The sequence below is a fragment of the Streptomyces mutabilis genome (assembly GCF_046628145.1).
GTDB lineage: Bacteria > Actinomycetota > Actinomycetes > Streptomycetales > Streptomycetaceae > Streptomyces > Streptomyces mutabilis.
Genome location: NZ_CP176874.1, coordinates 5592486 through 5649792, shown reverse-complemented (window position 1 = coordinate 5649792; position 57307 = coordinate 5592486). Strand labels below are relative to the sequence as shown.

51 protein-coding genes, 1 pseudogene and 1 riboswitch (2 of these 53 only partly in view) are annotated in these 57307 nt (G+C 71.8%); of the genes and pseudogenes, 13 read left to right on the top strand and 39 right to left on the bottom strand.

The features are described from left to right. Positions 1–366 carry the 5' end (the start) of a gamma-aminobutyraldehyde dehydrogenase gene (locus ACLIN4_RS25655; protein WP_411576267.1) on the bottom strand. Its footprint begins 1074 nt before the window's first position, so 366 of the gene's 1440 nt are visible here — the first part of the coding sequence; it begins with the start codon at positions 364–366; its stop codon lies off the left edge, out of view. Positions 367–576: 210 nt separating this feature from the next. Here ACLIN4_RS25655 and ACLIN4_RS25650 point away from each other — a divergent pair, with 210 nt between their 5' ends. The 7 genes from ACLIN4_RS25650 to ACLIN4_RS25620 all read left to right on the top strand — a co-directional run bounded on the left by ACLIN4_RS25650 (position 577) and on the right by ACLIN4_RS25620 (position 7465). Then, entirely contained in the window at positions 577–1092 is a 516-nt protein-coding gene (locus tag ACLIN4_RS25650) for an Lrp/AsnC family transcriptional regulator (protein ID WP_100044578.1), read from the top strand. Positions 1093–1094: 2 nt separating this feature from the next. Further along, positions 1095–2465 (top strand): aspartate aminotransferase family protein, encoded by a 1371-nt coding sequence (locus tag ACLIN4_RS25645; RefSeq protein WP_107476595.1) that lies wholly within the window; start codon positions 1095–1097, stop codon positions 2463–2465. 216 nt (positions 2466–2681) lie between these two features. Then, positions 2682–3464, top strand: coding sequence for an ABC transporter ATP-binding protein (locus ACLIN4_RS25640; protein ID WP_107476594.1), 783 nt, complete (start codon positions 2682–2684; stop codon positions 3462–3464). Further along, positions 3446–4864 (top strand): hypothetical protein, encoded by a 1419-nt coding sequence (locus ACLIN4_RS25635; RefSeq protein WP_411576266.1) that lies wholly within the window; start codon positions 3446–3448, stop codon positions 4862–4864. The genes ACLIN4_RS25640 and ACLIN4_RS25635 overlap by 19 nt, the downstream gene beginning before the upstream one ends. Before the next feature lie 148 nt (positions 4865–5012). Then, positions 5013–5420, top strand: a complete 408-nt coding sequence (locus tag ACLIN4_RS25630) for a VOC family protein (RefSeq protein ID WP_107476592.1) — start codon at positions 5013–5015, stop codon at positions 5418–5420. Between the two features lie 26 nt (positions 5421–5446). Further along, positions 5447–6586 carry an LOG family protein gene (locus ACLIN4_RS25625; protein WP_107476591.1) on the top strand — a complete coding sequence of 380 codons (1140 nt, stop codon included), beginning with the start codon at positions 5447–5449 and terminating at the stop codon, positions 6584–6586. 156 nt (positions 6587–6742) lie between these two features. Beyond that, positions 6743–7465: an LAETG motif-containing sortase-dependent surface protein gene (locus ACLIN4_RS25620; RefSeq protein ID WP_107476590.1), complete on the top strand. Its 723-nt coding sequence runs from the start codon at positions 6743–6745 to the stop codon at positions 7463–7465. A 94-nt stretch (positions 7466–7559) separates the two neighbouring features. On the opposite strand, the gene ACLIN4_RS25615 is transcribed toward ACLIN4_RS25620, so the two are convergent. From ACLIN4_RS25615 to rpsB, 10 genes are all read right to left on the bottom strand, one after another. After that, the gene (locus ACLIN4_RS25615; protein ID WP_107476589.1) at positions 7560–8360 is read right to left on the bottom strand and encodes a maleylpyruvate isomerase family mycothiol-dependent enzyme; all 801 of its coding nucleotides are present in this window, start codon (positions 8358–8360) and stop codon (positions 7560–7562) included. Between the two features lie 25 nt (positions 8361–8385). Beyond that, on the bottom strand, positions 8386–9414 hold the full coding sequence (locus ACLIN4_RS25610) for an ABC transporter ATP-binding protein (RefSeq protein WP_107476607.1): 1029 nt from the start codon (positions 9412–9414) through the stop codon (positions 8386–8388). Between the two features lie 26 nt (positions 9415–9440). After that, complete coding sequence (locus ACLIN4_RS25605; protein ID WP_179342289.1) at positions 9441–11120, bottom strand: ABC transporter permease; 1680 nt, start codon at positions 11118–11120, stop codon at positions 9441–9443. Next, the gene (locus tag ACLIN4_RS25600) at positions 11096–12181 is read right to left on the bottom strand and encodes a thiamine ABC transporter substrate-binding protein (RefSeq protein ID WP_411576265.1); all 1086 of its coding nucleotides are present in this window, start codon (positions 12179–12181) and stop codon (positions 11096–11098) included. The genes ACLIN4_RS25605 and ACLIN4_RS25600 overlap by 25 nt, the downstream gene beginning before the upstream one ends. 79 nt (positions 12182–12260) lie before the next feature. Beyond that, positions 12261–12366, bottom strand: a riboswitch (TPP riboswitch). 49 nt (positions 12367–12415) lie between these two features. Continuing rightward, positions 12416–13522 (bottom strand): 23S rRNA (adenine(2503)-C(2))-methyltransferase RlmN, encoded by a 1107-nt coding sequence (gene rlmN / locus ACLIN4_RS25595; protein WP_107476586.1) that lies wholly within the window; start codon positions 13520–13522, stop codon positions 12416–12418. A gap of 97 nt (positions 13523–13619) precedes the next feature. Further along, positions 13620–14750: a phosphatidate cytidylyltransferase gene (locus ACLIN4_RS25590; RefSeq protein ID WP_107476585.1), complete on the bottom strand. Its 1131-nt coding sequence runs from the start codon at positions 14748–14750 to the stop codon at positions 13620–13622. Then, positions 14750–15307 carry a ribosome recycling factor gene (frr, locus tag ACLIN4_RS25585; RefSeq protein WP_043383156.1) on the bottom strand — a complete coding sequence of 186 codons (558 nt, stop codon included), beginning with the start codon at positions 15305–15307 and terminating at the stop codon, positions 14750–14752. The genes ACLIN4_RS25590 and frr overlap by 1 nt, the downstream gene beginning before the upstream one ends. 181 nt (positions 15308–15488) lie before the next feature. After that, positions 15489–16247: a UMP kinase gene (pyrH, locus tag ACLIN4_RS25580; protein ID WP_043379389.1), complete on the bottom strand. Its 759-nt coding sequence runs from the start codon at positions 16245–16247 to the stop codon at positions 15489–15491. Between the two features lie 204 nt (positions 16248–16451). Further along, the gene (gene tsf / locus ACLIN4_RS25575; RefSeq protein WP_100044569.1) at positions 16452–17288 is read right to left on the bottom strand and encodes a translation elongation factor Ts; all 837 of its coding nucleotides are present in this window, start codon (positions 17286–17288) and stop codon (positions 16452–16454) included. Positions 17289–17385: 97 nt separating this feature from the next. After that, a complete protein-coding gene (gene rpsB, locus ACLIN4_RS25570; RefSeq protein WP_289910217.1) occupies positions 17386–18297 on the bottom strand; it encodes a 30S ribosomal protein S2 in 912 nt (303 codons plus the stop codon). A gap of 271 nt (positions 18298–18568) precedes the next feature. Here rpsB and ACLIN4_RS25565 point away from each other — a divergent pair, with 271 nt between their 5' ends. Beyond that, positions 18569–19258: a murein hydrolase activator EnvC family protein gene (locus tag ACLIN4_RS25565; RefSeq protein WP_411576264.1), complete on the top strand. Its 690-nt coding sequence runs from the start codon at positions 18569–18571 to the stop codon at positions 19256–19258. A gap of 167 nt (positions 19259–19425) precedes the next feature. Here the strand turns inward: ACLIN4_RS25565 and ACLIN4_RS25560 are convergent, their stop codons facing one another. The 17 genes and pseudogenes from ACLIN4_RS25560 to ACLIN4_RS25480 form a co-directional block, all read right to left on the bottom strand. Then, positions 19426–19983: a TetR/AcrR family transcriptional regulator gene (locus ACLIN4_RS25560; RefSeq protein ID WP_100044568.1), complete on the bottom strand. Its 558-nt coding sequence runs from the start codon at positions 19981–19983 to the stop codon at positions 19426–19428. 128 nt (positions 19984–20111) lie between these two features. Further along, a complete protein-coding gene (whiG, locus tag ACLIN4_RS25555; RefSeq protein WP_219184789.1) occupies positions 20112–20954 on the bottom strand; it encodes an RNA polymerase sigma factor WhiG in 843 nt (280 codons plus the stop codon). A 282-nt stretch (positions 20955–21236) separates the two neighbouring features. Then, a complete protein-coding gene (dprA, locus tag ACLIN4_RS25550; protein ID WP_411576783.1) occupies positions 21237–22367 on the bottom strand; it encodes a DNA-processing protein DprA in 1131 nt (376 codons plus the stop codon). Between the two features lie 314 nt (positions 22368–22681). After that, on the bottom strand, positions 22682–24307 hold the full coding sequence (locus ACLIN4_RS25545; RefSeq protein ID WP_289910220.1) for a YifB family Mg chelatase-like AAA ATPase: 1626 nt from the start codon (positions 24305–24307) through the stop codon (positions 22682–22684). Continuing rightward, the gene (locus tag ACLIN4_RS25540; RefSeq protein ID WP_107476583.1) at positions 24307–24669 is read right to left on the bottom strand and encodes a YraN family protein; all 363 of its coding nucleotides are present in this window, start codon (positions 24667–24669) and stop codon (positions 24307–24309) included. Before ACLIN4_RS25540 ends, ACLIN4_RS25545 begins: the two co-directional genes overlap by 1 nt. A 116-nt stretch (positions 24670–24785) precedes the next feature. Beyond that, positions 24786–25094, bottom strand: coding sequence for a DUF2469 domain-containing protein (locus tag ACLIN4_RS25535; RefSeq protein WP_003965949.1), 309 nt, complete (start codon positions 25092–25094; stop codon positions 24786–24788). Positions 25095–25150: 56 nt separating this feature from the next. Next, complete coding sequence (locus ACLIN4_RS25530; protein ID WP_107476582.1) at positions 25151–25675, bottom strand: NUDIX hydrolase; 525 nt, start codon at positions 25673–25675, stop codon at positions 25151–25153. After that, on the bottom strand, positions 25665–26441 hold the full coding sequence (lepB, locus tag ACLIN4_RS25525) for a signal peptidase I (RefSeq protein ID WP_107476581.1): 777 nt from the start codon (positions 26439–26441) through the stop codon (positions 25665–25667). Before lepB (ACLIN4_RS25525) ends, ACLIN4_RS25530 begins: the two co-directional genes overlap by 11 nt. Positions 26442–26564: 123 nt before the next feature. After that, positions 26565–27569 (bottom strand): signal peptidase I, encoded by a 1005-nt coding sequence (gene lepB / locus ACLIN4_RS25520; RefSeq protein ID WP_257101463.1) that lies wholly within the window; start codon positions 27567–27569, stop codon positions 26565–26567. Further along, positions 27463–28542 (bottom strand): annotated as a pseudogene (lepB, locus tag ACLIN4_RS25515) (signal peptidase I); the annotation flags it as partial. The pseudogene lepB (ACLIN4_RS25515) and the gene lepB (ACLIN4_RS25520), both read right to left, overlap by 107 nt. Then, positions 28535–29317, bottom strand: coding sequence for a signal peptidase I (gene lepB / locus ACLIN4_RS25510; RefSeq protein ID WP_289910228.1), 783 nt, complete (start codon positions 29315–29317; stop codon positions 28535–28537). The gene lepB (ACLIN4_RS25510) and the pseudogene lepB (ACLIN4_RS25515), both read right to left, overlap by 8 nt. Positions 29318–29362: 45 nt before the next feature. Next, positions 29363–29713: a 50S ribosomal protein L19 gene (rplS, locus tag ACLIN4_RS25505; protein ID WP_018531094.1), complete on the bottom strand. Its 351-nt coding sequence runs from the start codon at positions 29711–29713 to the stop codon at positions 29363–29365. Positions 29714–29849: 136 nt separating this feature from the next. After that, entirely contained in the window at positions 29850–30683 is an 834-nt protein-coding gene (gene trmD, locus ACLIN4_RS25500) for a tRNA (guanosine(37)-N1)-methyltransferase TrmD (RefSeq protein ID WP_100044560.1), read from the bottom strand. Then, positions 30684–31247, bottom strand: a complete 564-nt coding sequence (rimM, locus tag ACLIN4_RS25495) for a ribosome maturation factor RimM (RefSeq protein WP_411576263.1) — start codon at positions 31245–31247, stop codon at positions 30684–30686. A 127-nt stretch (positions 31248–31374) separates the two neighbouring features. Beyond that, positions 31375–31614 (bottom strand): RNA-binding protein, encoded by a 240-nt coding sequence (locus ACLIN4_RS25490; RefSeq protein WP_003973401.1) that lies wholly within the window; start codon positions 31612–31614, stop codon positions 31375–31377. A gap of 2 nt (positions 31615–31616) precedes the next feature. Then, positions 31617–32036: a 30S ribosomal protein S16 gene (gene rpsP, locus ACLIN4_RS25485; protein ID WP_073731582.1), complete on the bottom strand. Its 420-nt coding sequence runs from the start codon at positions 32034–32036 to the stop codon at positions 31617–31619. A 222-nt stretch (positions 32037–32258) separates the two neighbouring features. Beyond that, on the bottom strand, positions 32259–32855 hold the full coding sequence (locus tag ACLIN4_RS25480; RefSeq protein WP_043379434.1) for a hypothetical protein: 597 nt from the start codon (positions 32853–32855) through the stop codon (positions 32259–32261). Positions 32856–33538: 683 nt separating this feature from the next. Here ACLIN4_RS25480 and ACLIN4_RS25475 point away from each other — a divergent pair. After that, positions 33539–34441, top strand: coding sequence for a class I SAM-dependent methyltransferase (locus ACLIN4_RS25475; protein ID WP_289910428.1), 903 nt, complete (start codon positions 33539–33541; stop codon positions 34439–34441). 181 nt (positions 34442–34622) lie between these two features. After that, the gene (locus ACLIN4_RS25470) at positions 34623–35225 is read left to right on the top strand and encodes a hypothetical protein (protein ID WP_107476578.1); all 603 of its coding nucleotides are present in this window, start codon (positions 34623–34625) and stop codon (positions 35223–35225) included. Positions 35226–35294: 69 nt separating this feature from the next. Here ACLIN4_RS25470 and ftsH read toward each other — a convergent pair whose 3' ends face one another. From ftsH to ACLIN4_RS25440, 6 genes are all read right to left on the bottom strand, one after another. Beyond that, positions 35295–37241 (bottom strand): ATP-dependent zinc metalloprotease FtsH, encoded by a 1947-nt coding sequence (gene ftsH, locus ACLIN4_RS25465; protein WP_307652047.1) that lies wholly within the window; start codon positions 37239–37241, stop codon positions 35295–35297. A 103-nt stretch (positions 37242–37344) separates the two neighbouring features. Further along, positions 37345–38895, bottom strand: a complete 1551-nt coding sequence (gene ffh, locus ACLIN4_RS25460) for a signal recognition particle protein (protein WP_289910433.1) — start codon at positions 38893–38895, stop codon at positions 37345–37347. A gap of 126 nt (positions 38896–39021) precedes the next feature. Next, entirely contained in the window at positions 39022–41469 is a 2448-nt protein-coding gene (locus tag ACLIN4_RS25455) for a [protein-PII] uridylyltransferase (protein WP_411576262.1), read from the bottom strand. Positions 41470–41508: 39 nt separating this feature from the next. Next, complete coding sequence (locus tag ACLIN4_RS25450) at positions 41509–41847, bottom strand: P-II family nitrogen regulator (protein WP_019328769.1); 339 nt, start codon at positions 41845–41847, stop codon at positions 41509–41511. Beyond that, a complete protein-coding gene (locus ACLIN4_RS25445; protein ID WP_100044554.1) occupies positions 41844–43193 on the bottom strand; it encodes an ammonium transporter in 1350 nt (449 codons plus the stop codon). Before ACLIN4_RS25445 ends, ACLIN4_RS25450 begins: the two co-directional genes overlap by 4 nt. Positions 43194–43516: 323 nt before the next feature. After that, positions 43517–45010, bottom strand: coding sequence for a hypothetical protein (locus tag ACLIN4_RS25440; protein ID WP_100044553.1), 1494 nt, complete (start codon positions 45008–45010; stop codon positions 43517–43519). 444 nt (positions 45011–45454) lie between these two features. Between ACLIN4_RS25440 and ACLIN4_RS25435 the strand changes: the two genes are divergently transcribed. Continuing rightward, entirely contained in the window at positions 45455–46126 is a 672-nt protein-coding gene (locus tag ACLIN4_RS25435; RefSeq protein WP_307652049.1) for a bifunctional DNA primase/polymerase, read from the top strand. Positions 46127–46481: 355 nt separating this feature from the next. On the opposite strand, the gene ftsY is transcribed toward ACLIN4_RS25435, so the two are convergent. Beyond that, on the bottom strand, positions 46482–47690 hold the full coding sequence (gene ftsY / locus ACLIN4_RS25430; RefSeq protein WP_100044551.1) for a signal recognition particle-docking protein FtsY: 1209 nt from the start codon (positions 47688–47690) through the stop codon (positions 46482–46484). A gap of 176 nt (positions 47691–47866) precedes the next feature. On the opposite strand from ftsY, the gene ACLIN4_RS25425 reads away from it, so the two are divergent. Continuing rightward, on the top strand, positions 47867–49321 hold the full coding sequence (locus ACLIN4_RS25425) for a cytosine permease (protein ID WP_107480483.1): 1455 nt from the start codon (positions 47867–47869) through the stop codon (positions 49319–49321). 502 nt (positions 49322–49823) lie between these two features. Here the strand turns inward: ACLIN4_RS25425 and ACLIN4_RS25420 are convergent. The 4 genes from ACLIN4_RS25420 to ACLIN4_RS25405 form a co-directional block, all read right to left on the bottom strand. After that, complete coding sequence (locus tag ACLIN4_RS25420; RefSeq protein WP_100044549.1) at positions 49824–51242, bottom strand: sugar porter family MFS transporter; 1419 nt, start codon at positions 51240–51242, stop codon at positions 49824–49826. A 205-nt stretch (positions 51243–51447) separates the two neighbouring features. After that, a complete protein-coding gene (smc, locus tag ACLIN4_RS25415) occupies positions 51448–55002 on the bottom strand; it encodes a chromosome segregation protein SMC (protein ID WP_307652051.1) in 3555 nt (1184 codons plus the stop codon). A gap of 272 nt (positions 55003–55274) precedes the next feature. Continuing rightward, positions 55275–55487 (bottom strand): hypothetical protein, encoded by a 213-nt coding sequence (locus ACLIN4_RS25410; RefSeq protein ID WP_030188592.1) that lies wholly within the window; start codon positions 55485–55487, stop codon positions 55275–55277. Positions 55488–55866: 379 nt separating this feature from the next. Further along, positions 55867–56148: an acylphosphatase gene (locus ACLIN4_RS25405; RefSeq protein ID WP_019328759.1), complete on the bottom strand. Its 282-nt coding sequence runs from the start codon at positions 56146–56148 to the stop codon at positions 55867–55869. Positions 56149–56335: 187 nt separating this feature from the next. Between ACLIN4_RS25405 and ACLIN4_RS25400 the strand changes: the two genes are divergently transcribed. Next, positions 56336–57307, top strand: the 5' portion of a protein-coding gene (locus ACLIN4_RS25400) for a CAP domain-containing protein (RefSeq protein ID WP_411576261.1). It continues 219 nt past the right edge of the window; only the first 972 of its 1191 coding nucleotides appear in the window; its start codon is at positions 56336–56338; its stop codon lies beyond the right edge, outside the window.

Sequence of the window (57307 nt, the reverse complement as noted above, 5' to 3'; positions counted from 1 at the left end):
CCGGGCCGCACCCGCGAAGAAGCGGATCTGGTCGACCATCGGCGGGATCTCCTCGGAGCGGGTGAGCCCGATGGGCTTGCCCGTGTTCTCCACCTCGGCCGCGATCAGCTCCTCGGCCCGCTCCTCGAACGCGTCCGCGATCTTCAGCAGGGCCTTCTGCCGCTCGGCCGGGACCAGGTCCCGCCAGGCGGGGAAGGCCGCGGCGGCGGCCGCCATGGCGGCGCCCACGTCCGCCTGCCCGGAGAGGGGGGCGGTCGCGTAGGCCTCGCCCGTGGCGGGGTTGACCACCTCCGTGGTCCGTCCGTCGGCGGCGTCCCGGAACTCACCGTCGATGTAGTTGCGCAGACGACGCAGCTCGGTGCTCACTGCCGGCCCTCCAAGTTCGGTGTCTACTTCGGATCTCTCGGGTTCGGACCTCGGCGCTGTCGCGCGTGTCCAAACACTGAGACACCCACCCTAGACGGAGACCCCACGTTTTCAACACCCCCGGTCGCCTCCATGTTGCGAAATCCGTCGACTCTGACGTCTCAGACAACGAATTTCATCGATTCGGGCTTGCGAAACTGTCGATACGTCGTGCACAGTGAAGCCGTGGCCAGTCGAAGCGCAGACCAGAGGGACTCCCGCGAGTCCAGGAACGGCGGTCCCCAGTTGGACGCCGTCTCCCTCGCCATCATCGAGCAGCTCCAGGAGGACGGCCGCAGGCCGTACGCCGCCATCGGCAAGGCCGTGGGCCTGTCGGAGGCGGCCGTGCGCCAGCGCGTCCAGAAGCTGCTCGACCAGGGCGTGATGCAGATCGTCGCCGTCACGGACCCGCTCACCGTGGGCTTCCGCCGGCAGGCGATGGTCGGTGTCAACGTCGAGGGCGACGTGGAGTCCGTCGCCGACGCGCTGACGGCCATGTCCGAATGCGAGTACGTGGTGATGACAGCGGGCTCCTTCGACCTGATGGTGGAAGTCGTCTGCGAGGACGACGACCACCTGCTGGACGTCATCAACAAACGCATCCGGGCCGTCCCCGGAGTGCGCTCCACCGAGAGCTTCGTCTACCTCAAGCTCAAGAAGCAGACCTATATGTGGGGAACCCGATAATCGTGAGCACCGACACCAAGGACCTCAGCAGGACCGCCTACGACCACCTGTGGATGCACTTCACCCGCATGTCGTCGTACGAGAACGCCCCCGTCCCCACCATCGTCCGCGGTGAGGGCACCCACATCTACGACGACAAGGGCAAGCGCTACCTCGACGGTCTCGCCGGCCTCTTCGTGGTCCAGGCCGGTCACGGCCGCCAGGAGCTGGCCGAGACCGCCTCGAAGCAGGCGCAGGAGCTCGCCTTCTTCCCGGTGTGGTCCTACGCCCACCCGAAGGCCGTCGAGCTGGCCGAGCGCCTCGCGAACGAGGCCCCCGGCGACCTCAACAAGGTCTTCTTCACCACCGGCGGCGGCGAGGCGGTCGAGACCGCCTGGAAGCTGGCCAAGCAGTACTTCAAGCTGACCGGCAAGCCGACCAAGTACAAGGTCATCTCCCGCGCGGTGGCCTACCACGGCACCCCGCAGGGCGCCCTGTCCATCACCGGCCTGCCCGCCCTGAAGGCGCCGTTCGAGCCGCTCGTCCCGGGCGCGCACAAGGTGCCGAACACCAACATCTACCGCGCCCCGCTCCACGGCGACGACCCCGAGGCCTTCGGCCGCTGGGCCGCCGACCAGATCGAGCAGCAGATCCTCTTCGAGGGCCCGGAGACGGTCGCGGCCGTCTTCCTGGAGCCGGTGCAGAACGCCGGCGGCTGCTTCCCGCCCCCGCCCGGCTACTTCCAGCGGGTGCGCGAGATCTGCGACCAGTACGACGTGCTGCTCGTCTCGGACGAGGTCATCTGCGCCTTCGGCCGCCTGGGCACGACCTTCGCCTGCGACAAGTTCGGCTACGTCCCGGACATGATCACCTGCGCCAAGGGCATGACCTCGGGCTACTCCCCGATCGGCGCCTGCATCATCTCCGACCGTCTGGCCGAGCCGTTCTACCAGGGTGACAACACCTTCCTGCACGGCTACACCTTCGGCGGCCACCCGGTCTCCGCCGCGGTCGGCATCGCCAACCTCGACCTGTTCGAGCGCGAGGGCCTCAACCAGCACGTCCTCGACAACGAGGGCAACTTCCGCGCGACGCTGGAGAAGCTCCTCGACCTGCCGATCGTCGGCGACGTCCGCGGCAACGGCTTCTTCTACGGCATCGAGCTGGTCAAGGACAAGAACACCAAGGAGTCCTTCACCGACGAGGAGACCGAGCGCGTCCTGTACGGCTTCCTCTCCAAGAAGCTCTTCGAGAACGGTCTGTACTGCCGTGCCGACGACCGCGGTGACCCGGTCATCCAGCTCGCCCCGCCGCTGATCTCCAACCAGGAGACCTTCGACGAGATCGAGCAGATCCTTCGCGCGACGCTGACGGAGGCGTGGACGAAGCTCTGACCCCAGGCCGTCACGGCCTCGAGGTCTTCCTTTCGGATGATCGTCCCGGCCCCGGTGCCGCCCGTTCGAGTGAGAAACGGCGGCCCGGGGCCGCGTGCTGTCCGGCCTCCCTCCGGCGGCTGCCTACGGTGCCCAGTGACCGATCGGCCCCGCCTTCCCTCGCCCGTACGGGGGACGCGAACGGGGAAACACGGATCAGAACCGAGGTGTACGCCCATGGAGGCTCCGCCGGACAACCACGTGCTCTGGGCCCGTGCCCTGCACTTCCAGCACCGGGACGGCTCCCCCGCGCTGCAAGGAGTGTCGGTCGGCGTCCGCGAGGGCGAGATCCTCGCCGTGAGCGGCCCGCGCGGCAGCGGGAAGACCACGCTGCTGCGGTGCCTGTCCGGCATGGTCCGGCCCCAGGAGGGCGAGGTCTGGTTCAACGGTGCGCCGGTGCACGGCATGGGCCCGCTCAAGCGGGAGCGACTGCGCCGTGACCGCTTCGGCTGGATCGACCCCGCCCCGGTGCTCGTCCCGGAGCTCAGCGCATGGGAGAACGCCGCCCTGCCCCTCATGCTGCGCGGCACCGGGCGGCGCCGGGCCAAGACCGCCGCCATGGAGTGGCTGGACCGTCTCGACGTCGGCGGCGCGACGGCCCGTCGGCGACCGCACGAACTCCAGCACGCCGAACGGCAGCGCGTGTGCATCGCCCGCGCGCTCGCCGTCGCCCCCGCGGTGCTGTTCGCCGACGAGCCCACCGCGCCGCTGCACCGCGCCGACCGCGCGCACGTCCTGCGCACGCTGACCACGGCGGCCCGCTCGCACGGCATCACCGTCCTGCTCGCCACGCACGACGCGCGGACCGCGGCCCTCGCGGACCGCACGGTGGCGCTGCTGGACGGACGGCGGGTGCGGACCGTGCATCTGCCGCCGGTCGCGGAGGCCGCGGTGGCCGCCGGCGGAACGTCCGGCACCTCCGGAACGGAAGGCCGGGCGGCGTGCTCGCTCTCCGCCTGACCCGCGCCGCCCGCCTCGCCGTCCAACTGCGCCGCCTGCTGGTCGCGGTGGCGTCGGCGGGCACGGGCTTCCTGCTGCTGTGCGCCCTCGGCCACGCGCTGACCCACCCGGAGGCGCCCGGCGCCTCCGCCCTCCGCCTGGCCTGGTGCGCGGCGCCGCTGGCCGCCACGGTGTACCTCGCCGTCGCCGTGGCCCGCACCGACCCCGGCACCCGGCCGCGCCCGGGGCTGTCCGCCATCGGCCTGGGCCCCGGCCGGCTGATGGCGGTCTCGGCGACGACCACGGCCCTGTCCGCGGCGCTCGGCTCGGTGGCGGCGCTGCTCGTCTTCCTCCAGCTGCGCGGCGACCTGACGGGCGCGCCCGCCGACGGCGCCATGACCGAGGCCCTGGCTCTCGGCCAGCGCCTTCCCGCCCCCGCGGTGGTGACCCTGCTGACGCTGGTACCGGCCGCCGCCTCGGCCGCCGTGGCCCTGAACCTCCGGCCCCGCGCCCCCCGCCCCGCTCCCTCCGCCGGCTCGCGCCGCTACGGCCGCTTCGGGGCGTACGGCTGGGGCGCGGCCCGCGAGACCTTCGGCACGTACGGCCGCTACGGCGCCCGGCTGGCGCCGGCATCATCGGCCTCCGCATCGGCCTCCGCATCGGCATCGGCATCGGCATCGGCATCGGCCCAGCTTGCGGACGGTCGTGCCGCCGGGGCGGCACCGGTGGGCGGGGGCGGCACCCTGCTCACGCAGGCCAGTGACACCCCACCCCCAGCCACTGCGGACGGCACCCCGGCGACGCCCGACGCCGTGCCCGACCCCACGGCCACCCCCCGCCCCCACACCACCACCCTCCCCTGGGGCATCGCCGTACTCACCGCCGGCCTCGCCGTGGAGACCTACGCCGGAGACACGGCCACCCCCTCGACCACCCCCTCCGCGGCCGTCCTCGCCGGCTGGGCCCTCACCGCCCTGGGCCTCGCCCTCGCCGGCCCCGGCCTCACCCACCTCTGCGGCCGTCTGCTCCAGGCGGTCCGCCCCGGCGCCCTGCGCCTGCTCGCCGGCCGGGTCCTCATGGAGGAGTCGCACCGTATCGGCCGCCCCCTCGGCGTCGTCTGCTCCGTGGCCTCCGCCGCCTACGCGGCCGCCGCGCTGTACGACGCGGACGGACCGGACTTCGGCCCGCTGAGCACCCTCGGCGCCCTCGTCGTGGCCGGCTGCGCGGTGGCCACCCTCCTCACCGCCGCCGTAGAGGCCAAACACGACCGCACCGACACGACCGACGCCCTGCTCCGGCTGGGCGCGCCCCCGGCGACCCTGCGCGCCGCGGCGGCCGTACGCGCCGGCGCCCTGCTGGCCCTGTTCGGCCCGCTGACCCTGATCGTCGCCCAGTTGGCGTCGCTGCCGCTGGCCCGCTGACGGCCGGCGGCGGCACGCCGCCCGGGCTCCTGACCGGCACGGAAATTCTTCGAAGAAATCTCCGATCCGGCGATGAGTTCGGCGCGCTCCCCGCGTCTAACCTCTCGAACGGCACGACGACAGCAGGACACCGACGGGAGAGGCCCCCATGTACCAGCAGATGATCTTCGTGAACCTGGCCACCAACGACCTCGACGCCTCGAAGAAGTTCTTCACCGGGCTCGGCTACGAGATCAACGCCCAGTTCAGCGACGACACCACCGCGTCGATCCCGATCAGCGAGACCATCGTCGTGATGGTGCACACGCCGGAGAAGTACCGCCAGTTCACGAAGAAGGACATCGTGGACTCGACGAAGTCCAGCGAGGTGCTGATCGCGCTGAGCGCCGAGAGCCGCGCGAAGGTCGACGAGCTGGTCGACAAGGCGGTCGCGGCCGGCGGCTCGGTCTCCGGCGAGACCCAGGACCACGGCTTCATGTACGGCCGCGCCTTCGACGACGTCGACGGCCACACCTTCGAGGTCGTCTGGATGGACCCGGCGGCGGTCGAGGGCTGAGCCGAGCGCACGCCTAGCATGGGCGGGTGGATTCGACGACACCCGCCCAGCCCGACTTCCAGTCCCACCACGCCTCGCACGACCGGGAGATCGAGAGCCTCGCCGAGTTCGACAAGGTCGTCTCGGCACACGGCACGCTCGCCCACTACCGCGTCCAGGCCGTCGACCTGACGGACCGTACGGACGCCCTGATGTCCGCGGACCCCGCGGGCGCCGTCTTCCTCGGCTGCCCGATGGCCCCCGAGGCCGCCGCCCGGGTGGCCGCCGCGGGCGCCCTGGTCTTCCCGCCCATACCGGGCCTGCCCTTCGAGCCCTACCGGGCGCACGTCTACTCCCCGGTGGAGTTGTACGCCTCCCTCGACGAGGGCTACGACGCGACCCCGGACGCCCGCGCCTACGAGTGGTTCCAGCGGACCAAGGCGGACGGCGACGTGTTCGCCTCCATGCTGCGCGCGATCCACGACGACGCCGTCTCCGACGCGGTCGACGAACTCCTCGCCGGAGCCCGGGTGGTGGGCGTCATGGGCGGCCACGCCATGGCGCGCGGCACCAGCGCGTACGCGGGCGCCGCGCGCCTGGGCCGCGAACTGGCCCGCGCCGGCTTCACGGTGGCCACCGGGGGCGGCCCGGGGGCGATGGAGGCGGCCAACCTCGGCGCGTACGCGGCCCCGTTCGACGACGGGATGCTGGAGGACGCCCTGCTGCTCCTCTCCGAGGTCGCCTCCTTCACGCCGTCCATCGCCGACTGGGCGCGGTCCGCGTTCGAGGTGCGCGAACGCTGGCCCGGGGGCGGTGCCTCGGTCGGCATCCCGACCTGGTTCTACGGCCACGAGCCGCCCAACGCCTTCGCGGCCCACATCGCCAAGTACTTCGCCAACGCCACTCGCGAGGACGGCCTGCTGGCCCGCTCGAACGCGGGCGTGGTCTTCCTGCCGGGCGCCGCCGGAACCGTACAGGAGGTCTTCGACAACGCGACGCCGAACTACTACGAGTCGCGCGGCGAGCCGACGCCGATGGTGCTGGTGGACCGGGCGCACTGGACGGAGAAGCTGCCGGCGTGGCCGCTGCTGACCTCGCTCGCCGACGGGCGGACGATGGAGTCGAAGATCGCGCTGGTGGACCGGATCGAGGAGGCTCCCGAGGCGCTGAAACGTCTCGGCGGTTAATAAGACGGCAAAGCCAACACCCTTGACGGGCATACGCGTTGACACTTCTTACGGCCCGCTTATAGACCAGTGAGGCTCGTGGGTGTGCTGAGGCCGCGACATCGGGCGTCAGCACCCTCTCCACCCCCCGCATCCGCGCTTCCGTAAAGGACAAACGTGGCAGTCCTGTCCATAATCAGCCGTACGGCATCGCGCCGCAGCGTTCGCGCCCTCGGTGTGGCCTCCGCTTCGGTGGCCCTGGCGATCGGCGCCGCCGGCAACGCTCTCGCCTGCGACATCAGCGAGTTCTCCGCCGCCGCCGCGTGCGAGGGCGGCAAGGGCGTCATCACCGTCACCGACGTGGACCCCGCCGGCATCCCCGCCACCGTCACCGTGTACCTGCAGAACAACGGCGCCGACGCGAAGAAGGTCGGCGAGCAGGTGGTCAAGGGCTCGCGCGAAGGCACCACCATCTCCTTCACCGAGGACTGGCAGCCGAACGCCGAGTATCGCGTCCACGTCAAGGCCGACAAGTACGTCGACGAGGACATCAAGCCGAACCTCGTGACCCCGGCGACCGCCTGCGAGACGGAGGAAACGCCGTCCCCGACCCCGTCGGAGAACTCCCCCACCCCGACCGACACCCCGTCCGACGGGACGGAGACGCCGGCTCCGGCGCCCTCCACCTCGGCCCCGGCTCCGGCACAGAGCGAGAGCACCGCTCCGGCGGCCGTGCCGAGCAACGCCCCGTCCCCGGCGGCCGGCGAGTCCAACCTCGCCGAGACCGGCGCGAACTCCAACACCGGCGTCATCGCCGGCATCGCGGCGGCCCTGGTCCTCATCGGCGGCGGCGCGGTCTTCTTCGGCCTGCGCCGCCGCGGAGCGAGCAGCAAGGGCTGACGCGCCGCGGGACCGGCGGACCGTACGCCGGTACGCGAGATCAGTGGCCCGTCCCCGGCCGGGGGCGGGCCACCGCCGTGTCAGCTCCCCCGGATCACCCGAACGTCGCCTTCTCCAGCCAGAACTCCAGTAGCTTCCGGTCGCCGAGGACCTCCAGCCCGGGGGTGTCCAGCGGCAGCCGCCGGTAGAAGGCGAGCAGCACGTCCGTGAGCGGGCCGCGCAGCGCCACGTCCGCCCTCTCGTGGCCGCGGCGCCAGGCGACGCCCTCGTCGGGCAGCTCGATGAACCACTCGGCGTCCAGCTCGGCCGGTGTGTCGGTGGCGTGCAGGTGGATACTGGAGCCCGCCGCCCGCAGTTCCTTCGCCGGCCCGTCCGGAAGCACCCGCTGCACGAACTGCACGATCTGCAGCCACTCGTCGACGGCGTCGGCCGCCACCTCGGGGGCGACCGCCTCGAACCGCCGGCCCGCCGCGAGCGCCGCGTCCGCCCCGTGCACGACCAGTTCGTGCGTCATCCGGCGCGCCCAGAAGCCCGCCGTGTGATCACCGGCCCACGACCACGCGTGCGCGTCCGGGCCCGCCTCCCGCAGCGCGGCGACGACCACCTCACCGGACTCCCCCAGCCACGCGTCCAGGGCGGCCACGTCCCCCCGCGCACCGGGCCCCTCCGCACCCGGCACCCGGTCCACCGGGACGTCCTCCTCGGCGCGGGTCCCGACGATCAGTCCGGACCACCGCAGGGCCCGGCCCACGTGCCGCACCAGGTCCTCCAGGGACCAGTCCGGGCAGGTCGGCACGGTGGCGGCCGGATCGGCACCGGAGGTGAGGACGTCCCTCAACCGCCCCACCTGGCAGGCGATTTCGTCGCAGTAACGATCATGCGCAAGGAGTGTCATGCCCGTCACCCTACGAGCGGGGACATCACCCGAGCACCACGATTTCCGCCAGGTCGAACTCCACCCCGACCGTGTCCCCGACCTCCGGCGCGGACCGCAGCGCGCAGGCCGCCTCCAGGCGCGGGCCGTCCTCGGGCTGGAGGTGGACGGCGACGTGGGTGCCCCGGAAGGTGCGGGCGGTGACCGTGCAGCGCAGGCCCGCGTCGGCGGCCACCAGCCGCACTCCGGCAGGCCTCACGAGCAGGGTACGGGCGCCCTGCGGAGCGTCGTCGGGGACCGGCACCTTGCCCCACGGGGTGTCCGCGGCCTGCCCGGCGACGGTCGCGTCGACCACGTTGTCGAAGCCGAGGAAGCGGGCCACGAACGCGTCGGCGGGCCGCTGCCACACCTCCAGCGGCGTTCCCGACTGGGCGATCCGCCCGTCCCGCATCACCACGACCCGGTCGGCCAGCGCGAACGCCTCGCCCTGGTCGTGCGTCACCGCCAGCACGGTGGTGCCGAGCCGGCCGAACAGCTCCCGCAGCTCCACCACGAGCCGCTCCCGCAGCGAGCGGTCGAGCTGGCCCAGCGGCTCGTCCAGCATCAGCAGCCGCGGCCGGGGCGCGAGGGCGCGGGCCAGCGCCACCCGCTGCTGCTCGCCGCCGGAGAGCGCGGCGACGGACCGGCGGGCGGCGCCCGGCAGCCCGACCAGCTCCAGCAACTCCCCCACGCGCTCGTGCTGTTCGGCCCGGGACGCGCCCCGCATCCGGGGTCCGAAGGCGACGTTTCCCGCCACGTCCCGTTGCGGGAACAGCTGGTGGTCCTGGAACATCAGCCCGACCTCGCGCCGGTGCGCGGGCACCCCGGACTGGTCCCGCCCGTCCAGCGTCACCCGCCCGGCGTCCAGCGGCTGGAGCCCGGCGACCGCCCGCAGCAAGGTCGACTTGCCGCTGCCGCTGGGGCCGAGCACGCACACCACCTCGTGCTCGGCGACATCGAGGTCGACGGCGTCGAGCACGGCCCGCCCGCCGAAGCGGACGGTCGCGCCCTCGAGACTCAGCAGGCTCGGCGGCAGGCTGGTCGGCAGGCTCGGCGGCATGTCTAGAACTCCCCGCTCCGGTCGGTCCGCAGCCGCTCCAGCACCACCAGGGCCACGGCGCACACCAGCATCAGAATCGTCGAAAGGGCCATCGCCTGGCCGTAGTTCATCTCCCCGGGCCGCCCCAGCAGCCGTGCCACGGCCACCGGCAGCGTCGGGTTGTCGGGCCGCGCGATGAACACGGTCGCCCCGAACTCCCCGAGCGACACCGCGAACGCGAACCCGGCGGCGACCAGCAGCGCCCGCCGCACCATCGGCAGGTCCACCTCGCGCCACACCCGCCACGGCGACGCCCCGAGCACGGAGGCCGCCTCCCGCAGCCGTACGTCCACCGCCCGCAGCACCGGCAGCATGGTCCGTACGACGAAGGGGACGCCGACCAGCGCCTGCGCGAGCGGCACCAGGATCCAGGACTGGCGCAGGTCCAGCGGAGGCTCGTCCAGCGCGATCAGGAAGCCGAAGCCGACGGTCACGGCGGACACCCCGAGCGGCAGCATCAGCAGGGCGTCGAAGCCGCGCACGAAGCGGCCCGCGTCGCGCCGGGTGAGCGCGGCGGCGGCCAGTCCGCCGATCACCACGGCGATGGCGGTGGCGGCGACGGCGTACTGGAGGGAGTTGCCGACCGCCTCGATCGGCGGGACCAGGAAGGCGCCGCCGTCCGCGCGGGTCAGTGCCCGGTAGTAGCCGAAGCCGGGTGCGTCCAGCGACCGCTGGACCAGTACGGCGAGCGGCAGCAGGATCAGCCCGGCGACGGTGACCAGGACCCCGGCCAGCAGCATCCGCTGGCCGGTGCCGCGCGGGCGGCGCGCGGTCGTGGCCGCGTCCACCAGCCGCAGCGCCGTCTCCCGCCGCCGTACCGTCCAGGCGTGCACGGCGAGGACGGCGGCGACCGCGACGAACTGGACCAGCGTCAGTACGGCGGCCGTGGACAGGTCGAAGACCTGGGAGGTCTGCCGGTAGATCTCCACCTCCAGGGTCGAGAAGGCGGGCCCGCCGAGGATCTGGACGACGCCGAAGGAGGTGAAGGTGAACAGGAACACCATCAGCGCGGCGGCGGCCACGGCGGGCGCGAGCGCGGGCAGCGTCACCTGCCGCCAGGCGGCGAGGCGGGAGGCGCCGAGCATCCGCGCGGCCTCCTCCTGGCGCGGGTCGAGCTGCGCCCAGAGGCCGCCGACGGTGCGGACGACGACGGCGTAGTTGAAGAAGACGTGCGCGAGCAGGATCGCCCACACGGTGGTGTCCAGCCGCAGGCCCCACAGTTCGTCGAGCAGCCCGCCGCGGCCGACCAGCGCCAGGAACGCCGTGCCGACGACGACCGTCGGCAGCACGAACGGCACGGTCACCACGGCTCGCAGCACCTGTTTGCCGGGAAAATCGAGGCGGGCGAAGACGTAGGCGCCGGGCAGGGCGATCAGCAGGGTGAGCGCGGTGGAGGCCAGCGCCTGCCAGGTGGTGAACCACAGCACCTGCCGGACGTCGGACTGCCCGAGCACCTCCCCGACCCGCCCGAGCTGCCAGACCCCGTCGACCTTCAGCCCGCGCGCGACGATCGCGGCGACGGGGTAGGCGAAGAAGGCCGCGAAGAACGCGACGGGCACGGCCATCAGACCCAGCCGCGCCGCGCTCCCGCGCACGCTCCTCACCCGCTCCACCCGCTTCACCTCACTACGAGCGAGGTCCACGACTTGACCCACTGGTCGCGGTTGTCGGCGATCTTCGCCGGGTCCATGGTCCGGGGCTTCTCGGCCGGCGGCCCGAACTTCCGGAAGGACTCGGGGATCGCGGCGTCCTTGCGCACCGGATACACGAACATGTTGAGCGGCAGGTCCTCCTGGAACTGCTTGCTCAGCATGAAGTCGAGGAGCGCCTTGCCGCCCTCGGGGTTGCCGGCGTTGCTCAGCAGGCCCGCGTACTCGACCTGGCGGAAGCAGGTGCCCTGGGCGACACCCGTCGGCGCGGTGGCCGGCTGCGGGTCGGCGTAGATCACCTCGGCGGGCGGGGAGGAGGCGTAGGAGACGACCAGCGGGCGGTCGCCCTTGGCCTTCTTGCCGCCGGACGAGCCGGAGAACTCCTCGTTGTACGCCTGCTCCCAGCTGTCGACGACCTTGACGCCGTTGGCCTCGAGCTTCTTCCAGTAGTCCTGCCAGCCCTCGTCGCCGTACTCGGCGGCGGTGCCGAGCAGGAAGCCGAGGCCGGGGGAGGAACCGGCCGCGTTCTCGGTGACGAGCAGGTCCTTGTACTCGGGCTTGATCAGGTCGTCGAAGGAGTCCGGCGGGGTCAGCTTGTGCTCGCTGAAGTACGCCTTGTGGTAGTTGACGCAGATGTCGCCGGTGTCGACGGGCGTGACCCGGTGCTCGGTGTCGGTCCGGTACGCGGGGTCGACCTGGTCGAGGCCCTTCGCCTCGTGCGGCTGGAACAGCCCGTTGTCCAGCGCCCGCGACAGCAGCGTGTTGTCGACGCCGAAGAAGACGTCGCCCTGCGGGTTGTCCTTGGTGAGGATGGCCTTGTTGACGGCCTGCCCGGCGTCGCCGTCCTCCAGGACCTCGACCTTGTAGCCGGAGCTCTTCTCGAAGGCGGCGATGACGTCCTTCGACACGGCCCACGAGTTGTGGCTGACGAGGGTCACGGTCTTGGAGCCGCCGGACCCAGCGCCGTCCCCGTCGGACGACGACCCGCACGCGGCCAGGCCGCCGGCCATGCCCAGTCCTACGGCCAGGACGGTGATCTTCTTGGTGATGCTCACTGAATTCCTCCTGGGTGACCAGGAGAAGACGCGGCCCTGCCCGGAACCCCTGGCGAGGGTCCCGGGCAGGGCGCAACAGCTCGAGTGGTGACCGATCTCCCTACCCAGAATGACCTGGGCCAGGTTCGGAGGGTCTGCGGCCGGTGCCGCACTCTCAGCGCTGTGGCGCTCCCCTGTCGGAATATGAAGATGTGATGGCGTGATGACTATGAAGATGTACTGCCGCCGGTCAGGTTACCGCTCGCTCGCGGCGAGCTGACCGCACGCCCCGTCGATCTCCTGACCACGGGTGTCCCGGATCGTCACCGGCACACCGTGCGCCGCGATCGCCTCCACGAACGCCTTCTCGTCCTCGGGCCGCGAGGCGGTCCACTTGGAGCCGGGCGTCGGGTTGAGCGGGATGAGGTTGACGTGCACCGGCTTGCCCTTGAGCAGCCGTCCCAGCCGGTCACCGCGCCAGGCCTGGTCGTTGATGTCCCGGATCAGGGCGTACTCGATGGACAGCCGGCGCCCCGACTTCGCCGCGTACTCGAACCCGGCGTCCAGCACCTCACGCACCTTCCAGCGCGTGTTGACGGGGACGAGGGTGTCGCGCAGTTCGTCGTCGGGCGCGTGCAGCGAGATGGCGAGGCGGCACTTGAAGCCCTCGTCGGAGAAGCGGTTGATCGCCGGGACGAGGCCGACCGTGGAGACGGTGATGCCGCGCTGGGACAGGCCCAGCCCGTCCGGCTCGGGGTCGGTGAGGCGGCGGATGGCGCCCACGACGCGGTTGTAGTTGGCGAGGGGCTCACCCATGCCCATGAACACGATGTTGCTGAGCCGGGCCGGCCCCCCGGGGACCTCGCCGTCCCTGAGCGCCCGCATGCCGTCCACGATCTGGTGCACGATCTCGGCGGTCGACAGGTTCCGGTCCAGGCCGGCCTGGCCGGTGGCGCAGAACGGGCAGTTCATGCCGCAGCCCGCCTGGGAGCTGATGCACATGGTCACCCGGTCCGGGTAGCGCATCAGGACGGACTCGACGAGCGTCCCGTCGAACAGCTTCCACAGCGTCTTGCGGGTGGTGCCCTGGTCGGTCGACAGATGCCGCACGACCGACATCAGCTCGGGCAGCAGCGCCTCCCGGAGCCCCTCGCGGGACCCGGCAGGGATGTCGGTCCACTGCTCGGGGTCGTGCGCGTACCGCGCGAAGTAGTGCTGCGAGAGCTGCTTCGCACGGAACGGCTTCTCGCCGATGGCGGCGACGGCCTCCTTGCGCTCGGCGGGCGTGAGGTCGGCGAGGTGCCGCGGCGGCTTCTTGGCTCCGCGGGGGGCGACGAATGTGAGTTCTCCGGGCTTAGGCATGGCAGTACCAGTGTCGCAGACATACGGAGAGGGACCCGCCGCCCTGTGGACAGCGGGTCCCTCTCCGGAGAAACAGCAGGTCAGCCGAGCACAGCGGTCAGCCGGACCCGACGAAGATCACCAGCAGCAGCCACACCACCGGTGCCGTCGGCAGCAGGGAGTCCAGGCGGTCCATGATGCCGCCGTGGCCCGGCAGCAGCGTGCCCATGTCCTTGATGCCGAGGTCCCGCTTGATCATGGACTCGCCGAGGTCGCCCAGCGTGGCGCTGACCGCGACCGCGAGGCCCAGGAGCAGGCCCTGCCACCAGGTGCCGCCGTCGATCGCGAACTGCATGCACAGCGCGCCCGCCGCCATCGCGAAGGCGACGGCACCGAGCAGGCCCTCGCGGGTCTTGCCGGGGCTGATGCGCGGGGCGAGCTTGGTCTTGCCGAAGCGCCAGCCGACGGCGTACGCGCCGGTGTCGCTGACGACGGTCAGGAGCAGGAAGGTCAGGACGCGCCAGTGGCCGTCGTCCGCCATGAGCATCATGGTGACGAAGGTGGCCAGGAACGGCACGTAGAACGCGGCGAACAGCCCCGCCGTGACGTCCTTGAGATAGCCCTCCGGCGGCTCGGTCATCCGCCAGACGAGGACCGCCAGCGCCGTGAGCGCCATGGCGACCCACGCGCCCTCGGAGCCCCGTACGTATCCGGCGACGACCATCGCCGCGCCACCGATCGCGAGCGGCACGAGGGGCGCCTTGATGCCCTTGCGCTCCTGAAGCCGCTTGGTCAGCTCCCACAGGCCCACCACGACGGCGATCGCGACCACGCCGACGAAGACGGCCTTGACGACGAACAGCGACGCGACGATGACCGCGCCGAGTCCGACGCCGACCCCTATCGCGGCACCCAGGTCACGCCCCGCGCTCTTCTTCTGCGGCTGCGGCTCGGGCTGCGCCGGCTGCGGGGCGTCGGGCATGGGCTCCGGATTCCGCGGCGCCGCCGCATACGGCTGCGCCGACTGGCTGTCGTCGAACAGGGGACCGCTCAGCCGAGCGGCCCCCTGGTCGTCGTCCTGGTCTCCGCCGTGTTCGGGTACGTCGGGCACGATGGGCATGGGGCGAGTCTGCTGCGCGTAGTGCGCATCGTACGCGGGACCCGCCGGGGCAACCCCCTGGACAGATCCCCGGTCGGACGGCCCCCAGTACCCGGCTTGTGGCGGCGCTCCCCAGGAAGAGTCGTTCATCAGACCTCGAGCAGCTCCGCTTCCTTGTGCTTCAGGAGCTCGTCCACCTGGGCGACGTACTTGGCGGTGGTGTCGTCGAGCTCCTTCTCCGCACGGCGGCCCTCGTCCTCGCCGACCTCGCCGTCCTTGACCATCTTGTCGATGGCGTCCTTGGCCTTGCGGCGCACGGACCGGATCGAGACCTTGGCGTCCTCGCCCTTGGCCTTGGCGACCTTGATGTACTCGCGGCGGCGCTCCTCGGTCAGCTCGGGGAACACCACCCGGATGATGTTGCCGTCGTTGCTCGGGTTGACGCCCAGGTCGGAGTCGCGGATCGCCTGTTCGATGTTGCGCAGGGCGCTCTTGTCGAAGGGGGTCACCACGGCCATGCGCGGCTCGGGCACGGAGAACGAGGCCAGCTGGTTGATCGGCGTCAGCGCGCCGTAGTAGTCGGCCACGATCTTGTTGAACATCGCCGGGTGCGCACGGCCGGTGCGGATCGCGGCGAAGTCCTCCTTGGCGACCACGACGGCCTTCTCCATCTTCTCCTCGGCCTCGAGGAGGGTCTCTTCGATCACCACTTGCTCCTGCGTGTCTTGAGTAGGCCCGGCTGCGGTCCCCTGTCGGAGCTGCGGCCGGCTGCGTCGCGTTCTTCCTGCACGGTTCCCGACCGGCGGGACATTGTCCATCCCCCGGCCCGGTCCCGCCCCGTCCGTCCCCCGGACAGGTGGCGTCCGCGGACAGGGGGTGCTTCTCCGGTCAGTCCCGGCTGTCCTGGTCACCCACAAGCGTGCCGATCTTCTCACCCTTGACGGCGCGGGCGATATTGCCCTCCTTCAGCAGCTCGAAGACCACGATCGGGAGGCTGTTGTCGCGGCAGAGCGTGACGGCCGTCGCGTCGGCGACCTTCAGGTCGCGGGTGATGACCTCGCCGTAGCCGAGCGCGTCGAACTTCACGGCGTCCGGGTTGGTCTTCGGGTCGGAGTCGTAGACCCCGTCCACGCCGTTCTTGCCCATGAGCAGCGCCTCGGCGTCGATCTCGAGGGCGCGCTGGGCGGCGGTGGTGTCGGTGGAGAAGTAGGGCATGCCCATGCCCGCGCCGAAGATGACCACGCGGCCCTTCTCCAGGTGGCGCACGGCGCGCAGCGGGATGTACGGCTCGGCGACCTGGCCCATGGTGATGGCGGTCTGCACGCGGCAGTCGACGCCCTCCTTCTCCAGGAAGTCCTGGAGGGCCAGGCAGTTCATCACGGTGCCGAGCATGCCCATGTAGTCGGAGCGTGCCCGGTCCATGCCGCGCACCTGCAGCTCGGCGCCGCGGAAGAAGTTGCCGCCGCCGATGACGACGGCGATCTGGGCGCCGTCACGTACGACGGCCGCGATCTCGCGGGCGATGGCGTGCACCACGTCGGGGTCGACGCCCAGGCCCCCACCGCCGGAGAAGGCCTCTCCGGACAGCTTCAGCATGAAGCGGCCGCGTACTTTGCCGTCGTCGCTCTTCTCGGCATTGGTGGTCATGGAGATCTCGCCTCTTTACGTGGTCACACACACGAAGAAGGCCACTGCCGGTGGGGGCGTGATTCGCATCCCATACGCGGCAATGGCCTCCTCGTCAGATCTGCTGTCGTCCGCCGCCGCGCGCGCGTGCGCCACGGCATGCGCGGACGGCGCCGACGACTGCTGTCGACCCTACCGGGGTCGGGCGTCCGTCGCGGTACGGACTCAGATGCCGACCTTGATGCGCGAGAAGCGCTTCAGGGTGACGCCGGCCTCTTCCAGCACCTTCTGGACGGACTTCTTGTTGTCCAGGGCGTAGGGCTGGCCGAGCAGGGTGGCGTCCTTGAAGAAGCCGTTGAGGCGACCCTCGACGATCTTCGGCAGGGCGGCCTCGGGCTTGCCCTCGGCGCGGGTGGTCTCCTCGGCGACGCGGCGCTCGGACTCGACGACCTCGGCCGGGACGTCGTCCTTGGAGAGGTACTTCGGCGCGAAGGCGGCGATGTGCTGGGCAACGCCCTTGGCGATCTCGGCGTTCGGCTTGTCCAGCTCGACGAGGACACCGATCTGCGGGGGCAGGTCGGGCATCGTGCGGTGCATGTACGCGGTCACGAAGCCGCCGGAGAACTGCGCGAAGCGGTCCAGGACGATCTTCTCGCCGAGGTTGGCGTTGGCCTCGTCCACGAACGCCTGGACGGTCTTGCCGGGCTCGATCTCGGAGGCGAGGAGCGCCTCGATGTCGGCCGGGGCGGCCTTGGCGACGTGCTCGGCGATGGCCGTGGCGACGTTCTGGAACTTCTCGCCCTTGGCGACGAAGTCCGTCTCGCACTTCAGCTCGACGATGACACCCGAGGTGTTGTCGTCGGCGATGATCGAGACGACGGCACCGTTCTCGGCGGAGCGGCCCTCGCGCTTGGCGACGCCCTTCTGGCCCTTGATACGGAGCGCCTCGACGGCCTTCTCGACGTTGCCCTCGGCCTCGTCCAGCGCCTTCTTGCAGTCCATCATGCCGGCGCCGGTGAGCTCGCGGAGCTTCTTGACGTCGGCGGCGGTGTAGTTCGCCATGATTCCGGAATCTCTCTCGAAGTCTGAAGATCTACGGGTGCCGGACGGCGGGGGCTTCGTGGGCCCCCGCCGTCCAGAACCCGAAGGTGGTGAGGGGTCAGGCCTGCTCGGCGTCCGCGGCGGGGGCCTCGGCGGCAGGGGCCTCGGCAGCGGGCGCCTCGGCGGCCTCGGCGGCCTCGGCGGCCGGAGCCTCGGCCGGCTTCTCGGCCTCGGCGGCGGGCGCCTCCTCGGCCTTCTTCTCGCCCTCGAGCAGGTCGCGCTCCCACTCGGCCAGCGGCTCGCCCGCGGCCTTCTCGCCCTTGTCGCCGGTGGCGGCGCCGGAACGGGCGATGAGGCCCTCGGCGACGGCGTCGGCGATCACGCGGGTGAGCAGGGTGACGGAGCGGATCGCGTCGTCGTTGCCCGGGATCTTGTAGTCGACCTCGTCGGGGTCGCAGTTGGTGTCGAGGATGGCGACGACCGGGATGTTGAGCTTCCGGGCCTCGCCGACCGCGATGTGCTCCTTCTTGGTGTCCACGATCCAGACGGCGCTGGGCACCTTGGACATCTCGCGGATACCGCCGAGGGTCTTCTCCAGCTTGGCCTTCTCGCGGGAGAGGACCAGCAGCTCCTTCTTGGTGAGGCCGGAGGCGGCCACGTCCTCGAAGTCGATCTGCTCGAGCTCCTTGAGGCGCTGCAGACGCTTGTAGACGGTCGAGAAGTTGGTGAGCATGCCGCCCAGCCAGCGCTGGTTGACGTAGGGCATGCCGACGCGGGTGGCCTGCTCGGCGATGGCCTCCTGCGCCTGCTTCTTCGTGCCGACGAACATGACCGTGCCGCCGTGGGCGACGGTCTCCTTGACGAACTCGTAGGCGCGGTCGATGTACGACAGCGACTGGAGCAGGTCGATGATGTAGATGCCGTTGCGCTCCGTGAAGATGAAGCGCTTCATCTTCGGGTTCCAACGACGGGTCTGGTGACCGAAGTGGACGCCGCTCTCCAGCAGCTCCCGCATCGTGACGACGGCCATGGCCGTATCTCCTTGGTGTTCTCGGTTGTGCCGCGCGAGCCGGACGGCTCCCGCGCCTGACGCCCGCGACGCGCCTGCCACAAGGGACCGAGGGGCGCTGACACGAGCCTTGACCGGCCTCGTGTCGGGGCGTGCGAAGTCGACCCGGTGACCCGGATCGCCATCAGAAGTGTACGGGACCCACGGGGTACCGGGTGACGCGGCTGTCCACAACAGCGGAACGGTCCACAGGACGGAGCGGCGACCGCCGGAGTGCGGGACGGTTTCCGGCATGCGGACGAGGCGATGGGTGAGTGCGGGTGTGTGGGTGGCGCTGCTGCTGACGGTCGTGGTCCCGGGGCCGCCGCGACCGGCTTCGACGGCGACCGCACCGGCCGCGACGACGGTGGCGGGCCCGGGCACGAGGACGGTGGCGGGCCCGGACACGACGACGGTGGCGATCCCGGGCGTCGGCCGGCTCCCGGAACCCGGGGTGCCGGAACCGGGAGTGCCGGCCGTGGCACGCGGCTGGCCGGTCGGCGACCGGCCGGCGGTCCTGCGGGGCTGGGAGCCCCCGGCGAACCCGTACGGCCCGGGCCACCGCGGCGTGGACCTCGCCGCACAGGCCGGGGCGCCGGTACGGGCGGTGGCGGCCGGGACGGTGTCGTTCGCGGGGCGGGTGGCGGGCAGGGGCGTCGTCTCGGTCGAGCTGGCGGCGACGGGCGATCCGCCGCTGCGTACGACGTACGAACCGGTGGCGGTGTCGGTGTCGGTGAAGAAGGGCGACGAGGTCGCGGCCGGCGAGGTGCTCGGCACCGTCGAGCCGACGGGCTCGCACTGCACGGGGTGCCTGCACTGGGGTCTGCTGCGGGGCGACGTCTACCTCAACCCGCTCTCCGTGCTCCCGCCGTGGCTGCTGAGCGGAGGACCTTCCGTGCTGCTGCCGGTCCTGGGAGTCCCGGAGCCCTCCCCACGGGCGTAGCACCGCGGGCGACACGCCTGCGGCTCGGCGACACGCTACGGCTCCGCGCCACGCTCCCGGCCTCGGGCCGAGCCGGGCAGCAGGCAGCAGGCAGCAGGCAGCAGGCAGCAGGCAGCAGGCAGCACAACGAACGTCGAGGGCGTCGGGCATCGCCCTGCGGACGCCCGTCAGCCCCCTACGCCCCGCAGCGCCATGGAGACCGCCGCCTCGGTGATCGCCGTCGGCTCCTCCGCCGCTCCCAGTTCGATCCGCCGCACGGCCGCGTCCACGACCCCCTGCAGCAGCATCGCCGCCAGCCGCGGCTGGCCGTGCCCCATCTCCCCCAGCGCCTCGACGATCATCGCGATCAGCCCGCCGTGCGCCGCGCGGATCTTCTCCCGCGCACCGGCGTCCAGCTCGCTCGCGGAGATCGCCACGACGGCCCGGTGCCGCCGGTCCCCGACGAGGTCGAGCTGCTTACGGACGTACGCCTCGACCTTGCCCTCGGGGCTGGTCTCGCGCTCCATCGCCGCCTCGACCTCCGCGGCCCAGACGGGGAAGTCGACGGCGCACAGCTCCTCGACGACCGCCGCCCGCGACCGGAAGTACTCGTAGACGGACGACCGGGCGAGCCCCGTGCGTTCGGCGAGGGCGGGGAAGGTCAGCGCCTCCGTTCCGCCGTCGGACAGCAGGGAGCGGGCCGCGTCCAGCAGGGCGGCACGCTGCATCGACCTGTGCTCGGCCACGGAGGCCGCTCGAATCCTTGGCACGTCACCACTTTACGGACGCGGACCCGCGTACGGGAGCCGGTCACCCGGCGGCACGACCGCCGACCGGGTCACAGCGAAGGCCGGCCACTGGACGGAAACGCAGGTCAGCGGCCGAATCCGGCGAGCTTCGCCCGCAGCTGCAACACCGACTTGGTGTGGATCTGGCTGACCCTGCTCTCCGTCACGCCCAGCACATTGCCGATCTCGGCGAGGGTGAGTCCCTCGTAGTAGTAGAGCGTGACGACGGTCTTCTCCCGCTCGGGCAGCGTGTTGATCGCCCGCGCCAGCAGCCGCCGCAGCTCCCGGTCCTCGGCGACCTCCACCGGATCGTCGGCGGCGGTGTCCTCCAGCGTGTCCATGAGGCTCAGCCGGTCGCCGCCCTCGCCACCGGCGTGCAGCAGCTCCTCCAGGGCCACGACGTTGGCCAGCGACAACTGGCTGAAGACCGCGTGGAGGTCCTCCACCGCGATCCCCATCTCGCCGGCCACCTCGCTCTCCGACGGGGTACGGCGCAGCCGGGCCTCCAGCGTCGCGTAGGCGCGCTCGACGTTGCGGGCCTTCTGCCGCACCGACCGCGGGATCCAGTCCAGCGCCCGCAGTTCGTCGATCATCGCGCCCCGGATGCGGGTGATCGCGTACGTCTCGAACTTGATCTCCCGGTCGACGTCGAACTTCTCGATCGCGTCGATCAGCCCGAACACTCCCGAGGAGACGAAGTCCGCCTGCTCGACGTTGGGCGGCAGTCCCACACTCACCCGGCCCGCCACGTACTTCACGAGGGGCGAGTAGTGCAGGATCAGCTGTTCCCGCAGCCGCTCGTCCCCCGTCGCCTTGTACGACCGCCACAGCTCGTCGAGCGTCGAGGGGGCGGGCGGTCGCACGCTGCCACCGTCGCGGGCGGCTGGGGGGATCGCCGCCCGGTCGGACCCGGAGGTGTGCTGGGGCATTCGTCGCCTTGTGCCGTTCTGCCGTGATGTGGTGTGCCTGGTGAGGCCGCCGGTCTGCTGTCTGGTTGTCGCCTGTTGTCGGTTCTGCGTGGGGGTCCTCGTGAGCGTAGCGTGACTGGACTGTCGCGGTGCGCGAAGAGCGGAGCGAGGGCGGTACGCAGATACGTTCCGCTGAACGCTCTACAGGGGGGACGATGATCGCTCTGCGTGATCATTCGAATACCCCAACTGCCTGAATTCCCAAGGGTGTCGGGGTTCCCCCGGACGGCCGAACACGCTGGGTCAACACGGACGCCGACCGCCGCGGACCGAGATCATCGCCTGGCGTGTCAACTTCCAGCCGTCGCCGTGTCGTTCGACGTAACCAAGTGCTCGAAGCTCGTACAGTCTCGCGATCGCGTCGTCCTGCGTGGTCTGGGCCCGGCGCGCGACCTCGGCAGCCGTAGCCGCTCCGCGCGCGGGGAGCCCGGCCAGCACCTGCCGGGTGCGGAATTCCAGCAGGTCGGTGGGGAGCACCGGCCCGCGCCGGTCCGGGGGCAGCTCGCCCATGTCACCGACCAGTTCGACGACCTCCGCCGCGTCACTGACGAGCACCGCGTCGCCACGCAGCAGCTCGTGCACTCCCGCGGACAGCGCACTGGTGGCCGGTCCGGGCACACCCATCGTGTGCCGGCCCAGGCGCTGGGCGGCCCGTGCGGTGACCAGCGAGCCGCTCCGATAGGCGGCCTCGACGACCACCGTGCCGCGGGTGAGCGCGGCGATCACGCGGTTGCGCAGGAGGAATCTGCTCGGCGTCGGGTGATCGCCCGGCGGCAGCTCCCCGACCACGAGGCCCTGCTCCGCGATCCTGGTGATCAACCTGACGTGTCCGGGCGGATAAGGGCGGTCGACACCGCAGGCCAGGACGGCCGCCGTGGCGCCGCCCGCACCGAGGGCGCCCCGGTGGGCCGCACCGTCGATTCCGTAGGCACCTCCCGACACCACGACCCAACCGCGTTCCGCCAGGCCGGCGGCGAGGGTGGCCGCCATGTGCGCCCCGTACTCGGTGCAGGCGCGGGCTCCCACGACGGCGACCGACCTCAGTGCCCACATGCGCAGACTGGGGCCCCCGCGCACCCACAGTCCGAGCGGACGGGCATCGCCCAGGTCGTCGAGCTGCCCCGGCCACTCGGTGGTCCCGGGTGCCACGAACCGCACCCCCGCCGCCCGCGCGACGGCGAGGTCCCGGTGCGGGTCGGCGCCGACCGCCCGGGCGCACAGCCCGGCCCACCGCTTCCCGCTCACGCCCGGCAGGGCACGCCCGCCCTCGCGCAGCCGCCGCACCACGTCCGCGACACCTCGCTCGCGCACCCACCGTCCACCGGTCTCGTCCCCGGGCTCGATGACCCTGGTGAGGAAGACACGGCCGAGCATCTCGTCGTCGTCCACGACCGGAGCCGGCTCCACGAGGCCGAGCGCCCCGCCGTCGCCCCCGTGTGGTCCGCCGCGTCCGGCCGTGCGGTCCCGGCATGACACGCCGTCGTGCCCGACCACGCCACCTGCCCCCGCCGCGACATCACTTCCGCTCACGGTCCCGTCCCCGGCCACGGCCGCATCACCGCTCACACCACCGCCCCCGGCCTCTGCCTCTGGCTCTGCCTCTGCCTCTGCCCTTGCCAGGTCACCGCCCCCGGCTACTGCCTCTGCCCTTGCCAGGTCACCGCCCCCGGCTACTGCCTCTCCCCCGCTCACGCCACCGCCCCCAGGGACAGGGACGCGCCCCGCGGTACTCCCGTGCGCAGTTGCAGCGCCAGGGAGACGTCCTGTGCGTCGGGTCGGCCGTGGCCGACGAGGTCGGCGACGGTCCAGGCGATGCGCAGCACCCGGTCGAGCCCCCGGGCGGTGAGCAGGCCCCGTTCCAGGCTGCGTTCCGCCTCGTCCAGCGCGCCCGGAGCGGCGTGCCAGCGGCTGCGCAGTTCCCTTCCCGGCACCTCGCTGTTGGACCGCCATGGAGTGCCCTGGAGGCGCACGGCCGCCCGTTCACGAGCCGCCCGGACCCGGTCGGCGACCGTCGCCGTGGCGTCGCCCCGGGAGCCGTCCCCGGCCAGCTGGCCGCGCGTGAGGCGTTCCACCTCGACCCGGAGGTCGACGCGGTCCAGCAGCGGGCCGGACAGTCTGGCCTGGTAGCGGCGGATCGCCGAGGACGGGCACTCGCAGGGCGAGTCCGTCCGGGAGAACCGTCCGCACGGGCAGGGATTGGCGGCGAGCACCATCAGGAACCGTGCCGGAAACCGCACCACACCCGCGCTGCGCGCGATGACGACGTGACCGGACTCCAGTGGCTGTCGCAGGGCATCGAGGGCATGGCTGCTGAATTCCGGCGTTTCATCCAAAAACAGGACACCTCGATGCGCCAGGGAGACGGCTCCCGGCCGCGCGATGCCGTGGCCGCCACCGACCAGGGCCTGCATCGTGGCGGAGTGGTGCGGTGCGCAGTAGGGGGCCACGTCGATCAGGGGTTTGCCCGGCGGCAGCAGGCCCGCCACCGAGTGCACGGCGGTGACCTCCAGCGACTCCGCCCGATGGAGCCGGGGCAGGACGGCCGGCAGCCGCTCGGCGAGCATGGTCTTGCCGGCACCGGGCGGCCCCTCCAGGAGCAGGTGGTGGCCGCCGGCCGCGGCGACCTCGACCGCCGTGCGCGCCGACTCCTGACCCACGACGTCGGCGAGGTCGTGGCCCTGGTCGTGCTGTGCCGCGCCCATGCTGCGCATCCCGGTGGCGGCGCCGGTGCCGGGCATGCGCAGGCCGGCCAGGAGCGGGTCGGGCCGGCCCTCCTGGTCCTGCTCCTCCTCCGGCACGGGTTCGTCTGCGAGGACGGCGATCAGCTGGCGCAGGCTGCGCACGCCGAGCACCGAGACCCCTGGCACCAGGGACGCCTCGGCGGCTGCGCACTCCGGCACGACCACCTGCTCGTAGCCGGCCTCCGCCGCGGCCAGGACCGCCGGGAGGATGCCGCGCACCGGACGCACCCTTCCGTCCAGGCCCAACTCCCCGATCATCACGATGTCGGCGAGCACGCGGGGATCGATCCGCTCGGCGGCACCGAGCACGGCCGCGGCGACCGCCATGTCGAAGCCGCTGCCGCTCTTCGGCACCGATGCCGGGCTGAGCCCCACCGTCAGCTTCTTCTGCGGCCACTCGGCGCCCGAGTTCACGACGGCCGCCCGGACCCGGTCCCGGCTCTCGGACAGGCTCTTGTCCGGCAACCCCACCAGCGTGAACGCCGCCACGCCCGGTTCCAGGTCGGCCTGCACCTCGACGACCACGCCCTCGACGCCGACGAGCGCCACGGAGTACGTACGCGCGAAACCCATCACGCCACCCCCCGGGCGTGCTCGACCACCGGGGCACCGCGCTGCGGCAGGAGCACTCCGACGAGGTCGATGCGGACCCCGCCGGGCGGGGCCCCTCCGTGGGTCTGGATCCAGCGTTCGGCGAGCCGCCGCAGCCGCTCCGCCTTCTCCGGGGTCACCGCGGCCATCGGGTGCTCGAAGGAGCCGCCCCTGCGCGTCTTGACCTCGCAGACCACCAGGACGTCCCCGTCCCGGGCCACGATGTCGATCTCACCGGTCCTGCCACAGCGCCAATTGCGCTCCAGGACCGTCATCCCGGCCCCGGTCAGCCGGCGGGCGGCGAGCGTCTCGCCGTACTTGCCCAGCGCACCTCGTGCGTTCATGTCGGCACCACCTCCGGCGCCAACGATGAGGGCAGCTCAGCGAGCTATTGGATCTTGGTGGACGGTCGGACGACTGTGGACAACCTTGTCACCCACACGAGTGAAGCCGCTGGTCATCAGCCGCCGGGAAGCTCGAGGTCGCTCTTGTTCAGCTCCTCGATGTTCACGTCCTTGAACGTCAGAACTCGCACCTGCTTCACGAAACGGGCCGGCCGGTACATGTCCCACACCCAGGCATCCGCCATGGACACCTCGAAGAACACCTCTCCCTGGACCGAGTGCACCTGCATCTCGTAGTCGTTGGTGAGGTAGAAACGCCGCTCGGTCTCGATCACGTATTTGAACAGACCGACGACATCGCGGTACTCCCGGTAGAGCTTGAGCTCCATCTCGGTCTCGTACTTCTCGAGGTCCTCGGCGCTCATGGCATGTTCCCCTTCAGCCGTGCGGTCCCACCATTGTGCGCCAGTCCCGTGAGCCCCTAGACGATTTCGGTGTCCAGGGTCACCGGCCCGGCGGGGGGACCTTCGTCGAGCAGCTTGCGCAGCAGCTCGGCGAGTCTGGTCGGATACACCGTCTCATGTGCCCGGGTCAGTTCCCGACACGTCCACCAGCGCGCTCCGGCGACGCTGCGCCGCTCCAGTTCGGTCAGCCCGACGGCCCGGGTGGCGGTCTGGGCCGTCCGGGCCAGGTAGTACCACTCGTCCTGGTCCCAGCGGCGGCCCGCGAAGGGGAAGGAGCACCTGCGCCGCCACAGCACCGGCCCGAGCTCGATGTCGGTGATGCCGGTCTCCTCCGCGAGTTCCCGTCGCGCGGCCTCCTCACGGGTCTCGTCGCCCTCCACGCCGCCGCCCGGGGTGAACCACCAGTCGTCGGCCGGGTCGTCCGGTTCGTGGCCGTGCAGGAGCAGGATGCGGTCGTCGGGATCGAGCAGCACCACCCGGGCGACCCTGCGCAGCCCGCCCTCATAGGTGTCCTGACCGGCCGGTGTCGTCTCAGCGGCCACCGGAGCTCCCCGTCCCGGCCCGGGCGCGTGCGGCCGCGGCCCGCTTGGCGAAGGGCCCGTACGCGGCGCCGCCGAGGATCAGCACCGCACCCGCGACGACGAGCCCGACCATCGTCCTGAGCGGACCGGGCGAGGAGAGGCCGCCCAGCGCCTCGAACCCGGTCGGACGGTCCAGCATGCCGTTCATGGGCCAGACCACGGCGTCGACGCGGGCGTCCACGGCGCCGCGCGACACGGTGCCCCCGGCGGCGTCCGTGAGGTGGGCGGTGGAGTCCACGGAGTTGTCGCGCTCGTCGCCGAGCAGGAACAAGCGGCCCTCGGGAACGGTCACCGTGGGGAAGTCGCTGATCTCGGCCGGCGTACCGGAGGGCAGGTACGGCTCGTCGATCACCTTGCCGTTGACCTTGAGCTTGCCCTCCTGGCAGCACGAGACGGTGTCCCCGCCGACGGCGACGACCCGCTTGACCATCGGGGCGTTGGCCCAGGTCGCGTCCTTGAAGACGACGACGTCGCCGCGGCGGACGTCGGCCCCGTCGATGCGCTGCGCGAGAACCCGCTCACCGGCGTCGATGGTCGGCGACATCGAGCTGGTCGGCACGGTGTAGGGGCGGTAGACCACCGCTCCCCAGGCGAAGCCGCCGAGGAACAGCACCAGCCCGAGCGCCACGGCGAGGCCGGACAGCCGCTGCCCGGACCGGCTGCCCGCCGGACCCTTGCTCCCGCCACCGCCTCGCGGGACCGTACGTGTCGTGCTCTCGCCACCCATGAAGCCGCACCTTACCCGGCGGTACCGGAACGGGGCAGCCCCTCCCGGAGCCCGGAAGGGGCTGCCCTCGGCGGGGGCACGGCCGTCGACGGCCGCGGTGACGGGCGTACGGCCCGAGCCGCCTCAGCGGGTCTCGGCGGCGGCGATGCGCCTGCGGCGCCACCAGACGACGGGAACGACCCCGGCGAGCGCCAGGCCCTGGGGCGCGACCGACAGCGCGGCGGCGGCCGACCGGGTCTGCGCGCCGCCGGCCTGCAAGCCGTCCTGGTCGAAGGTGTCCGGGACCGGCAGGGTGTCCCAGCGGTTCATCGGCCAGGCGATCACGATGGCGCGGCCGACGACCTCCTTCACCGGGACCATGCCGCCGTGCTCGTCGGACTGGTTGTAGCGGGAGTCCCGGGAGTTCTGCCGGTGGTCGCCCATGACCCAGATGGAGCCCTCGGGGACCTTGACCTTGAACTGGCCGCCCTGGTCGTCCTGGCTGCACGGGGTGTTGCCGGGGTAGACGTACGACTCCTCGTTCAGCGCCTTGCCGTTGACCTTGACCGGGCCGGTGCCCTCGCACTCGACGGTGTCGCCGCCGACCCCGATGACACGCTTGATCAGGTCCTTCTCGTCCGCGGACGGCATCAGGCCGATCCAGCTGAGGACCGTCTGCAGCGCGTTCGGGTCGGGCGTCGGCTCACCCGCCAGCCAGTCGTCCGGGTCGTGGAAGACGACGATCTCGCCGCGCTCGGGTTCCGAGCCGAACCAGGGGGTGAGCTTGTCGACCAGGACCCGGTCATTGATCGTGAGCGTGTTCTGCATCGAGGCGGACGGAATCGAGAACGCCTGCACCAGGAAGGTCTTGATCAGCAACGCGAGCACCAGCGCGATGCCGATCAGGATCGGCAGTTCCTTCCAGAAGGAACGCTGCTTCTTGGCCGCCGTGGTCTTGGGGGGCGGCGTTCCGCCCACGCCCTCGTCCTCGGTCCCGTTCTGTTCGTCCGTCACCCTGCCGTCCTCGGTCCCCAAGTCGTGTCCGAAGGCCGGGGCGCCGTCCGGGGCCGGGCCGGCCGCCTCCACGGGGTGTCCGCGGTTCTCCTCGCCGTCGTGTCCGGACCGTGCGCCGACCGCCACATCCCCCACGCCAACTCCTCACTCTCTGCCACCGCCCGCGCCGTATCCGGTGCAGGCCCACCACTCCCATAACGAGCGGGAGTTCCGCAGGGGTCGGGAGTCGAATCATCGCGTTCGGATCGTCGGGGGCAACCCTATGCGACAGCCCGGTGGCGGCGGTCGAGGCGGAGGCCGCGTCGGACACGGAGGCATAGGTTTTCGGTTCGTCCAGGGTGGTCCAGTGGCCGAACGGCCAGGCGATCACCATGGCCCGCCCCACCACCTCGTCCTCGGACACCGTGCCGAAGTCGGTGTCCTGGTGCTCGCGGGAATCGGCGGAGTTGGACCGGTGATCGCCCATCACCCACAGTCGCCCCTCGGGCACCGTGACGTCGAAGGGCGTCTTGGAGGGGACGTCCCCCGGGTACAGGTAGTCCTCGTTCAGGGGGACGCCGTTGACGGTGACGCGTCCCTGGGTGTCGCAGCACTTGACCCGGTCCCCGCCCACTCCGACGACCCGCTTGATGAGGTCCTTCTCGTCGTCGGACGGCAGCAGGCCGATGAAGGCGAGGCCTTCCTTGACCTGCTTGATGACGACGGGGTCGTCCTTCTTGGCGGCCTGTTCGCCCTGGAGCCAGCCGCCGGGATCGCGGAAGACGACGACGTCCCCGCGCTGCGGCCTGGAGCCGAACCACGGGGTGAGCTTGTCCACCAGGACGCGGTCACCGATCCGGATGGTCTGCTCCATGGAGCCCGAGGGGATCACGAACGCCTGGACGAGAAAGGTCTTCAGTACCAGCGCTATGAGGACGGCCACCCCGATGAGGAGCGGTATCTCCTTGACCGCGCCGCGCCTGCGGCGGCGCTTGACCTTGCGCTGCAGCTTGCGCCGCTCGGCACGGGACCTGCCGCCGGACGGCGGCCCGGTGCGCCGCGAGCCGGTGGGCAACAGGTTCTCCGTGGGGCTGCTGGGCGCCCCGCGCGGTTTGCCCCGGCTACCCATCGGCGCCCTCGGACCCGCGGGCAGTACCCGCGCCCCCGGACCGTCGTGCGCCACCGGCCGCCTCACCGGCGGCCTCCGCATTCGGCACGCGCGCGTAGGCGTCGGGGCGGTCGAGGTGGGTGGCATGGCCGAAGGGCCAGACGATCCAGTCGGCGCGGCCGATCACCTCGTCGACCGGGATCATGCCGCCGCCCGGCGAGCCCAGGTGGTCGCGGGAGTCGCTGGAGGCGGCGCGGTGGTCGCCCAGGACGAACAGGGCGCCGTCGGGGACGACGACGTCGAACGGCACCGTGGACGGACGATCGCCGGGGTACAGGAACGCCGACTCGTCGACCGACTGGCCGTTCACCTGGACCCTCCCCTCCGTGTCGCAGCACACCACGTGGTCCCCGCCCACACCGACAACGCGTTTGATGTAGTCGCCGTGCCCGAAGAGCCCGGTGCCGTCGAAGACGACGACGTCGCCCCGCTGCGGCCCGTCACCGAAACGGTACGCCAACTTGTTTACGAGAACCCGGTCTCCGATCCTCAATCCGCGCTCCATGGAACCGCTGGGGATCTGGAAGGGCTGGAGCACGAAGGTGCTGAACAGCAACAGGAACATCAGCAGTGCCAGCAGGGACACGGTGATCCGGCCTCCCGGAACCCACTGCGCGATCCACCCCGTGAACGCGGAACGCGACCGTCCCTCCTGGCCTTCCGGATCCGAGGGCTGCTCGGAGTCGGAGGGGCGGGAGGCGCGGTCGCGCTCCGTGTGCTGCGTTTCGGTGTCCATCGGGGCCAGATGCTATCCGGCCCCGGCACGGACCTCGGAGGGCGCTCAGTTCTCGCGCTTCTCCTTGATCTTCGCGGCCTTGCCGCGCAGCTCGCGCAGGTAGTACAGCTTGGCGCGGCGGACGTCACCCTTGGTGACGAGCTCGATCTTCTCCACGATCGGGGTGTGCACCGGGAAGGTGCGCTCGACGCCGACGGAGAAGGAGACCTTGCGGACCGTGAAGGTCTCGCGCACGCCGGCGCCCTGGCGGCGGATGACTACGCCCTTGAACTGCTGCACACGGGAGCGGTTGCCCTCGATGACGCGGACGTGGACGTTGACGGTGTCGCCGGGGCGGAAGGCCGGGACGTCGCTGCGCAGCGACGCGGCGTCGACGGAGTCGAGCAGGTGAGACATTTCGTCTGCTTTCTTCGCTGATGCCACAGGTCATCAGCGGAAACTAGGTGTTTCGGAATCAGGGCCGTGCGGGTCGGGACGGGCGTCGTCTCCCCCTGTGGCAGGGGCGCGCTCCGGACGGACGCACAACAGCCGCCTATTCTTCCACGCCCGGCGTCCTGCGCCAAAATCGGCCGTACGGCTCCCCCTCCGGGTCGGGTTCCCAGCCCAGGATGGAGAGCATCTCGCGGTCCTTCTTGTCGAAGGCCTCGGGGGCGCACCGCTCGATCAGGTCGGGCCGGTTGGCCGTCGTACGCCGCAGGGCCTCGTCGCGGCGCCAGCGGGCGATCTTCCCGTGGTGGCCGCTGAGGAGCACCTCCGGGATGCCGCGTCCGCGCCACTGCGGCGGCTTGGTGTGGACGGGGCCCTCCAGCAGGTTGGCCATGGCGCCTGGGGCGAAGGAGTCGTCGCGGTGGGACTCGGCGTTGCCCAGGACACCGGGCAGCAGCCGCGCCACGGCCTCGGTGACGACCAGTACGGCCGCCTCGCCGCCGGCCAGGACGTAGTCGCCGATGGACACCTCGTGGACCGGCATCCGGGTCGCGTACTCGTCGATCACGCGGCGGTCGATGCCCTCGTAGCGGGCCGGGGTGAAGATCAGCCAGGGCCGCTCGGAGAGGTGGACGGCGAGCTCCTGGGTGAAGGGCCGGCCGCTGGGTGTGGGCACGATGAGGGCGGGCTCACCGGAGCCCGTCTCGTAGCCGTCGGCCAGGACGGCGTCCAGTGCGTCGCCCCAGGGCTCGGTCTTCATCACCATGCCGGGACCGCCGCCGTACGGGGTGTCGTCGACGGTGTTGTGCCGGTCGTAGGTCCAGTCGCGGAGGTCGTGCACGTGGACGTTCAGCTGCCCGCGCGCGCGTGCCTTGCCGACGAGGGAGACGTTCAGCGGTTCGAGGTACTCGGGGAAGATCGTGACGACGTCGAGCCGCATTTACGCGCCGTCCTCTTCGTCACCGGCGGCATCACGCGCGGAAGCGATCTCCGCGCGGTCGTCGATCAGGCCGGGCGGCGGATCGATCACCGCGCGCTGCTCGTCCAGGTCGATCTCGGTGACGATCTCCGAGACGAACGGCACGTAGACCTCGCTGCCGTCGGGGCGCTCCACCACCAAGAGGTCCTGCGTGGGCAGGTGGGAGATCTCGGTGATCCGGCCGACCTCTTCGCCGTCCTTGGTCACCACGTCGAGGTCGATCAGCTGGTGGTCGTAGTACTCGTCCTCGTCCTCGGGACGCTCGTCCGGGTCGACGTCGGCGATCAGGAGGGTGTTGCGCAGCGCCTCGGCGCCCGTGCGGTCGTGGACGCCGGCGAAGCGCAGCAGGAGGCGGCCGCTGTGGACCCGGCCGGTCTCGATGGTGAGCGGACCGACGGACGCGGGGTCGGTGGCCAGGACGGCACCGGGCCCGAGCCGCAGCTCCGGCTCGTCGGTGCGGACCTCGACGGTGACCTCGCCCTTGATCCCGTGGGCGCGGCCGATGCGCGCGACTACCAGCTGCACTGTGGTTGATCTCCTGTCGGAACTGCGGTGAGCCGTACGGGGCTCGTACCGTACGGGGCTCACAACGACTGCGGGCCGGGGACGGCCCAGTGGCCCTCCCCGGCCCGAGCCGGTGCTGCGTTCGGCGTCAGCGGACGTGGTCCACGTCGACGAGGTCGACGCGGACGCCTCGGCCGCCGATGGCCCCCACGACGGTGCGCAGAGCGCGTGCGGTGCGGCCGTTGCGGCCGATCACCTTGCCGAGGTCGTCGGGGTGGACCCGGACCTCGAGCACCCGCCCGCGGCGCAGGTTGCGCGAGGCGACCTGCACATCGTCAGGGTTGTCGACGATGCCCTTCACGAGGTGCTCGAGAGCCTCCTCGAGCATGCTCAGGCCTCGGTCGACTCGGACTCGGCCGGGGCCTCGTCCTTCTTCTCGGCCTTCTTCTTCTGGGTGATCGCCTCACCCTTGCCCTCGTCGTCGCCGCCCAGCGCCTCGAAGGACGGACGGGCCGACTTCTCGGCCGGCTGCAGCAGCGGCGCCGGGGCGGGCTCGCCCTTGAACTTCTGCCAGTCGCCGGTCTTCTTCAGGATGGCGAGCACGGGCTCGGTCGGCTGGGCGCCGACGGAGAGCCAGTACGCCACGCGCTCGGCGTCGACCTCCATCACCGACGGGTTGTACGTCGGGTGGTACTTGCCGATCTCCTCGATGGCCCGGCCGTCACGGCGGGTACGGGAGTCGGCGACGACGATGCGGTAGTGAGGCGAACGGATCTTGCCCAGACGCTTCAGCTTGATCTTGACTGCCACGGGAGTGGGTTCTCCTGGTTTTGACGTGGGTGGGCACGGCGGGAAGGCCGCGTGGGGTTGCGGTACCCGAGTGCCCGATGGACGCGTCAGCCGGAGGAGAGAGGGGTCCTGTGCGACTGTCGAGTACAGCTGACCATTGTGCCACACACGGGCAGCCCCTTCGGACCGAGGGCGGACCGGGGCCACCGCGCCCGGATCCGGCTGCCACGAGCAGCCGGATCCTCAGCCCGCCGCCGCGCCGACCACCTCCGGGATCCGGAACGGCTTGCCGCAGCCGCCGCACATGATCGGCGCCTGGGCGAGGACCGACGGGACGACCCGCACGTTGCGTCCGCAGTCGCAGACCGCCTTCACGCGCACCCCGCCCCCGGAGGAGCCGTGGCGGGCGGCCGGGCCGCGGAAGCTGCGGGCCGAGTCGGTCGCGGTCGCCGCGGTGTGGGCCTTCAGTGCGCGCTGGAGGCGCTCGATCGTCGGGCGGTAGCGGCGCTTCGCCTCGGGGCTGAGCGTGACCAGCGAGAAGCCGCTGCTGGGATGCGGCTCCTCGGGGTGGTCGAGGCCCAACTCCTCGGCGATCGCAAGGAATCGACGGTTGTGATAGCGCCCCGCGCGGGAGGTGTCGCGTACTCCGCGCGCGGCGGCGATGCCGTGGACTGCCTCATGGAGCAGTCGCTCGAAGGAGAGCTCGTGCCCGCAGGCGGACGACGACTCTCCGATCAGGGACTCGGGCGCGGCAAGATCCGGCAGCTCGGTGTGGTGCCGCTGAATGTCGGCCCACGCCTGCGCCAGCTCTGCGGCGAGAACAGGTGGTGTCGTGCTCACGTAATGACAACGAGCCGGGGTGCCGCTGTGTTCCTATTCCGGGGCATCCCAAATAATTTGCACGTACCCGTCAGTTGCCGCTGATGCGTCGCGACGAGGGCGGGTGCGCTGATCTGCGGAGAAGCCTCGCAGCTCGTCACAAGCTGGTGCGTAGTCCGCCGTACGCGCCGGCGCGTAGGCCTCGTCCACGCGCCGGGTTGCGTGAGACTCCTGGGTGCGCAAGAGGCGTTTCGGCCGCGGTCGAACCGGAAGGGCGCCACCCGATCGGGCGCATCGCGGGACGCGTCGACGGGTGCGAGGTTACCGGGTGCGTCAGCGGCGTGCGGCACCGCCCCTCGCCGGACCGGTCCGCTTCCCGGCGGAGTGTTCGCCGGGCACGCCGACCTTGGCCGGAACCGTCTCGTCGGCCCGGTCGCCACCCGCTGTCATCACCGAGGGACACCTTCAGGCCAACCGCCGAAGGCGTCGCGCAGGGGCTACCCCGAGTACCGCGCGGCCAGGCCCACGTTGCCGGGAAGTGAAATCTCGCCACTGTGGCGGGGTTCGGGCAAACCGGGCCCCGCTACCACTGGACGCCACGGCGAGCCCGGAGTTTCCTGGCATACGGGGGGAGTGCGAGCGCACTGCACGGGGGCCACGGAATCGGGCACGGCGGCAACACTCGGCGATTGGGGCGCTTTCCTATGACACCTACGCTCGTGCGGCAGCACTCATCTCACGCGGGGACGACGCCTCGCGTGGACCTGCGTGCACGCGCGCGTGACTGGTCCGAGATACAGGAGCGGATGCTCGTACCGCTCTACGAGGCCGTCTACGAGCGACTGGACGTGGGCGGCGGTACACGCGTGCTGGGGCTGGGCTGCGGTTCCGGGCTGGCGCTGCTGATGGCCGCCTCGCGGGGCGCCGCGGTGACCGGGGTCGACTCCCGCTTCCCGGAACGCCTGGACCTGGCGCGTCGGCGGCTGCTTCCCGGGACGCCCGAAGGGCACGGCACGGCGGACACCCGGGACACACGCGCGCGTGCCGACGCGGTACGGGCGGACGCGGTACGGGTCGTGGAGGGCGCCCCCCGGGACGCGGCCGACCCGTCGATGCCGGCGTTCACCTTGGTGACCGCATTCGAGCCCATCGGGTGCCTCGCGGGCGACTCGGACGGGCTCGCCGAGCTGCTCGCCCAGGCGACGCCGCTCGCCGGGCGCGGGGCGGCCGTCGTGCTGGCGGGCTGGGGCCCGCCGGAGCGGTGCGCCACGACGTCGGTGCTGCGGGTGGCCACCAAGCTCGCGGACCCGCTGCGCAGCGCGGGCAGCTGGCGTCCCGCCCTGCGCGACGACCTGGAGGAGGTCGCCCAGCGGGCCGGGCTCAGGCCGGACGGGTCGGGACGGGTGGCGTGCCCCTTCGGATACGCCGACGCCGACAGCGCGGTGCGCGGGCTGCTGTCGACCGGCCTGTTCGACGCGGCGATCGCGGCGACCGACGAGGAACAGGTCGACAAGGAGCTGGCGGAGGCACTGCATCCGCACCGGCGGCCCGACGGGACCGTGTGGATGCCGAACGTGTTCCGGTACTTGATCGCCCGGACTCCCTGACGACGGTTTCCGACCGGACGGACGCGGCACCTGAACGGCTTCTTTCGACCCGGGTGCGATGCAGGTGTGAATGGTGTGAAGATGCCGGGGCAGGCCATCGCCCGATTCTTCGGGCGGGTCCTGGGCCCTTAGTCTGATCCACCGTTCGGGGGAAAGACACATCTGCATACAGGAGCCTGTAGTGCCGCACCACAAGACCGCGCTGCGCCTCGCCGCGCCCGTCGCCGTCCTCGCCCTGGCCCTCACCGCCTGCGGGGGCGGAGACGACGCCGACGCCGACGCGAAGGGCTCGTCGAGCCCCGAGGCGTCCGCCTCGCCCTCCCAGGCGGCCTCGGGCGGCGACCTGGCGACCGGCGAGAGCGCGACGGGGAAGGTCGCGGAGGACCCGGGCGAGGTCACCTACGAGGTCGTGGCGCAGAAGGTCGACGTCGGCACTGAGGCGGAGGCCGCCAAGGCGGTGGCGGACGCCGCGGACGCCAAGGGGAAGGTGCTGGCCACCGCGCACGTCAAGTACACGCACAAGAGCGGCCCGGCCCTCACCGACGGCTCCAGCGTGCACGACGGCACCACGGTCTTCGCCGACGGCCGGCGCGGCGGCGTGCTCATCGGCGCCTCCGAGGACGCCGCGGGCTGCGAGGACCCGTACGACGTGGACAACTGGAAGCAGGGCGAGAGCCACGTCTTCTGCGAGACCTACGTGATCCCCGCGGGCGCCACGAGCGTGGAGGTCCACTGGGAGGAAGAGGACGGCGAGCCCTACGTCTGGAAGTTCCCGCAGAAGTAGGCCCCGGAAGCGGGGGGCACGCGAACCGTGCCTCCGCGCGGAGGCGCACACCGACGGGCCGGACGGTGATCACACGTCCGGCCCGTCCTTCGTCAGCCGGGTGATCCCGGCGATCCGGTACGCGTCCGCCTCGTCCAGCGTCTCGCTCGCGAGCAGCGCCTCGGCCAGCGCGTCGAGCTGCCCGCGGTGGTCGCGCAGCTTGTGGACGGCCTCCGCGTAGCACTCGTCGACGACCCGCCGCATCTCGCCGTCGATGGCGTCGAGGGTCGCCGGGGCCGCGGCGAGCCCGTAGGCCTGCTGGGCGTCGCCCGGCAGTGCGGAGAGCCGGCCGACCTGCCGGCTCATGCCCCAGCGACCGACCATGCCGCGCGCGATCCGGGTGACCTGCTCGAGGTCGCTCTCCGAGCCGGTGGTGATCACGTCGTACACCACCTGCTCCGCCGCCATCCCGCCGAGCGCGCCGATGATCCGCCCGCGCAGGTACTCCTCGGTGTACGCGTACTTGTCCGCGTCCGGCGTCGACAGCGTCACGCCCAGCGCCCGCCCGCGCGGCACGATGGTGATCTTGCGGACCGGGTCGGCGCCCGGTTGCAGCATGCCCAGCAGGGCGTGCCCGCTCTCGTGGTAGGCGGTGCGCCGGCGCTCCTCCTCGGGCATCACCAGTGGGCGTTCGGCCCCGAGCTGGACCTTCTCCAGGGCCTCCGAGAGGTTCGCCTGCGTCACCCGGTCCTGCTTCCGCTTGACGGCGAGCAGCGCGGCCTCGTTGGCGAGGTTGGCCAGTTCCGCGCCGGTCATGCCCGGGGTCGTGCGGGCGACCTGGGCCAGGTCGACGTCGGGGGCGAGCGGGATCTCGCGGGTGTGGATCTCCAGGATCGCCTTCCGGCCGCCCCGGTCCGGCGGCGAGACGTTGACGACCCGGTCGAAGCGGCCGGGGCGGGTCAGGGCGGCGTCGAGGATGTCGGCGCGGTTGGTGGCGGCGATGACGATCACGCCCTCGGCGCCGGAGAAGCCGTCCATCTCCGTGAGGATCTGGTTCAGGGTCTGCTCGCGCTCGTCGTGGCCGCCCATGCCGGACCCGCCGCCGCGCGCGCGGCCGATGGTGTCGATCTCGTCGATGAAGATGATCGACGGCGCCACCTTCCGGGCCTCGGCGAACAGCTCCCGCACCCGGGAGGCGCCCACGCCCACGATCATCTCGATGAACTCGGACGCGGACGCCGAGAAGAACGGCACGCCCGCCTCGCCGGCCACCGCGCGCGCGAGGAGCGTCTTCCCGGTGCCGGGCGGGCCGGACAGGAGGACACCCCGGGGCATCTTGGCGCCCATGCGGCGGTAGGCGCCGGGGTTCTTCAGGAAGTCGACGACGTCGCTGAGTTCGCCCTCCACCTCGTCGATCCCGGCCACGTCCGCGAAGGTGGTGCGCTGCTTGCCCGGCTCCAGCTCGACCGGCTTGGGCGGCGCCTTGCGGCCGAGCATGCCGCCCGCCCCGCCGCCGAGGGCGCCCCGCATCCGCCGGGCGATGAAGATCCACAGCACCACCAGGAGCAGCATGGGTGCCAGCGCGATCAGCAGGTTGACCAGGAAACTGCGCTGCTGGACGACGGGTTCGGCGGTGACGGTGACGTTGTGCTCGGTCAGCTCGTCCCAGAGCCGGTCGTCCGCGAAGGTCGGGCGCTCGGTCGTGAACTTGGTGTACGTCCCGTCGCCCTCGGGGTTGTCCCGGGCCTTCTTCAGCTGGCCCTGGATCGCGTCGCCCTTGGCGTAGATCTTGCTGACGTTGCCCTCGTCGACCTGCTTGCTGAACTCCGTGTAGGAGATGGTCGGCTCGTCGCCCTCGTTGAAGAAGGAGAGCACGAGGTTGGCGATGAGGTAGACGATCAGCGCGGCCAGGACCAGGTTCCACCAGCCGCCGCGCATCCTCCTGCCGCCGGACGGCGGCTTGGGGGGCTCGTCGGGTGTGCCCTCGGTGCGCCAGGGCGGCTCGGGGGCCTTGCGCGGCGGGGACGGGTTGGCCATATCGGGACGTTACGACAGGAAAGCCGCGTCGGCATGTGGGTGTACGGCGCCGGGGGCGCCCCCTCCGAGAAGGGGCGCCCCCAGGGACGTACGGACGAGGGCGTCAGCCCATGAACTTCTTGAACTCGTCCGGGAGCTCGAAGTCCTTGGCGCCCTGCTGCGGCAGGCCGAGGGCGCCACCGTTCTGCGCGGCGGCGGCCCGGCGGGCGGCCTCCTCCTGCTCCTGCTGCTTGCGCTTCATCGGGTTGCCGGAGCGCTGCTTGCCCTTGGCCTTCTTCTGCTGCTTCTTCTGCCGGCCCGGGCCGCCACCCATACCGGGCATCCCCGGCATACCGGGCATGCCGCCGCCCTGGGCCATGCGGGACATCATCTTGCGGGCCTCGAAGAACCGCTCGACCAGGTTCTTCACGGCGCTGACCTCGACGCCGGAGCCCTTGGCGATACGGGCGCGGCGCGAGCCGTTGATGATCGTGGGCTCCTGGCGCTCGGCCGGGGTCATCGACTTGATGATGGCGGCCGTGCGGTCGACGTCGCGCTCGTCGAGGTTGTTGATCTGGTCCTTCATCTGGCCCATGCCGGGCAGCATCCCCAGGAGCTTGGAGATCGAGCCCATCTTCCTGACCTGCTCCATCTGGGCCAGGAAGTCGTCCAGGGTGAAGTCCTGGCCCTTCTTGGACGCCAGCTTGGAGGCCATCTTCTCGGCCTCTTCCTGGCTGAACGTCTTCTCCGCCTGCTCGATCAGGGTGAGCAGGTCACCCATGTCGAGGATGCGGGAGGCCATCCGGTCGGGGTGGAAGGCGTCGAAGTCCTCGAGCTTCTCGCCGTTCGACGCGAACATGATCGGCTTGCCGGTCACCGAGGCGATCGACAGGGCCGCACCACCGCGGGCGTCGCCGTCGAGCTTGGAGAGGACCACGCCGTCGAAGCCGACGCCGTCGCGGAAGGCCTCGGCGGTGTTGACCGCGTCCTGACCGATCATCGCGTCGACGACGAACAGGATCTCGTCCGGCGAGACGGCGTCGCGGATGTCCGCCGCCTGCTGCATCAGCTCCTGGTCGATGCCGAGGCGGCCGGCGGTGTCGACGATCACCAGATCGTGGACCTTGGCCTTGGCGAACTCGATGGAGTCCTTGGCGACCTTGACCGGGTCGCCCACGCCGTTGCCCGGCTCGGGCGCGTAGACCGCGACACCGGCGCGCTCGGCGACGACGCTGAGCTGGTTGACGGCGTTGGGGCGCTGGAGGTCGCAGGCGACCAGGAGCGGGGAGTGGCCCTGCTCCTTGAGCCAACGGCCCAGCTTGCCCGCGAGGGTGGTCTTACCGGCACCCTGGAGACCGGCCAGCATGATCACGGTCGGCGGCTGCTTGGCGAAGCGCAGGCGGCGGGTCTCGCCGCCGAGGATGCCGACCAGCTCCTCGTTGACGATCTTGAGGACCTGCTGGGCGGGGTTGAGCGCCTTGGAGACCTCGGCGCCCAGGGAGCGCTCCTTGACCTTCTTGATGAAGGCACGGACGACGGGCAGGGCGACGTCGGCCTCAAGGAGCGCGATGCGGATCTCGCGGGCCGTGGCGTCGATGTCCGCCTCGGTCAGCCGTCCTTTGCCCCGGAGGGATTTGAAGGTGGCTGACAGGCGGTCGGAGAGAGTATCGAACACGGCGGCGTAGGTCCTCGCGTCGGCGTTGGTGTGGGTCGCCCTCCAGGGTATCCGGCCCGGCAAGCAAATCGTCCCTGCCCGCTGCGGAGAGCGGGCAGGGACTGGATCACGGACGCGGCCACCGGGTCACTCCCGCAGCAACTCCTCCAGCCCCCGGGCCACGGACACCGCCTCCTCCCCCGGCAACGGCGCACCCTCGCCCCCCGTCACATAGAAGGCATCCACCGCGTTCGCCCCCAACGTGCTCACATGCGCACTCCGCACCCGCACCCCCGCCCCCTCCAGCGCCCGCCCGAGCCGGAACAGCAGCCCCGGCGCGTCCTGGGCGCGGACCTCGATCACCGTGGCCAGCCGGGAAGCGGCCGGGGCGACCGTCACGCGGGGCGGGGGCGGCGCCACGCCCCGGCGCCGGGGGTAGGCGGCGTCGCGCTCGGCGAGCCGCGCGGCGATGTCCAGGGTGCCGTCCAGTGCCCTGACCAGGTCGGCGCGGAGCCGGGTGGCCTGCGGCAGGGAGCCGTACTCGGCGGCGACCCGCCAGTCCAGCAGCAGCACGGAGCCGTCCACGCCGTCCGGCAGCGGCAGGGACCGCAGCTCCGCGGTGCGGACGGTCAGCCGGTGCAGGGCCAGGACCCCGGCGACCGCGGGGAGCACGCCCGGCTGGTCGGGTACGGCGACCAGCAGCTCCACACCGAGCGGCTCCGGGTCGGCGCTCGGCACCGGACCGGCCGGCGGCTCGGTCTGGGCACGCAGGGCGAGCACCGGCCCACCCGTGCGGAACGCCTCGACGGCGAGCCGTTCCTGCTCCGCGGTGGGCGCGTCGGCCTCGGGCTCCGCGGGCGGGTCACCGGCCAGGACCGCCGAGACGCGTTTGACCAGGTCGGCGACGAGGGAGCCACGCCAGGACGACCAGGCCGCAGGTCCGGTGGCCAGCGCGTCCGCCTCGGTCAGGGCGTGCAGCAGTTCCAGGGTGCCCTCCGTACCGACCGCCTCGGCGACCGCGCGGACGGTGGCCGGATCGTCGAGGTCGCGCCGGGTGGCCGTCTCGACGAGCAGCAGGTGGTGGCGTACGAGGGTGGCGAGGACGGCCGCGTCCGCGCGGTCGAAGCCGATGCGGGCGGCCACGTCCCGAGCGATGGTCTCCCCGGCCACCGAGTGGTCGCCGGGCCAGCCCTTGCCGATGTCGTGCAGCAGCGCGGCGACCAGCAGCAGGTCGGGCCGGTGGACCCGGCGGGCGAACCCGGCGGCGCGGACGGCGGTCTCGATGAGGTGCCGGTCGACGGTCCACACGTGCACGGCGTTGCGCTGCGGGCGGCAGCGCACCCGCTCCCAGTCGGGCAGGAGCCGGGTGACCAGCCCCTCGGCCTCCAGCGCCTCCCAGACCTGCACCGTGGGCCGGCCCGAACCCAGCAGCGTCACCAGTTGCTCCCGTGCCTCGGCCGGCCAGGGCGCGGGCAGCGGCCCCGCGGTGGCCGCGAGGTGCCGGACGGCGTGCCGGGAGAGCGGGAGCCCGGCCTGTGCGGCGGCGGCAGCGGCGCGCAGCGGGAGCACGGGGTCGCGTTCGGGGCGGGCGGTGCGGGCGAGCACCACCTCGCCGTCCTGCTCCACGACGCCCTCGGCGAGCGGGGAGCGCTCGGGGACGGGTTTGCCGCCGCCCAACAGGGCGCGCAGCCTCGGCCGCACGGAGCGCGCCCGCAGTACGCGCCCCACCTCACGCCAGGTGACGTCCCCGGCGTACGAGATGACGCGCGCCGCCTCGTACACCTGCCGCAGCAGCGCGTCGGCGTCCAGCAGACCGAGCTCCGCCGCCACCTGGTCCTGCTCCTGCAACGCCAGCCGGTCGGTGGCCCGGCCCGTCGCCAGGTGCAGCGCGTCGCGTACGTCGAGCAGTCGGCGCCGGGCGTCGGCAAGGCCCTCGCGCGGGGCGTCGGCCAGCCAGGATGCGGCGACGGCACGCAGGGCGGTGGCGTCGCGCAGGCCGCCGCGTGCCTCCTTGAGGTCGGGTTCCAGCAGGAACTGCAGCTCCCCCTGGCGTTCGCCGCGCTCGGCGCACAGGTCGCGGAGCTCGGGGAGGCGCTTGGGGGCCTGGTTGCGCCAGTCGGCGAGGACGGTGGTGCGCAGCGAGGCGGTCAGGCCCAGGTCGCCGGCGAGGTGGCGGGCGTCCAGGAGGCCCAGTTGGACCTTGAGGTCCTCGCCGGCCGTCTTCCGGGCCTCGGCCGGTGTGCGTACGGAGTGGTCGAGGGCGAGGCCGAGGTCCCAGACGGGGTACCAGAGGCGGTCGGCGAGGGCGGCGACCGCCTTGTCGTCGCCGCCGTCGTGCAGCAGGAGCAGGTCCAGGTCGCTGCGCGGGGACAGCTCGCCGCGGCCGTAGCCGCCGACGGCGACCAGGGAGACGCCCCGCAATGGGCCGGCGCCCGCGGTGAAGAGGCCGGCCAGCCACTCGTCGGTCAGCTCGGCGAGGGCGGCACGGCGCGGCGGCCCGGACCGCGCCCCCTCGGTGAGGAGGCGCAGCCGGGCCGCCGCGTAGCCGCCGGGTCCGGAGTCCTCTGCTTCCTTCGTCACGTCCGTACTCGTCACCCGGCGACTCCCGTTCCGTTGTCGTGCCTCAGGACTGCCTCACAGCGCGTCCGGACCGCGCTCGCCGGTCCGGACGCGTACGGCCGTGTCGACCGGGACCGACCAGACCTTGCCGTCTCCGATCTTGCCCGTGCGGGCCGCCTTGACGACGACCTCGATGAGCTGTTCGGCGTCGTCGTCCTCGACCAGCACCTCGATGCGGATCTTGGGCACCAGGTCGACGGTGTACTCGGCCCCGCGGTAGACCTCGGTGTGGCCGCGCTGCCGGCCGTAGCCGCTGGCCTCGGTCACGGTCAGTCCGTGGACCCCGAAGGCCTGGAGGGCCTCCTTGATCTCGTCGAGCCGGTGCGGCTTGACCACGGCGGTGATGAGCTTCATGCGTCCACCTTCTTGCTCTCGGCCTGGGCAGCGGTCGCGGCGGCGGCAGGGGGTGCGGTCGTCCGGGCCGCGCCTCCGCCGGCGCCGCTGAAGTCGTACGCGGTCTCGGCGTGCTCGGCCTGGTCGATGCCGGCCACCTCGTCGTCCTCGGGGACCCGCATGCCGATCGTCCTGTGCAGGATCAGGGCGAGGATCGCAGAGACGACCAGGGAGTAGGCGAGGACGCCGAAGACACCGGCGCACTGCTTCCAGAACTGGTCCAGGCCGCCGCCGTAGAAGAGGCCCTCGACGTCGGACTGGCCCTTGCCGGTGGCGAAGAGGCCGACGAGGAGGGAGCCGAGGATGCCGCCGACGAGGTGGACGCCGACGACGTCCAGGGAGTCGTCGTAGCCGAACTTGTACTTGAGGCCGACCGCCATGGCGCACAGCACACCGGCGACGAGGCCGACGGCGATCGCGCCGAGCGGGGAGACCGCACCGCCGGCCGGGGTGATGGCGACCAGGCCGGAGACGGCGCCGGAGGCGGCGCCCAGCGTGGTGAAGGCGCCGTGGCGGATCTTCTCGTAGGCGAGCCAGCCGAGGACGGCCGCGCCGGTGGCGACCTGCGTGTTGACGAACATCAGCGCGCCGACGCCGTCGTCGTTGCCGAGCCAGGAGCCGGCGTTGAAGCCGAACCAGCCGAACCAGAGCAGGCCGGCGCCGAGCATGACCAGCGGCAGGCTGTGCGGGCGCATCGGGTCCTTCTTGAAGCCGACCCGCTTGCCGATGACGAGGATCACGCCGAGCGCGGCCGCGCCGGCGTTGATGTGCACGGCCGTGCCGCCGGCGAAGTCGATGACGCCCAGCTCGAAGGCCCAGCCGCCGGCGCCCCAGACCCAGTGGGCGACCGGGAAGTAGACGATCGTGGCCCACAGGGTGATGAACAGCGCCCAGGCCGTGAACTTCACGCGGTCCGCGAGGGCACCGCTGATCAGGGCGGGCGTGAGGACGGCGAACATGAGCTGGAAGACCAGGAAGACGAAGACGGGGATGGTGTAGCCGTCCCACAGCTCGGTCAGGCCGATGTTGCTGAGGCCGACCCAGTCGGAGTTCCAGCCGACGATGCTGCCGGTGTCCGTGCCGAACGCCATGGAGAAGCCGTACAGCACCCACAGGACGGTGACGATGCCGAGGCTGATGAAGCTCATCATCAGCATGTTCAGGGTGCTCTTGACCCGGACCATGCCTCCGTAGAAGAAGGCCAGGGCCGGCGTCATGAGCATCACCAGGGCGGAGCAGATGAGCATGAAGCCCGTGTTGGCGGCAGAGAGCTCCGTCTCTGCGGCGAGCGTGATGGCTGGAGCCATCGGCGTCTCCTCGTCGTTGGTACGGCCCCGTGCGGGCGAAGCCTGAGCGGTATGAGGGGTGGGCCGGTTATGCGCCAAGAGATTGGCGCAGCGCGGTTTCGGTGGACGCCCCTCGTTGTTTCGCCGCCGTGACGAAGGCGCCGTGCGTGTTACGCGTGAGTGAACAGCCGGCTCGCGGGCCGGGCCATGGATATCGTGACGCGTCCTGCCCGAGGGCCTGGGCGTGGAAAGGGGTCCGGCCGCGGTGGCCTCCGAATGACCTGGCATGGGGGAGCCGAGTCGGGCAGTTCGGGAGGGCCGGCCGCGGCCGGGGCTCGGGGGTGTCAGACCGCCTCGGCGGTCTCCGGCAGTTCTTGTGCGAGCCGTTCGGTGAGGTCGATGACCTCCCCCAGGTCGCCGAAATCGCGTACGGCCGTGTCGACGGTCTTGCGGATGCGGGTGTTGACGCGTTCGGAGCGGACCTTCTTGGCGATGCCCATGGCCTCGACGGCCAGTCCGGTGGCGTGCTCGGGCTCGCGGCGCAGCAGGTGCACGGTGGCCATGCCGATCAGGTTCAGTGCGTAGGAGCGCTGGTGTTCCTCGTCCTCGGCGAACAGCTCCACCGCGCGGCGCATCAGGGGCTCGGCCAGGGAGGCGTACGTGGGGCTGCGACCGGCGACGTAGGCGAGATCGCGGAAGGAGTGGCTGTTCTCCCCGTGGAGCTCGGCCTCGGAGAAGAAGCGGATCCAGTCCGGGTCCGGCTCGTCCCACTCGTCGGCCTCGGCGAAGGTGTCCTCGGCCATGCGCACCGCGCGCTTGCAGCGGCCGGGCTGGCCCATGTTGGCGTAGGCGCGGGCCTCCATCGCGTACAGCATCGACTGGGTGCGGGGGCTGGCGCAGTCCCGGCTGCCGTACTGCGCGAGGTGGATCAGCTCCAGGGCGTCGTCGGGCCGGCCGAGGTGGATCATCTGGCGGCTCATGCTGGAGAGGATGTAGGAGCCGAGCGGCCGGTCGCCGGCCTCCTTGGCGGCGTGCAGGGCGAGGACGAAGTACTTCTGGGCGGTGGGCTGGAGCCCCACGTCGTACGACATCCAGCCGGCCAGCTCGGCGAGTTCGGCGGCGACCTTGAACAGCTTGGCGCGGGTGGCCTCCCCCTGGGGTTCCTGGAGGAGGTCGGTCACCTCGTGCAGCTGGCCGACGACCGCCTTGCGGCGCAGGCCGCCGCCGCACTGGGCGTCCCAGCGGCGGAACATCACCGCGGTGGACTCCAGCAGGTCCAGCTCCGGCCTGGACAGGCGCCCGCGCGCGCGTGAACCCGGTGCGGAGTCTCGCCCGGAGCCGGCGGCCGGGGGCGAGGGCACGAGCCAGCGCTGCATGGGCTCGATGAGGGACGGGCCCGCGGAGAGGGCCAGCGAGCTCCCGAGGAAGCCGCGCCGCGCCAGCATCAGGTCGCTGCGCGAGAACTCGCTGAGCAGGGCCACGGTCTGCGGGCCCGTCCAGGGCAGGTCGACGCCGGTCGCCGAGGGGGCCGGGCGGGAGGTGCGCAGGCCCAGGTCCTCGACGGAGACGACGACACCGAAGCGTTCGGAGAACAGCTCGGAGAGGATGCGCGGGATCGGCTCGCGCGGATTCTCGCCGTCGAGCCAGCGGCGCACGCGCGAGGTGTCCGTGGAGATGTGGTTGGCGCCCAGCTGACGGGCCCGGCGGTTGACCTGGCGGGCCAGCTCGCCCTTGGACCAGCCGCTGCGGGCGAACCAGGAGGTGAGCAGCTCGTTGGGGCGCTTGTCAGCGTGCGAGGCGCTTCCCGCGCTCGTACCGCTTCCGCCGTTGCCGCTCACTGGAACGCCCCCATCCCTGGAACCACCTGTCGCCGAGTGCGCCAAGCCCTATCAGAATGCCGGTGGCCGGGGCCCTCCGTCCGGCGGTTGCCACCCTTCGAACGGAAAGCCGAGTTGCCTCCGGCATACCCACGAGTGCATGTGCCCCACGGCTTCATGCACACAAAGTAATCCTACGATCACCCGTCCAGCCATGGCGATTGCAGAATCGCCACCATTCGCCACCCCTTCGAATGAACTCACAGTGGCCTGCACGCGATTCACTTGACATAGGCCGACCAGGAGTCGGTGCGAGGGTGCACGCCGGGGCGCGCGTGAGCCGGTACACCACCCGGAGCGCTTCAGGACGCTGTCTGAACCGCGCCACACTGGGGAGTTGGAAGCAGAGAGTCACGTTTCGCGTCCGCTGCGTAACCGCGTTGCGTCGGACCCGTTGGAGGGGGCATGGGCTTCACGATCGGCATCGGCGGCACGCGGGGCATCCGCGACATCCGGTCCGGCGCGCGCCGCCGCGGTCGCGCATCGGAGTGCACCGTGGTGGCCGAGTTCACCGGACTGTGGGGCTGGGACGTTGTGCCGGGCGCCCGGGCGGCCGGCGGCGCGTGCTCCTGCGGCCGGCACGGCTGCCCCGCGCCGGGCGCGCATCCGCTGGACTTCGCGCCCGAGGTGCCGGCCGGGGCGACCCTGGGCGAGGCGAGCGAGGCCTGGGCCCAGTTCCCGGGCGCCGCGTTGATGCTGCCGGTCGGGCGCCGGTTCGACGTGATCGAGGTGGCCGAGGCCGCCGGGGTGCGGGCGCTGGCCCGGCTGGAGCGCATGGGCCTGCCGCTCGGGCCGGTCACGGCGACCCCGCAGGGCCGCGCCCACTTCTTCGTCGCCCCGGGCGCCGCCGCCGGACTGTCCGGGCTGCTCTACCGCATGGGCTGGGACGACCCCTCCGCCCTCGACCTGCACGGCCTCGGCCCCGGTACGTACGTCACCGCCCCGCCCTCCGACCGCGGCGGCCTCGGACCGGTGCGCTGGCTGCGCCCGCCGGCCCTCGACTCGGCGACGAAGCCACCGGAGGCCCGGCTACTGCTCGGGACGCTGGCGTACGTCACCCATCGGTCGAGGGCGTAGGACGCCGGGGCTCCGGACCGGGCGCCCTTCGGCGGAGCGCCCGACGGCCGGTCGGCGAAGCGGCCCGCGCCGAGCGGGCCGAGGGGCCCCACGGCGTCGCGCGCCGCACCGTGCGCAGTGCCGCACACGCACACGCCCTGCGCCGACCGCGCGCACCCGCGTCCGCGCGCACATCGGGGCACCGGGCGGCACGACGGCCGGCGCACGGCACCCGATCCCTCGTCCCGGCGGGGCAACCCTCCCCCGGTCACCGGGCGCCGCGACCGCCACTCCGCGCTCCCCCGCGTACGACGAAGCGCCCGTCCCCCGGAACTCCGGGAGCGGGCGCTTGCGCTCGTCACGCCGCGCGACGGTGTCACTCGCCGATGAGGGCATCCACGAACGCCGCCGGCTCGAACGGCGCCAGGTCGTCCGGGCCCTCACCGAGCCCGATCAGCTTGACCGGCACACCCAGCTCGCGCTGGACCGCGACGACGATGCCGCCCTTGGCCGTGCCGTCCAGCTTGGTCAGCACGATGCCGGTGATGTCGACGACCTCGGCGAAGACCCGGGCCTGGATCAGACCGTTCTGACCGGTGGTGGCGTCGAGCACGAGCAGCACCTCGTCCAGCGGCGCGTGCTTCTCCACGACCCGCTTGACCTTGCCGAGCTCGTCCATGAGGCCGGTCTTGGTGTGCAGGCGGCCGGCGGTGTCGATGAGCACGACGTCCGAGCCGAGCTCCTTGCCCTCCTTGACCGCGTCGAAGGCGACGGAGGCGGGGTCACCGCCCTCCGGGCCGCGCACGGTGTGGGCGCCGACCCGCTCGCCCCAGGTCTGGAGCTGGTCGGCGGCGGCGGCACGGAAGGTGTCGGCGGCGCCGAGGACCACGCTGCGGCCGTCGGCGACCAGCACGCGTGCGAGCTTGCCGGTGGTGGTGGTCTTGCCGGTGCCGTTGACGCCGACGACCATCACGATGCCGGGCTTGCTGTTCGGCGGCTCGGTCTTGACCTCGCGGTCCATGTCGGGGCCGACGAGGGTGATCAGCTCCTCGCGCAGCAGGCCGCGCAGCTCTTCGGGCGTGCGGGTGCCGAGCACCTTCACCCGCTCGCGCAGCCGCTCGACCAGCTCCTGGGTGGGCTGCACGCCGACGTCGGCGGTGAGCAGCGTGTCCTCGATCTCCTCCCAGGTGTCGTCGTCGAGGTGCTCCCGGGAGAGCAGGGTGAGCAGGCCCTTGCCGAGGGCGTTCTGCGAGCGGGAGAGACGGGCACGGAGCCGGACCAGACGGCCGGCGGTGGGCTCGGGAACCTCGAGCTGAGGGACCTCGAGCTCTTCGACGACCGGCGGCTCCTCGACGGTGGCGGTGCCGCCGTCCGGGAGGTCGACCTCCTCTATCGTCCGGCGCGGTTCGTCGCGCGGTGTCTCGGCCTCTTCGCCGACGTGCGGCTCGGCCGGAGGGGCGGTGATGTCGGGCGTGGACGGGGGCGGCGGAGGCAGCTGCTTCTTGCGGCGGCTGCCCACGATCAGCCCGCCGAGCGCGCCGATCACGACCACGGCGATGACTACAGCAAGGATGACGATTTCCATAACCCGTCCAGTATCAGCCATGGACCCCCAGGACAGCCCGCTTGTGGCTTCCTCCAAAGGACAAAGGCCACTGGAAGGAAGGAGTCGGATCAAAGTACGATGGTAGAGGCCACGTCAACGCGCGTAGAGTCCCGACCGCCCCCTCTTCTCCCACGATCGAGGCACGGACCCCCCACATGAGCAAGACCGCCGAGACCGAAGGCGCCCTGGAAACCCGCGGCATCGAGCAGGTGCCCGACCATGAGCGCACCGCCCGGACCCGCGAGCTTTTCCCGACCTGGGTCGGCGCCAACATCAGCGTGCTGCTGCTCACGATGGGCGCGAGCCTCGTGGTGGCGTACCGGCTCAACTTCTGGCAGGCCCTGGTCGTCGCGGCCGCCGCGCCGGTCGTGTCGTACGGCCTGGTCGGGCTGATCGGCATCGCCGGCAAACGCGGTGGCGCGCCCGGCATGGCGCTCTCCCGCGCGGTGTTCGGCCAGCGGGGCAACCTGCTGCCGGGGTCGCTGATCTGGATCGCCCGCTGGGGCTGGGAGACGATCAACGCGGTGACCGGCGCGTACGCCGTGCTCACCGTGCTGGACATCGTGTTCGGCATCGAGGCCAACAGCGTGCTGGACATGGTGACGCTGCTCGCCTTCGTGGTGGCGACGTTCGCGATCTCCGGACTGGGCATCAACGCCGTACAGAAGTGCAACAAGTACGCGACGTACCTCTTCGGCGCCTTCTCCGTGCTCGTGCTGGGCTATCTGATCGTCGACACCGACTGGTCCGCGGTGTTCGACCGGTCCGCCGGCTCGGTGGCCGCGATGATCACCGGCGTCGGCCTGATCGCGGCCGGAGGCGTCAGCTGGATCCCGTCCGCGCCGGACTTCACCCGCTACCTGCCGCGCACGGCCTCCTCGAAGGGCATCGTGGGTGTCACGGTGGGCGGCGCGGGCATCGTCGTACTGCCCATGGTGCTGATGGGCATGATCATGGCCGTCTCCACGCCGGACCTGGCCTCGGCCGCCGACCCGGTCTCCTTCCTCGGCGAGATCCTGCCGACCTGGATCGCGGTGCCGTACCTGCTGATCGCGCTGATCGGTATGCTGTTGATCAACTCGATGTCCATGTACTCGGCCGGCTTCACCGCGCAGACCCTGGGCTTCAGGATCCCGCGCCACTGGGCGGTCTCGGTCAACGCGGTCATCTCGCTGATCTTCGGCGGCGTGCTGATGCTGGTGGCGACCAGCTTCATGGGCTCCTTCATCGCCTTCCTGTCGCTGCTCGCGGTCGCCTTCTCGGCGTGGGTCGGCGTCTTCGGTGCGGACATGCTGCGCGGACGGGAGTACGACGGCGAGGCGATGGCGGACACCACGCGCACCAGCGCCTACTGGTACCGGGGCGGCTTCTCGCCCGCCGCCGTCGTCGCCTGGGCCGTGGGTCTGATCGCGGGCCTGATGTTCACCACGTCCGACTGGTTCACCGGCCCGCTCGCCACGAACAACTTCGTCGGCGAGTACGGGCTGGGCTGGGTGGCCACGGTCGTGATCTCCGGGCTGCTGTACGCGGTGCTGCCGAAGCCGGCGCTGGTCGTGCCGGCGGCGTCCGCGGAGCAGTCCGAGCGGACGGCCGAGACCGTGACCGTCTGACCGACGCAGGCGCCCCCGCCGACGCCCCCGCTCCCCGTCGAACGCCACGGGAGTGGGGGCGTCGTCGTATGCGCGCACGTACCGCGGCGAAAGGCCGCTGCCCGCTCGGGCCGTGCGGTGGTTGCCCGCACCCGCGAGTCTCGACGTGGAAGTGGTCGTCCGGGGGCCGAACGGGGAGTTCGACGTGCTCGGTACATCCGAGGAAGTCAACGACTCCGCCGGTTTCGAGTCCTGGCGCCGGAAGGTGTGGGGTCTCGGGCGGCGCGTTCGCCGGGCGCCCGCTTCCTTCGTTGCTCGACAGGGAGATCGGCGACCGCCCGGACGACGTCGGGGCGGCGACGCCGCGTGCCCGGCGCATCGGCGCCGGCGTCCTCATCCGGTGACCGGGGCCCGGCACACCGCCGCCCCCGGTCCGAAGGTGACGGACCGGGGGCGGCGGACGGTACGGGGAGAGGGGCAGCGGGGACTTGGCCCTTCTCCCCGGGTTCGGGCGGGCGGGCGGTCAGCCCATCTCCTCCAGGGCCTTGCCCTTCGTCTCCTTCACGAACTTCAGGACGAACGGGATGGAGAGCGCGGCGAAGATCGTGTAGATCACGTAGGTGCCGGACAGGTTCCACTCGGCCAGCGACGGGAAGCTCGCGGTGATGGCCCAGTTGGCGATCCACTGCGCCGCGGCGGCCACGCCCAGCGCGGCGGCACGGAGCCGGTTCGGGAACATCTCGCCGAGGAAGACCCAGACGACCACGCCCCAGGACAGGGCGAAGAAGAGCACGAACACGTGGGCGGCGATCAGCGCGACCCAGCCCTGCGTGGCCGGGAGCTTGCCGTCGACCAGGTCGAAGGAGAAGGCCCAGGCCTCCAGCGCCAGACCGATGACCATGCCGACCGAGCCGACGATGGCCAGCGGCTTGCGGCCGACGCGGTCGACGAAGATCATCGCGATCACGGTGCCGACGATGTTGATGATCGACGTCGTGAACGAGTAGAAGAACGACTGGGTCGGGTCGACGCCGACCGACTGCCACAGCGTCGAGGAGTAGTAGAACGCGACGTTGATGCCGACGAACTGCTGGAAGACCGACAGGCCGATACCGATCCAGACGATCGGCTTGAAGAAGAAGCTGCCGCCGAGCAGGTCCTTGAAGGAGGACTTCTCCTCGCGGTGCATCGCGTGCTCGATCTCGGCGACGCGGGCGTCGAGGTCCACGTCCTTGCCCTCGACCTCTTCGAGGATCTGCTTGGCCTTCTCGTGCTTGCCGACCGAGATCAGGAAGCGGGGGGACTCGGGGATGGCGAAGGAGAGCAGGCCGTAGAGGACGGCCGGGATGACCATGACGCCGAGCATGACCTGCCATGCCTCCAGGCCCATCAGCTCACCGCGCTGGTCGCCGCCGGCGGCGTTCAGCAGGCCCCAGTTGACCAGCTGCGAGACGGCGATGCCGATGACGATCGCGGCCTGCTGGAAGGAACCGAGGCGACCGCGGTAGGCGGGCGGGGAGACCTCGGCGATGTAGGCGGGGCCGATGACCGAGGCCATGCCGATGGCGAAGCCGCCGATGACGCGCCACATGGCCAGGTCCCACAGCGCGAAGGGCAGTGCGGAGCCGACGGCGCTGACGGTGAAGAGGATCGCCGCGATCTGCATGCAGCGGATGCGGCCGATGCGGTCGGCGATGCGACCCGCGGTCGCCGCGCCGATGGCACAGCCGATCAGCGCGATGGCGATGACCTGGGCCAGCACCGCGGAACCGACGTCGTAGCGGTCCCGGATGGCCTCGACCGCGCCGTTGATCACGGAGCTGTCGTAGCCGAAGAGGAAACCGCCCATCGCGGCCGCCGCCGCGATGAAGATGACGTGCCCGAGATGTTCGGGGTGAGCCGTCCTGGCTCCTGATGTGGATGCCTGCGATGTGCTGGCCACGTGTACTCCTCGGGCTACCGGCAACGCTGCCGGGGTGGTTCGCCTTCGAGATGCCACTGAAAGGGACCTGAAGGTAAAAGCAACGTTGCAGAGACTATGCCTTCAAGTTTCGAAGTCAATAGGTCGAGAGGTGTGAGTTTGCAGATGCGTTCAGGGGATACGTGTTCAAGACTTGAAGCGAGTGCCGCTTACCAGGCCAAGCGAACTAACGCAGCCGCTGGCTGATGACCTTCGACACACCGTCGCCCTGCATGGACACGCCGTACAGCGCGTCGGCGACCTCCATCGTGCGCTTCTGGTGCGTGATCACGATCAGCTGCGACGCCTCCTGCAGCTCCTGCATGATCCGGATCAGCCGCTGGAGATTGGTGTCGTCGAGCGCCGCCTCGACCTCGTCCATGACGTAGAAGGGGCTGGGCCGCGCCTTGAAGATCGACACCAGCATCGCCACGGCGGTCAGCGAGCGCTCCCCGCCCGAGAGCAGCGAGAGCCGCTTGACCTTCTTTCCGGGCGGCCGGGCCTCGACGTCCACGCCCGTGGTGAGCATGTTGTCGGGGTCGGTCAGGATCAGTCGCCCCTCACCGCCCGGGAACAGGCGGCTGAAGACGCCCTCGAACTCCCGGGCCGTGTCCCGGAATGCCTCGGTGAAGACCTGCTCGACGCGCTCGTCGACCTCCTTGACGACCTGGAGCAGATCGGCGCGGGTCTTCTTGAGGTCCTCCAGCTGCTCGCTGAGGAACTGGTGCCGCTCCTCCAGCGCCGCGAACTCCTCCAGCGCCAGCGGATTGACCTTGCCGAGCTGCTGGTAGGCGCGCTCGGCGGCCTTCAGCCGCTTCTCCTGCTCGGCGCGGACGAAGGGCCGCGGGCGGTTGCGCGGGTGCTCGGGGTCCTCGGGGAGCACCTCACCCTCGGCGGGGGGCGAGGGCGGCACCATCTGATGGGGGCCGTAGTCGGCCGCGAGCCCCGCCGGTTCCACACCGAGTTCCTCCAGCGCCTTGGTCTCCAGCTGCTCGATGCGCAGCCGCTTCTCGGCGCCGAGTACCTCGCCCCGGTGGACTGAATCCGTCAACTTGTCGAGCTCCGCCTTCAGGTCGCGCCCGGCGGTGCGCGCGGCGGTCAGCTCCTGCTCCCGCCGGGCCTTGGCGGCCTCCGCCGCGGTGCGCTCCTCGTCGGCACGGGTGAGGGAGACCTCCACGTGCGCGAGCAGCTGCCGGGCGCCGGCGGCGACCGCCTCGGCGACCGCGGCCTCGTGGCGGAGCCTGGCCCGGCGCTGTTCGGCACGCGCGCGTGCCTCCCGTTCGGCGCGGGCGGCCCGGTCCAGGGAGTCGGCGCGTCCGGCGAGGCCCTTGACCCGCTCCTCGTGGGTACGGGCCTGGAGCCGGGCCTCCATCTCCGTCTGGCGGGCGTTGGCCCCGTCGGCGGCGAGCCGGTCCCGTACCGAGGTGTCGGGTTCCTCCTCGACCGGCATCTCCTCGGCCACGGCTAGCCGCTCGGCCAGCTCCTCCACCTCCATGAGCGCCTTGTCCAGCGCTTCCTGCGCCCGCGCGGCCGCGGCGGCGGACCGTTCCGCCTCACCGGCGGCGCCCCGCGCCTGGCCCGCGAGCCGCCCGAGCTGCTGGGCGACGGCCGACTTCTCCCGGTCGGCGGCCCGGCGCCGCTCCCCCAGCTCCTCGACGAGCGCGGCGCACTCCCGTCGCCGCTCGACGGCCGCGGCCTGCGCTCCGGCCAGCTCCTCGCACCGCACGCCCAGCTCCGCGAGCTCGGCGGCGGCCTGGTCCACGGACGCCTGCACCTCCAGCAGGCTGGGCGCCCCGGCCGACCCGCCCTGCGCGAAGTGCGCGCCCAGCAGGTCGCCGTCGGCGGTGACGGCGGTCAGCTCCGGGTGGGCGTAGACCAGGTCCTCGGCGTCCTCCAGGGTCGCGACCACGACGATCCCGCGCAGCAGCCGCCGTACCGCGGGCATCAGCTCGGCCGGGCCCCGGACCAGGTCGGCGGCGTACCGCGCCCCGCCGCTCGGGCGCTCTTCGGCTACGTCGTCGGGGGCGCCGGCGAGCAGCAGGGCTGCCCGGCCGCCGTCCTGTTTGCGCAGCAGGCGGATGGCGTCGGCGGCTGCCGCCGGGGAGGTGGCCGCGAGGGCGTCGGCGGCGGCGCCGAAGGCGGTGGCCAGGGCGGCCTCGTGGCCGGGCGTCACGGTGAGGAGCCCGGCGACCGGGCCGAGCAGGCCGGGGAGCCGGTCCTTGGCGGCGAGCACCGCGCCGGTGCCGTCCTTGCGGCGCAGTCCGAGGGCGAGGGCCTCGTGGCGGGCCTGTGTCGCCGCGCGCTCGCGCTCCGCCGCGGTGGCCGCCTCGCGGGCCGCGCTCAGGGCGGCCTCCGCCTCGGCCAGCTGCCGCTTGGCCGTCTCGTGCCGTTCGGCGAGTTCCTGGTCGTCGGCGTCGAGGCCGTCGACCTCGGCCTGGAGCGCCTCGTACTCCTCCTGTGCGGCGGCGGCCCGTTCCCGGGACTCGTCCCGTGCTTCGGCCAGCCGCTCGATCTCGGCCTGCGCCGAGGCGGCGCGGGAGCGGGCGGCGCCGACCTGGCCGCTGAGCCGGGCCAGTCCCTCACGGCGGTCGGCGATGGCGCGGGCGGCGTCCTTGAGGCGGCGTTCCTCCTGGGCCAGTTCGCGTTCGAGCTCCGCGCGGTGGGCGACCGTGTCCTCCAGGGCGCGTTCGGCCGCCTCCAGGGCCGCTTCGAGTTCGGCCTCCTGCTCGCGGACGCGGGCGGCCTCGCGCTCCAGTTCCTCCGGGTCCCGGCCGCGGCGCTCCTCGGGGGGCGCGGAGGTGGCGCTCTTCACGCGCGCGTCGGCCAGCGAGATCGTGCCGCGCACCCGCTCGGCGAGCTGGGACAGCTCGTACCAGGTCTGCTGGGCGCGCTGGAGACGCGGGGTGAGCCGGCGGACCTCGTCCTCCAGGTCCGCCTCACGGCGCAGCGCCTTGCCCAACTCCCGCTCGGCGGCCTCCTTGCGCTCCTTGAGCGCGGCCTCGTCGGCGATCTCGGCTTGCAGCGCCTCGCGCAGTCGTACGAGGTCGTCGGCGAGGAGGCGCAGGCGCGCGTCCCGGAGGTCGGCCTGGATGACGGCGGCCCGGCGCGCGACGGCGGCCTGGCGGCCGAGCGGCTTGAGCTGGCGGCGCAGCTCGTCCGTCAGGTCCTGCACGCGCGCGAGGTTGGCCTGCATCGCGTCCAGCTTCCGGAGCGCCTTCTCCTTGCGCTTGCGGTGCTTGAGGACACCGGCAGCCTCCTCGATGAAGGCGCGGCGGCCCATCGGATCGGCGTGCAGGACGGAGTCGAGCTGGCCCTGTCCGACGATGACGTGCATCTCGCGGCCGATGCCGGAGTCGGAGAGCAGTTCCTGGATGTCGAGGAGGCGGCAGGTGTCGCCGTTGATCTGGTACTCGCTGCCGCCGTTGCGGAACATGATCCGCGTGATGGTGACCTCGGCGTACTCGATGGGCAGCGCCCCGTCGGAGTTGTCGATGGTCAGCGACACCTCGGCCCGGCCGAGCGGCGGGCGGCCGGTGGTGCCGGCGAAGATGACGTCCTCCATCTTGCCGCCGCGCAGCGACTTGGCGCCCTGTTCGCCCATGACCCAGCTGAGCGCGTCCACGACGTTGGACTTGCCCGAGCCGTTGGGACCGACCACGCAGGTGATGCCCGGCTCGAACCGGAGGGTGGTCGCCGAGGCGAACGACTTGAACCCGCGCAGGGTCAGGGCCTTCAGGTGCACGCCGTCGGACTCTACCTTTCGCGGGAGTCTCACTCCATGAACCGGTGAACCGCCGCGGTTTCACGGGTGAACGTGCAGGGCACATCAGACGTTGAAGAGGGTGAAAGGTTGCGCGGGGCAGGGACGGCGGGGCCGGACGACGGAGGCGCTGGGACGGGGGAAGAAAGAAGGGACGCCGAAGCGTCCCTTGCAGACTCTGACACGTGAGCGGCGGTACGGGCGGGCCCGCCCACTGCCGTGTCGTAGTGGAGCGATGCAGTGATCAGCAGCGATCAGGTGAGCGCAGGCTCCGCCTGGTGTGCGTCAACGCTCTCCATGCTCTCCATGATCCTGTCGTGAGAAGCGGCAGCCGCCAGCGCGTCCTTCTCCGCCTGGATCCGTCCGAGTTCGGATTCCAGGTCCTGGACGCGCTGCTGGAGCCGTCGCATCTCGGCGAGGAGTCGCGGGTCGGAGCCGCCGACGTAACCGAGAAGCGCCTTTGCCATGATGGATGGTCCTCCACAATGAGTGACCGACCGAAGCGGTGTGGGTCGTGTAGGAATCGCACCCGCGGTGCTTGGCACTTTGGAGTTTTTTCTGCCGTTCAACCATGCCAAACAGCTAAGGTGCGCGGGGCTTTCAGCGTCTCACCAAAAAGTTTGACGGTCAACACGATCACGCCCCGTATTGGCGGGCACCCGGGGGCACGCGGCCCGGAAACGGCGGCGCGGCGACTCCTGCGGGCCCCTGGGGGCGTGGCGATCATCCTGGGTCGGGAGCCTGCCACGAGGACGTCGTTCTTGGCAACCACCTGCCCGTTTCCTCTTCGGACCGTCCCCCGCGAGCCCTGTGCCGGGCGCCGCGGCTCGTCCGCCCGGCCCGGCGTCAGCGAATGGCGAAGCCCTCGTAGCCGCCGCGCGGTGTGTCCCAGATCTCGGTGACGCCGTCCACCCGCCCGGGCGTGTCGTCGCCGCGCAGCCACTCCAGCAGCCCCTCGCAGCGCTCCCTCGGGCCCTCCGCGACGACCTGGACCCGCCCGTCGGCCAAATTGAGAGCAAAACCACTCATCCCGCCGAGTTCCAGGGCCCTCGCCCGCGTGAACCAGCGGAAACCCACACCCTGGACCTGTCCGCGCACCCACGCGACCAGCCGTACATCCTCGCTCATGGGTGCAAGCTAACCAGTCAATGTCTCGCCGGACACTTCACCCCCTTGCGCCATGCGGTACCGTCCCCACCCAATGAATCTCACCTGAAACTCACTCGTACGTGTGAGTTCCGTGTTGATCGTGAGGACGCGTCGACCGCGAGGACACGTCCTGCGTCAGGACCGCGAGGACGAGGAAGGCCAGAACATGGGACGCCACCGACGCTCCGCCGCCGGCAGCGCCGCCACGGGCCGTGCCGCGGGGGGCCGGCCGACGGACGGTACGACGGGACGGACCGGCGAACCGCACGCTCCGGGCGACCGCCCCACGATGGGTATCGCGCCCTACCTGAACCCCGAGGCGTACGCCGAGGCCCGCGCGAAGAGTGACGCCTACCTGTTCGCGCCGGACGACGCGGACGGCGGCGAGGGCGACGGCCGGCCGCAGGCCGGCCGCACCGTTCCCTTCCCGAGCGACGGGTACAGCCCCGACGAGGGCACCGGGCGCGCCGGAACCCGCCGTCGGCGCCGGAAGAAGGCCGCCCCGGTCCGTACGGGCCTGCTCGGGATCTCCGCCGCGGTCGCCATCGGTACGGTGGCGGTGGCCACGGGCGCGGTACCCGGCCTCGACAACTACCGCATCGGCGGCAGCAGCGGTGGCGGCGACCGGGTGCAGGCCCAGGACGTCCCGACCAACACCCCGTCCGGGCAGGGCGGTACCTCCGGCAGCGCCGAGGCAGGCCGGGGCGGCGACACCGCCACCAGCCGCGGCACCGACCGGTCGTCCGCACCGTCCTCCACGGAAGCCTCGCCCTCGAAGCCCTCGTCCTCCCCGTCGTCCCCGTCCTCGGACGCCTCGCCCTCCCCCTCGGAGTCGGCGTCCAAGCCCGCGGCCCCCGCCGAGACACCGTCGAAGACGAAGAAGCCCAAGACCACCCCCAGCACCGAGCCGAAGCCCACGCCCTCGCGTCCGGCCACCGAGGGCTCGCAGCGGCCGAGCGCGCCCGCCGCGGCGTCGGACCAGGCCGTCGCCGCGGCCCAGGTGCTCAACCTCGTCAACGAGGAGCGGGCGAAGGTCGGCTGCCGTCCACTGGCCGCGAATAGCGCGCTCACCGGACTGGCGGAGGACTTCAGCCGGTCCATGGCCGAGCAGGGCTTCTTCGACCACACCGACCCCAGT

Excerpts from the sequence above, each read along its gene's own strand:
- dprA (WP_411576783.1), bottom strand. The coding sequence starts at position 22,367 with ATGCTCGGCCGTGTCTTCCTCACCAGGGTCATCGAGCCCGGGGACGAG.
- ACLIN4_RS25535 (WP_003965949.1), bottom strand. The coding sequence starts at position 25,094 with ATGAGCGCCGAGGACCTCGAGAAGTACGAGACCGAGATGGAGCTCAAG.
- pyrH (WP_043379389.1), bottom strand. The coding sequence starts at position 16,247 with ATGACCACCAATGCCGAGAAGAGCGACGACGGCAAAGTACGCGGCCGC.
- ACLIN4_RS25630 (WP_107476592.1), top strand. The coding sequence starts at position 5,013 with ATGTACCAGCAGATGATCTTCGTGAACCTGGCCACCAACGACCTCGAC.
- ACLIN4_RS25565 (WP_411576264.1), top strand. The coding sequence starts at position 18,569 with ATGCGGACGAGGCGATGGGTGAGTGCGGGTGTGTGGGTGGCGCTGCTG.
- ACLIN4_RS25490 (WP_003973401.1), bottom strand. The coding sequence starts at position 31,614 with ATGCTCGAGGAGGCTCTCGAGCACCTCGTGAAGGGCATCGTCGACAAC.
- ACLIN4_RS25425 (WP_107480483.1), top strand. The coding sequence starts at position 47,867 with ATGAGCAAGACCGCCGAGACCGAAGGCGCCCTGGAAACCCGCGGCATC.
- ACLIN4_RS25405 (WP_019328759.1), bottom strand. The coding sequence starts at position 56,148 with ATGAGCGAGGATGTACGGCTGGTCGCGTGGGTGCGCGGACAGGTCCAG.
- ACLIN4_RS25475 (WP_289910428.1), top strand. The coding sequence starts at position 33,539 with ATGACACCTACGCTCGTGCGGCAGCACTCATCTCACGCGGGGACGACG.
- rlmN (WP_107476586.1), bottom strand. The coding sequence starts at position 13,522 with ATGCCTAAGCCCGGAGAACTCACATTCGTCGCCCCCCGCGGAGCCAAG.
- lepB (WP_289910228.1), bottom strand. The coding sequence starts at position 29,317 with ATGGACACCGAAACGCAGCACACGGAGCGCGACCGCGCCTCCCGCCCC.
- rplS (WP_018531094.1), bottom strand. The coding sequence starts at position 29,713 with ATGTCTCACCTGCTCGACTCCGTCGACGCCGCGTCGCTGCGCAGCGAC.
- ftsH (WP_307652047.1), bottom strand. The coding sequence starts at position 37,241 with ATGGCCAACCCGTCCCCGCCGCGCAAGGCCCCCGAGCCGCCCTGGCGC.
- ACLIN4_RS25615 (WP_107476589.1), bottom strand. The coding sequence starts at position 8,360 with ATGACACTCCTTGCGCATGATCGTTACTGCGACGAAATCGCCTGCCAG.
- whiG (WP_219184789.1), bottom strand. The coding sequence starts at position 20,954 with ATGCCCCAGCACACCTCCGGGTCCGACCGGGCGGCGATCCCCCCAGCC.
- ACLIN4_RS25545 (WP_289910220.1), bottom strand. The coding sequence starts at position 24,307 with ATGGGTTTCGCGCGTACGTACTCCGTGGCGCTCGTCGGCGTCGAGGGC.
- ACLIN4_RS25445 (WP_100044554.1), bottom strand. The coding sequence starts at position 43,193 with ATGGCTCCAGCCATCACGCTCGCCGCAGAGACGGAGCTCTCTGCCGCC.
- ACLIN4_RS25540 (WP_107476583.1), bottom strand. The coding sequence starts at position 24,669 with ATGAACGCACGAGGTGCGCTGGGCAAGTACGGCGAGACGCTCGCCGCC.
- lepB (WP_107476581.1), bottom strand. The coding sequence starts at position 26,441 with ATGGGTGGCGAGAGCACGACACGTACGGTCCCGCGAGGCGGTGGCGGG.
- ACLIN4_RS25450 (WP_019328769.1), bottom strand. The coding sequence starts at position 41,847 with ATGAAGCTCATCACCGCCGTGGTCAAGCCGCACCGGCTCGACGAGATC.
- ACLIN4_RS25410 (WP_030188592.1), bottom strand. The coding sequence starts at position 55,487 with ATGGCAAAGGCGCTTCTCGGTTACGTCGGCGGCTCCGACCCGCGACTC.
- tsf (WP_100044569.1), bottom strand. The coding sequence starts at position 17,288 with ATGGCGAACTACACCGCCGCCGACGTCAAGAAGCTCCGCGAGCTCACC.
- ACLIN4_RS25590 (WP_107476585.1), bottom strand. The coding sequence starts at position 14,750 with ATGAACGACTCTTCCTGGGGAGCGCCGCCACAAGCCGGGTACTGGGGG.
- ACLIN4_RS25435 (WP_307652049.1), top strand. The coding sequence starts at position 45,455 with ATGGGCTTCACGATCGGCATCGGCGGCACGCGGGGCATCCGCGACATC.
- trmD (WP_100044560.1), bottom strand. The coding sequence starts at position 30,683 with ATGCGGCTCGACGTCGTCACGATCTTCCCCGAGTACCTCGAACCGCTG.
- ftsY (WP_100044551.1), bottom strand. The coding sequence starts at position 47,690 with ATGGAAATCGTCATCCTTGCTGTAGTCATCGCCGTGGTCGTGATCGGC.
- ACLIN4_RS25640 (WP_107476594.1), top strand. The coding sequence starts at position 2,682 with ATGGAGGCTCCGCCGGACAACCACGTGCTCTGGGCCCGTGCCCTGCAC.
- rpsB (WP_289910217.1), bottom strand. The coding sequence starts at position 18,297 with ATGGCCGTCGTCACGATGCGGGAGCTGCTGGAGAGCGGCGTCCACTTC.